The 57,267-nt window shown below is 67.0% G+C and carries 53 protein-coding genes (2 of these 53 only partly in view); 28 read left to right on the top strand and 25 right to left on the bottom strand.

Annotated elements, in window-relative coordinates:
* The 13 genes in view from ASE90_RS18405 to ASE90_RS18465 are tightly spaced (at most 8 nt apart) and all read left to right on the top strand, a layout consistent with a single transcriptional unit that may run on beyond the window.
* Positions 1-16, top strand: partial view of a hypothetical protein gene (locus ASE90_RS18405; RefSeq protein ID WP_056004434.1) — the end only. The gene continues 602 nt to the left of window position 1, outside the view; 16 of the gene's 618 nt are visible here — the last part of the coding sequence; its start codon lies off the left edge, out of view; the stop codon is at positions 14-16.
* The gene (locus ASE90_RS18410; RefSeq protein WP_056004438.1) at positions 13-1,308 is read left to right on the top strand and encodes a FliI/YscN family ATPase; all 1,296 of its coding nucleotides are present in this window, start codon (positions 13-15) and stop codon (positions 1,306-1,308) included. Before ASE90_RS18405 ends, ASE90_RS18410 begins: the two co-directional genes overlap by 4 nt.
* The gene (locus ASE90_RS18415) at positions 1,301-1,744 is read left to right on the top strand and encodes a hypothetical protein (protein ID WP_056004441.1); all 444 of its coding nucleotides are present in this window, start codon (positions 1,301-1,303) and stop codon (positions 1,742-1,744) included. The genes ASE90_RS18410 and ASE90_RS18415 overlap by 8 nt, the downstream gene beginning before the upstream one ends.
* Entirely contained in the window at positions 1,741-2,433 is a 693-nt protein-coding gene (locus ASE90_RS18420; RefSeq protein ID WP_156357906.1) for a hypothetical protein, read from the top strand. The genes ASE90_RS18415 and ASE90_RS18420 overlap by 4 nt, the downstream gene beginning before the upstream one ends.
* Complete coding sequence (locus ASE90_RS18425) at positions 2,433-2,867, top strand: flagellar hook assembly protein FlgD (RefSeq protein WP_056004446.1); 435 nt, start codon at positions 2,433-2,435, stop codon at positions 2,865-2,867. Before ASE90_RS18420 ends, ASE90_RS18425 begins: the two co-directional genes overlap by 1 nt.
* Positions 2,867-4,033, top strand: a complete 1,167-nt coding sequence (locus ASE90_RS18430) for a flagellar hook protein FlgE (protein WP_056004449.1) — start codon at positions 2,867-2,869, stop codon at positions 4,031-4,033. Before ASE90_RS18425 ends, ASE90_RS18430 begins: the two co-directional genes overlap by 1 nt.
* A 5-nt stretch (positions 4,034-4,038) precedes the next feature.
* A complete protein-coding gene (locus ASE90_RS18435) occupies positions 4,039-4,737 on the top strand; it encodes a FliM/FliN family flagellar motor switch protein (RefSeq protein WP_156361653.1) in 699 nt (232 codons plus the stop codon).
* 8 nt (positions 4,738-4,745) lie between these two features.
* Positions 4,746-5,012 carry a FliM/FliN family flagellar motor switch protein gene (locus ASE90_RS18440; protein WP_056004455.1) on the top strand — a complete coding sequence of 89 codons (267 nt, stop codon included), beginning with the start codon at positions 4,746-4,748 and terminating at the stop codon, positions 5,010-5,012.
* A complete protein-coding gene (locus ASE90_RS18445; protein WP_156361654.1) occupies positions 5,000-5,311 on the top strand; it encodes a hypothetical protein in 312 nt (103 codons plus the stop codon). Before ASE90_RS18440 ends, ASE90_RS18445 begins: the two co-directional genes overlap by 13 nt.
* Entirely contained in the window at positions 5,308-5,961 is a 654-nt protein-coding gene (gene fliP / locus ASE90_RS18450; protein WP_056004461.1) for a flagellar type III secretion system pore protein FliP, read from the top strand. The genes ASE90_RS18445 and fliP overlap by 4 nt, the downstream gene beginning before the upstream one ends.
* Positions 5,958-6,689 carry a sigma-70 family RNA polymerase sigma factor gene (locus tag ASE90_RS18455; RefSeq protein ID WP_056004464.1) on the top strand — a complete coding sequence of 244 codons (732 nt, stop codon included), beginning with the start codon at positions 5,958-5,960 and terminating at the stop codon, positions 6,687-6,689. The genes fliP and ASE90_RS18455 overlap by 4 nt, the downstream gene beginning before the upstream one ends.
* A 1-nt stretch (position 6,690) precedes the next feature.
* Positions 6,691-7,236, top strand: coding sequence for a tetratricopeptide repeat protein (locus tag ASE90_RS18460; protein WP_056004467.1), 546 nt, complete (start codon positions 6,691-6,693; stop codon positions 7,234-7,236).
* On the top strand, positions 7,233-7,559 hold the full coding sequence (locus ASE90_RS18465) for a hypothetical protein (protein WP_056004470.1): 327 nt from the start codon (positions 7,233-7,235) through the stop codon (positions 7,557-7,559). The genes ASE90_RS18460 and ASE90_RS18465 overlap by 4 nt, the downstream gene beginning before the upstream one ends.
* 50 nt (positions 7,560-7,609) lie before the next feature.
* On the opposite strand, the gene ASE90_RS18470 is transcribed toward ASE90_RS18465, so the two are convergent.
* Genes ASE90_RS18470 through fliQ form a run of 5 tightly spaced genes read right to left on the bottom strand, consistent with a single transcriptional unit; the run spans position 7,610 to position 12,853 of the window.
* On the bottom strand, positions 7,610-8,713 hold the full coding sequence (locus ASE90_RS18470) for a tetratricopeptide repeat protein (protein WP_156361656.1): 1,104 nt from the start codon (positions 8,711-8,713) through the stop codon (positions 7,610-7,612).
* Positions 8,713-10,758: a flagellar biosynthesis protein FlhA gene (locus tag ASE90_RS18475; RefSeq protein ID WP_056004474.1), complete on the bottom strand. Its 2,046-nt coding sequence runs from the start codon at positions 10,756-10,758 to the stop codon at positions 8,713-8,715. The genes ASE90_RS18470 and ASE90_RS18475 overlap by 1 nt, the downstream gene beginning before the upstream one ends.
* 6 nt (positions 10,759-10,764) lie before the next feature.
* Positions 10,765-11,829, bottom strand: a complete 1,065-nt coding sequence (locus ASE90_RS18480; RefSeq protein ID WP_056004476.1) for a flagellar biosynthesis protein FlhB — start codon at positions 11,827-11,829, stop codon at positions 10,765-10,767.
* Entirely contained in the window at positions 11,829-12,584 is a 756-nt protein-coding gene (locus ASE90_RS18485; protein WP_056004478.1) for a flagellar biosynthetic protein FliR, read from the bottom strand. Before ASE90_RS18485 ends, ASE90_RS18480 begins: the two co-directional genes overlap by 1 nt.
* Positions 12,584-12,853, bottom strand: a complete 270-nt coding sequence (gene fliQ / locus ASE90_RS18490; protein WP_056004480.1) for a flagellar biosynthesis protein FliQ — start codon at positions 12,851-12,853, stop codon at positions 12,584-12,586. The genes ASE90_RS18485 and fliQ overlap by 1 nt, the downstream gene beginning before the upstream one ends.
* 176 nt (positions 12,854-13,029) lie before the next feature.
* Between fliQ and ASE90_RS18495 the strand changes: the two genes are divergently transcribed.
* Together ASE90_RS18495 and ASE90_RS20070 are read left to right on the top strand one after the other, a co-directional pair.
* The gene (locus ASE90_RS18495) at positions 13,030-24,213 is read left to right on the top strand and encodes a LysM peptidoglycan-binding domain-containing protein (protein ID WP_056004482.1); all 11,184 of its coding nucleotides are present in this window, start codon (positions 13,030-13,032) and stop codon (positions 24,211-24,213) included.
* The gene (locus ASE90_RS20070) at positions 24,210-24,542 is read left to right on the top strand and encodes a hypothetical protein (protein WP_156361657.1); all 333 of its coding nucleotides are present in this window, start codon (positions 24,210-24,212) and stop codon (positions 24,540-24,542) included. The genes ASE90_RS18495 and ASE90_RS20070 overlap by 4 nt, the downstream gene beginning before the upstream one ends.
* Positions 24,543-24,609: 67 nt before the next feature.
* Here the strand turns inward: ASE90_RS20070 and mutS are convergent, their stop codons facing one another.
* Entirely contained in the window at positions 24,610-27,180 is a 2,571-nt protein-coding gene (gene mutS / locus ASE90_RS18500) for a DNA mismatch repair protein MutS (RefSeq protein ID WP_056004484.1), read from the bottom strand.
* A 167-nt stretch (positions 27,181-27,347) separates the two neighbouring features.
* Here mutS and ASE90_RS18505 point away from each other — a divergent pair, with 167 nt between their 5' ends.
* Positions 27,348-29,603 (top strand): NADP-dependent malic enzyme, encoded by a 2,256-nt coding sequence (locus tag ASE90_RS18505; protein WP_056004486.1) that lies wholly within the window; start codon positions 27,348-27,350, stop codon positions 29,601-29,603.
* 45 nt (positions 29,604-29,648) lie between these two features.
* On the opposite strand, the gene ASE90_RS18510 is transcribed toward ASE90_RS18505, so the two are convergent.
* Positions 29,649-29,933, bottom strand: a complete 285-nt coding sequence (locus ASE90_RS18510; protein ID WP_056004488.1) for a helix-turn-helix domain-containing protein — start codon at positions 29,931-29,933, stop codon at positions 29,649-29,651.
* The gene (locus ASE90_RS18515; protein WP_056004622.1) at positions 29,930-30,217 is read right to left on the bottom strand and encodes a type II toxin-antitoxin system RelE/ParE family toxin; all 288 of its coding nucleotides are present in this window, start codon (positions 30,215-30,217) and stop codon (positions 29,930-29,932) included. Before ASE90_RS18515 ends, ASE90_RS18510 begins: the two co-directional genes overlap by 4 nt.
* 160 nt (positions 30,218-30,377) lie before the next feature.
* Here ASE90_RS18515 and ASE90_RS18520 point away from each other — a divergent pair, with 160 nt between their 5' ends.
* Positions 30,378-31,094, top strand: a complete 717-nt coding sequence (locus ASE90_RS18520; protein WP_056004490.1) for an SDR family NAD(P)-dependent oxidoreductase — start codon at positions 30,378-30,380, stop codon at positions 31,092-31,094.
* A 141-nt stretch (positions 31,095-31,235) separates the two neighbouring features.
* On the opposite strand, the gene ASE90_RS18525 is transcribed toward ASE90_RS18520, so the two are convergent.
* From ASE90_RS18525 to aceA, 3 genes are all read right to left on the bottom strand, one after another.
* Complete coding sequence (locus tag ASE90_RS18525; RefSeq protein WP_056004492.1) at positions 31,236-32,018, bottom strand: SDR family oxidoreductase; 783 nt, start codon at positions 32,016-32,018, stop codon at positions 31,236-31,238.
* Between the two features lie 202 nt (positions 32,019-32,220).
* A complete protein-coding gene (locus ASE90_RS20395; protein ID WP_200909444.1) occupies positions 32,221-32,370 on the bottom strand; it encodes a hypothetical protein in 150 nt (49 codons plus the stop codon).
* Positions 32,371-32,393: 23 nt separating this feature from the next.
* Complete coding sequence (gene aceA, locus ASE90_RS18530) at positions 32,394-33,674, bottom strand: isocitrate lyase (protein WP_056004624.1); 1,281 nt, start codon at positions 33,672-33,674, stop codon at positions 32,394-32,396.
* Positions 33,675-33,819: 145 nt separating this feature from the next.
* Here aceA and ASE90_RS18535 point away from each other — a divergent pair, with 145 nt between their 5' ends.
* From ASE90_RS18535 to ASE90_RS20400, 3 genes are read left to right on the top strand one after another with little or no spacing between them, the layout of a single operon-like run.
* On the top strand, positions 33,820-35,196 hold the full coding sequence (locus ASE90_RS18535) for a helix-turn-helix domain-containing protein (protein ID WP_056004494.1): 1,377 nt from the start codon (positions 33,820-33,822) through the stop codon (positions 35,194-35,196).
* A gap of 56 nt (positions 35,197-35,252) precedes the next feature.
* A complete protein-coding gene (locus ASE90_RS18540) occupies positions 35,253-36,494 on the top strand; it encodes a TIGR04063 family PEP-CTERM/XrtA system glycosyltransferase (RefSeq protein WP_056004495.1) in 1,242 nt (413 codons plus the stop codon).
* Positions 36,491-37,456: a hypothetical protein gene (locus ASE90_RS20400; protein ID WP_056004497.1), complete on the top strand. Its 966-nt coding sequence runs from the start codon at positions 36,491-36,493 to the stop codon at positions 37,454-37,456. Before ASE90_RS18540 ends, ASE90_RS20400 begins: the two co-directional genes overlap by 4 nt.
* Before the next feature lie 154 nt (positions 37,457-37,610).
* Here the strand turns inward: ASE90_RS20400 and ASE90_RS18550 are convergent, their stop codons facing one another.
* Both ASE90_RS18550 and ASE90_RS18555 read right to left on the bottom strand, forming a co-directional pair.
* Positions 37,611-37,910 (bottom strand): hypothetical protein, encoded by a 300-nt coding sequence (locus ASE90_RS18550; RefSeq protein WP_056004499.1) that lies wholly within the window; start codon positions 37,908-37,910, stop codon positions 37,611-37,613.
* Positions 37,907-38,092 (bottom strand): hypothetical protein, encoded by a 186-nt coding sequence (locus ASE90_RS18555; protein ID WP_056004501.1) that lies wholly within the window; start codon positions 38,090-38,092, stop codon positions 37,907-37,909. Before ASE90_RS18555 ends, ASE90_RS18550 begins: the two co-directional genes overlap by 4 nt.
* Positions 38,093-38,190: 98 nt before the next feature.
* On the opposite strand from ASE90_RS18555, the gene ASE90_RS18560 reads away from it, so the two are divergent.
* On the top strand, positions 38,191-38,805 hold the full coding sequence (locus ASE90_RS18560; RefSeq protein ID WP_056004504.1) for a helix-turn-helix transcriptional regulator: 615 nt from the start codon (positions 38,191-38,193) through the stop codon (positions 38,803-38,805).
* A gap of 166 nt (positions 38,806-38,971) precedes the next feature.
* Here ASE90_RS18560 and ASE90_RS20405 read toward each other — a convergent pair whose 3' ends face one another.
* Positions 38,972-39,142: a hypothetical protein gene (locus ASE90_RS20405; protein ID WP_200910944.1), complete on the bottom strand. Its 171-nt coding sequence runs from the start codon at positions 39,140-39,142 to the stop codon at positions 38,972-38,974.
* A gap of 167 nt (positions 39,143-39,309) precedes the next feature.
* On the opposite strand from ASE90_RS20405, the gene ASE90_RS18565 reads away from it, so the two are divergent.
* Genes ASE90_RS18565 through ASE90_RS18575 form a run of 3 tightly spaced genes read left to right on the top strand, consistent with a single transcriptional unit; the run spans position 39,310 to position 45,650 of the window.
* Positions 39,310-39,534, top strand: a complete 225-nt coding sequence (locus ASE90_RS18565; protein ID WP_056004506.1) for a hypothetical protein — start codon at positions 39,310-39,312, stop codon at positions 39,532-39,534.
* 45 nt (positions 39,535-39,579) lie between these two features.
* Positions 39,580-41,499: an autotransporter assembly complex protein TamA gene (locus tag ASE90_RS18570; protein WP_056004508.1), complete on the top strand. Its 1,920-nt coding sequence runs from the start codon at positions 39,580-39,582 to the stop codon at positions 41,497-41,499.
* A gap of 5 nt (positions 41,500-41,504) precedes the next feature.
* A complete protein-coding gene (locus ASE90_RS18575) occupies positions 41,505-45,650 on the top strand; it encodes a translocation/assembly module TamB domain-containing protein (protein WP_235531966.1) in 4,146 nt (1,381 codons plus the stop codon).
* Between the two features lie 241 nt (positions 45,651-45,891).
* Here ASE90_RS18575 and ASE90_RS18580 read toward each other — a convergent pair whose 3' ends face one another.
* From ASE90_RS18580 to map, 4 genes are all read right to left on the bottom strand, one after another.
* Positions 45,892-46,845, bottom strand: coding sequence for a metallophosphoesterase (locus ASE90_RS18580; RefSeq protein WP_162233680.1), 954 nt, complete (start codon positions 46,843-46,845; stop codon positions 45,892-45,894).
* Positions 46,846-47,484: 639 nt separating this feature from the next.
* Positions 47,485-48,897, bottom strand: a complete 1,413-nt coding sequence (glnA, locus tag ASE90_RS18585; protein WP_056004512.1) for a type I glutamate--ammonia ligase — start codon at positions 48,895-48,897, stop codon at positions 47,485-47,487.
* 90 nt (positions 48,898-48,987) lie between these two features.
* A complete protein-coding gene (locus ASE90_RS18590) occupies positions 48,988-49,326 on the bottom strand; it encodes a P-II family nitrogen regulator (RefSeq protein WP_055759592.1) in 339 nt (112 codons plus the stop codon).
* 194 nt (positions 49,327-49,520) lie between these two features.
* Positions 49,521-50,348, bottom strand: a complete 828-nt coding sequence (map, locus tag ASE90_RS18595) for a type I methionyl aminopeptidase (protein WP_056004514.1) — start codon at positions 50,346-50,348, stop codon at positions 49,521-49,523.
* A gap of 64 nt (positions 50,349-50,412) precedes the next feature.
* On the opposite strand from map, the gene ASE90_RS18600 reads away from it, so the two are divergent.
* Both ASE90_RS18600 and ASE90_RS18605 read left to right on the top strand, forming a co-directional pair.
* Entirely contained in the window at positions 50,413-51,168 is a 756-nt protein-coding gene (locus ASE90_RS18600; RefSeq protein ID WP_082449944.1) for a competence/damage-inducible protein A, read from the top strand.
* Positions 51,169-51,238: 70 nt separating this feature from the next.
* Positions 51,239-52,168 carry a Gfo/Idh/MocA family protein gene (locus tag ASE90_RS18605; RefSeq protein ID WP_082449936.1) on the top strand — a complete coding sequence of 310 codons (930 nt, stop codon included), beginning with the start codon at positions 51,239-51,241 and terminating at the stop codon, positions 52,166-52,168.
* 40 nt (positions 52,169-52,208) lie between these two features.
* Here the strand turns inward: ASE90_RS18605 and ASE90_RS18610 are convergent, their stop codons facing one another.
* The 7 genes from ASE90_RS18610 to ASE90_RS18640 form a co-directional block, all read right to left on the bottom strand.
* Positions 52,209-52,931 (bottom strand): lysophospholipid acyltransferase family protein, encoded by a 723-nt coding sequence (locus ASE90_RS18610; protein ID WP_056004518.1) that lies wholly within the window; start codon positions 52,929-52,931, stop codon positions 52,209-52,211.
* Positions 52,932-52,935: 4 nt separating this feature from the next.
* A complete protein-coding gene (locus tag ASE90_RS18615) occupies positions 52,936-53,358 on the bottom strand; it encodes a Fur family transcriptional regulator (protein WP_056004519.1) in 423 nt (140 codons plus the stop codon).
* Positions 53,359-53,481: 123 nt separating this feature from the next.
* On the bottom strand, positions 53,482-53,895 hold the full coding sequence (locus ASE90_RS18620) for a MucR family transcriptional regulator (RefSeq protein WP_056004521.1): 414 nt from the start codon (positions 53,893-53,895) through the stop codon (positions 53,482-53,484).
* 104 nt (positions 53,896-53,999) lie between these two features.
* Positions 54,000-54,512, bottom strand: coding sequence for a GNAT family N-acetyltransferase (locus tag ASE90_RS18625; protein WP_056004523.1), 513 nt, complete (start codon positions 54,510-54,512; stop codon positions 54,000-54,002).
* Positions 54,509-55,126, bottom strand: coding sequence for a tRNA (adenosine(37)-N6)-threonylcarbamoyltransferase complex dimerization subunit type 1 TsaB (gene tsaB, locus ASE90_RS18630; RefSeq protein WP_056004525.1), 618 nt, complete (start codon positions 55,124-55,126; stop codon positions 54,509-54,511). Before tsaB ends, ASE90_RS18625 begins: the two co-directional genes overlap by 4 nt.
* Before the next feature lie 7 nt (positions 55,127-55,133).
* The gene (locus ASE90_RS18635) at positions 55,134-55,724 is read right to left on the bottom strand and encodes a malonic semialdehyde reductase (protein ID WP_056004527.1); all 591 of its coding nucleotides are present in this window, start codon (positions 55,722-55,724) and stop codon (positions 55,134-55,136) included.
* On the bottom strand, positions 55,724-56,299 hold the full coding sequence (locus ASE90_RS18640) for a NifU family protein (protein WP_056004630.1): 576 nt from the start codon (positions 56,297-56,299) through the stop codon (positions 55,724-55,726). The genes ASE90_RS18635 and ASE90_RS18640 overlap by 1 nt, the downstream gene beginning before the upstream one ends.
* 135 nt (positions 56,300-56,434) lie before the next feature.
* On the opposite strand from ASE90_RS18640, the gene ASE90_RS18645 reads away from it, so the two are divergent.
* Together ASE90_RS18645 and ASE90_RS18650 are read left to right on the top strand one after the other, a co-directional pair.
* Positions 56,435-57,154, top strand: a complete 720-nt coding sequence (locus ASE90_RS18645) for a Crp/Fnr family transcriptional regulator (protein WP_200910959.1) — start codon at positions 56,435-56,437, stop codon at positions 57,152-57,154.
* Between the two features lie 104 nt (positions 57,155-57,258).
* Positions 57,259-57,267, top strand: the start of a protein-coding gene (locus ASE90_RS18650; RefSeq protein ID WP_082449937.1) for a M16 family metallopeptidase. Its footprint extends 2,895 nt past the window's final position; the window shows 9 of its 2,904 coding nt (coding positions 1-9); its start codon is at positions 57,259-57,261; its stop codon lies beyond the right edge, outside the window.

The raw sequence follows: 57,267 nt of genomic DNA on the forward strand, positions 1-57,267 counted from the left end.
AATGGCTGGAGCATGACCGCGCACCCGTTCCTGACCCGGATCGCCGACCTCGATCTCGCCTTGCCCTATGGTGAGGTGCGGCGGGTCATGCCCGGCCGGATCGAGGCGAGCGGGCCGACGGCGACGGTCGGTGGGCTGTGTCGGATTGGCGGGCAACTGGCCGAGGTCGCGGCGGTCGATGCCGATACGCTGGTACTGGTGCCGGTCGAGGACGGCGGACCCATCGCGATCGGCACGCGGGTCGAGCCGGTGACGTATGACGGCGTCGGGGTCGGCGACGGCTATGGCGGACGCGCGATCGATGCGCTCGGGCGACCGATCGATGGCGGGGCAGCGATCCGGCCGGACCAGCGCGTCGCCCTGCGCGGGATCGCGCCGGGGCCGCTCGATCGCGTAGCGCCGACCGTGCTGATGGAGACCGGCGTGCGCGCGATCGACGGGCTGCTGACGCTGGGGCAGGGACAGCGCATCGGCGTGTTCGCGGCGAGCGGGGTCGGCAAGACCAGCCTGATCGAACAGATCGTCGCGCAGACCGCCGCGACGCGCCGCATCGTCTGTCTGGTCGGGGAGCGCGGGCGCGAGGTGTCGGGCTTCTGGCAGGCGCTGTCGTCGCGCGGCGAGGCCGCGACGCTGGTCGCCGCCACGTCGGACGAGAGCGCGGCGATGCGCGCGCGGGCGGTGTCGACCGCGCTGTGCCTGGCCGAACATTGGCGCGACCGGGGCGAGCATGTCCTGCTGGTCGTGGATTCGATCACCCGGCTGGCGATGGCGCTGCGCGAAATCGGGCTGGCGGCGGGCGAGCCGCCGACCGTGCGCGCCTATACGCCCAACGTCTTCGCCGCCCTGCCGCGCATCGTCGAGCGGTGCGGCGCGGTGCGCGGTGGCGGCGCGATCACGGCGGTGCTGACCGTGTTGAGCGAGACCGACGAAATCGACGACCCGATCGTCGAGACGATGAAGGCGTTGCTCGACGGGCATATCCTGTTGTCGCGGACGCTGGCCGATCGCGGGCATTTCCCGGCGATCGATCCGATCCGCAGCATCAGCCGACAGGCGGTGCGGCTGATGAAGCCTGCCCATGCGCAGGCGGCGCGCGGGGTGACCGCGAACCTCGCCACCTATGACGAGGCACGGGTGATGATCGACAGCGGGCTGTATCAGGCAGGAGCGAACCCCGCGATCGACGCGGCCACCGCCGCGCGCGACGGCATCAACGCGTTTCTGCGGCAGGAGCAGGGTGTCACCGTGCCTTTTGCCGAGACGCTCCGCCATCTGAGCACATTGGCGCAGGGGAAGCGGCATGGCTGATCGGATGGGCCGGGCGTGGCGGGCGCTGCGGACGATCGCCGCGCTGCGGATCGATCGGGCGCAGGCCGAACATCGCCGGACCTCGCTGACAGAGCGCGACGCCGAGCGTGCGTTGGCGGCGGCCGATACGGACTTGGTCGAAGCGGCGGACGCGTGGCAGCGGCAGATGGCCGAACGCTTCGATCCGGCGTTGGGTGCTGCCTATGCGGCGGTGCTGACCCGGCGAGCCGATGCGCTGGCGGCGGCGACCGCAGCGCACCAAGCGGCGGGGCAAGACACCGAAGCGGCGGCGGAGACGGCGCGCCGGGAACAGGCAAGGGCCGACGCCGTCGCGACGCAGGTGGATGCCGCCGCACGCCTCACGCGCCGCCATGCCGACGAACGGGCGCTGATGGCGATCGCCGATCGCGCGGCGCTGGCTTGGGTGCGGCGATGATCCCGCCGCTGACCGACCTGCCGACCGGTTTTGCTGGCAGTGAATCGTTGGTGGCGGGCGTGCCGATGGCGGCCGGCCCGACGCTGCGCTTCGCCGACCTGCTGGCGGTGGAGCCGTTGCCGGCGGCCAAGGTCGAGGCTCAGGCCGAGCGGTTCAATCAGGACGGATTCTTCGGCACGTCGGTCGCCGTGCCGGCGGCGTCGGTCGCGGCCGTCTTGCCAGAAGCTTCGGTGGAACCGGTTGCCGACGTGCCGAGGGCATTGGTGGTCGAGGGACCGGCGACCCCTGTCGCGGTGATGCCGGTAACTCTCCAAAACGTTGCGATGGCGGTCGCGCTGCCTGTCCGGCCGACCTTCGCCAAACCGACCGGGGCGCAGCCGATCGCACCCATGCCGATAGCGACATCCGTCGCTCCGCCACGTCCACGGCCGGCCCGGTCGGCGGTGGTCGCGACCGTCCTGCCCCGGCCCCCGATCCGCCAGCGCCCGGTGCCGAGCGGGTCGTTCGTGGCGGTCGCGGTGCACGCCGTCGCCCATGGGATCGAGGTCGTCGCGCAGGTCGCCGGCTTGGACGAACGCGACCGCGCGGCGCTCGCCGACGAGGTCGCCGCGCTGCTCGCCGCGCATGGCTATGCGCCCGCGCACATCACCATCACCGCCCTATCCGGCGCCCGACAGGAAACCCGCTGATGCAGACCGCCCCCGTTTCGTCCGTCACCCCCGGCGGCGAGCAGAGTCCCACCCAGAGTGCGACCAGCGCCTTCGGCCTCGGCTTCGATGCGCTGCTGAAGATCATCCTGACGCAGCTGACCTATCAGGATCCGCTGAAGCCGATGGACAATTTCCAGTTCGTCTCGCAGCTCGCGCAATTCTCGCAGGTCCAGCAGGGGCAGACCGCGAACGAGCGGCTGCAGGCGCTGACCGCGATGCAGGCGACCAATCAGGCGACCGGGCTGCTCGGCAAGCGGGTCGATATCGCCGCCGGGTCGGCGACGCTGACCGGCTTGGTCACCGCCATCGCGCTGTCGAGCGGCGCGCCCAGCATCACCATCGAAACCGACGACAAGCGCACCATCGCCGGCGTCGCCATCGGCAATATCGTCCAGATCCGGGAGAAGAATTGATGTTCGGCGCGATCTATATCGGCCTGAGCGGCCTCAACGCCTATTCGAAGGGGTTGCAGCAGGTCAGCAACAACGTGTCGAACCTGAACACGACCGGGTTCAAGGGGTCGACGGTCAGTTTCCACAACCTGTACGCGACCCCCGATCGCGGCGGCATGTCGCTGACCGGGCAGGGCGGCAGCGACGGCTATGGCGTGGCGGTCGATGACGGCACGCTGAATTTCAAACAGGGCGAGTTGCGCAGCACCGACCGCGATCTCGACCTGTCGGTCGACGGCAACGGCTTCATGGTGCTGCTCGACGGCGACCGGACGCTCTACGCGCGGACTGGCAGTTTCGAGGTCGACCCGGCCGGATACATCGTGCTGAACGGCACGAATTACCGGCTGGCCACGCTGGACGCGAACGGGCGCGCAGTCAGCCTGTCGGTCGATGCCCGGCGGACCAGCGCGCCCAAGGCGACGACCGCCGTGACCTTTGCCGACAATCTGTCGTCGACGGCGAGCAGCTACACCGTCAGCGACATCCGCGTGTTCGACGCGAGTGGTGCCGCGCATGTGTGGAAGGCCGGTTTCGCCAAGGGCAGCGACGGGTGGAGCGTCACCGTCACCGACGACAAGGGCGCGACGGTCGGCACGCAGACGTTGAAGTTCAACGCCGGCATCATCGATCCGGCGACCGCGAGGCTCGACTTCACCGATGCCGCCTCGGGACTGACCGTGCAGTTCGATTTCTCGAGCGGGGTCACGTCGTTTTCGGGGGGCGAGGTGTCGACGCTGCGCGCGGCGAAGGTCGACGGCTATGCGGCGGGCACGATCACCGGCATCGCCGCCGATGGTGCGGGCAAGCTGCAACTGTCCTATTCGAACGGGCAGAAGGTCGATGGCGGCGCGATCGCGCTGGCCGATTTCCGCGATCCCACGCGGCTGGAGCAGCGCGACGGGCTGTTCGTCGAGCGCGAGCCGGGCCAGTCGATGCTGCTCGCCAGCGACGATCCGCGCGTGGGCCAAGTGCGGTCGAAACGGCTGGAGGCGTCGAACGTCGACCTGTCGCAGCAGTTCGGCGACCTGATCCTGATCCAGCGCGGGTTTCAGGCATCGTCGCAGATCGTCAGCGTGTCGAACGACATGATCCAGCAGCTGTTCGGCATCCGGGGGCAGGGTTGAGCGCGGTGGCGTGGTTGCCGGCAGATACGCAGCCGCCCGCCGCGCTCGATGCGCTGTTCGCGGGGGCAGTCGCGGCGTGGGAGGCGCAGTGGTTCGTCGGCGGGGCGGGGCAGGCGCACCGGTTGCAGCGTGGTGGCGGCGCGGGCTGGCGGCGCAATGCGGCCGGGCTGGCGATCGGGACCGCGCCCGATACCGCGCTTCGCATCGGGGCGCGGATCGTCGGGGTCTCGGCGGATGGGCGTCATAATGCGGACCGGGCGGTGCTGGAAGGGGTTGCCGAACCGTGCCTGCTCGATCTGCGCACGCGGCTGATCGCGGTGACGGGTGGCGATGACGGGTTCGTGCCGGTGCCGGCGTCCGACCGGGTGGCGATGCTGGGCGACGGACTGGCATTCGGTCTGTCCGACGCGCTGTTGGCGGTGCTGGTCCGGCGCGTGCTGCCGCCGGTCGTGCTGCCGCGACCGGGGTCGGGCGTACAAGCGCTGGCGGCGATTTCGGTCGAAGTCGGCGCTGCCGTCGGGCGCGCGGCGATGCGGCTGGCCGACCTGCGCGCGCTGGAGGTCGGCGATGTCGTGGTGCTCGACCGGGCGCTGTCCAATCCGGTGCCGATCGCGCTGAACGGGCGGCCCCTGCCGCGCGGGCGGGTGCGGGTCGTGCCCGCCGAACCGATCCCGTCTCTCCAAATCGTCGATGTTGCTGCGTGAGTGTGCCCATGTCCGAAACCAAGCCTTCTCCACGCGTCAGCACGACGCTGATAGATAGTGTCGCGGTCGAACTCGAAGCGTTGCTGGGGCAGGCGAAGATGACCGTCGGCGCGCTGACCGCGCTGAAACCCGGCGCGGTCGTATCGCTGGAGGCGGCGCTGAACCGTCCGGTCGAGTTGCGGCTGGGCGAGGTGATCGTCGCGCGCGGGGAACTGGTCGCAGTCGACGACAGGTTCGGCGTACGGTTGACGGAGATCGCACAGTGGCCGGAATGATCCTTGCCGCCGCCCCGGTGCGGCTGGGTGGCGGTGCGGCGCTCGACGTGTCGTTGACGCGGATCGTCGTGGCGCTGCTGCTGTGTCTGACGCTGGCGGTGCTGGCGGTGGTGCTGGTGAAGCGCGGCGGCGGGCGGCTGACCCTGCCCACCCGTGCCGAACGGCGGATCGCAGTGATCGAGAGCCGGCGGATCAGCCCGCACGCCGACCTCTGCCTGCTGCGCTGCGACGGGCAGGAATATGTAATTCTGTCGTCCGCCGCCGGGCAGCAGGTGCTGCGACAGGGGCCGGTGGCATGAACGCGATGCTGGCCGGCGGCGCGATCGGCAACGATGTCGTGCGAACCGCGCTGATCCTGACGCTGCTCGCGGTCATCCCGGCGGTGGTCATCAGCATGACCAGTTTCGTGCGGACCGTCATCGTGCTGTCGATGGTGCGCCATGCATTCGGCATGCCGGAAACGCCGCCGACCCCGGTGCTGGTCGCGCTGTCGATGTTCCTCACCGCGTTCACCATGGCCCCGACGATGACCCGGATCAACGCCGATGCGCTGCAACCGCTGCTCGCCGGGCGGATCGGGGTGGAGCAGGCGATGACCGCCGGTGCCGCGCCGCTGCGCCGCTTCATGCTGGCGCAGACGCGCGATGCCGATCTGGAATCGATCTACGCGATCAGCCGCACGCCGCTCCCCCGCCGGGCCGAGGACGTCGAGACGCTGAAGCTCGCCCCCGCGTTCATCCTCAACGAACTGCGCGTGTCGTTCACGATCGGGTTCGTCATCCTGCTGCCGTTCCTGCTGATCGATCTGGTGGTTGCCAGCATCCTGCTGGCGCTGGGCATGATGATGGTGCCGCCCGCGACGATATCATTGCCGATCAAGATTTTGATGTTCGTACTGATCGATGGTTGGGGGCTCGTCCTGCAAGGGGTGCTCGGCAGTTTCCGATGATGCGCCGGGTGGGGTTCGACCTGTTGCTGGTGCCGCCGCGCGTCGAGGCGTCGCTGTGGCGGCGGCTGCGTTTCGAGAACGAGAAGCGTTGTCGCGAGCAGATCTTCACCCGCTATCGCCTGCTCGCCCGCGCCATCGCCCGGCGGCAGCATGGCCGACGCCCGAAATATGGCGCGGATCTGGGGGATATGGAGCAATTCGCCTATGAAGGGCTGTTGCAGGCGATCGATCGCTATGATCCGCTGCGCGGCATTCCGTTCGGGGCCTATGCCCGGCGGCGGATCGTCGGCAGCATCGCCGACGGATCGGCGCGGATGAGCGAGAGCGACGCGACCTTCTCACAGCGTCGCCGGGCGGAGACCGATCGCGTCCGCTCGCTGCGGCGGGGCGAGGAGGACGATCCAGTCGCCGCGCTGGCGGCACTGGTATCGGGCCTCGCCATCGGATTGATGCTGGAGGGCAGCGCACTGGTCGTCGGTGCGGACGGCATCGACCCGCGGCCCAATGCGTATCAAAGCCTCGAATGGCGCGAACTTCACGCGCTGCTGGCCGGCGGCATCGCCGAATTGCCCGAGCGCGAGGCGGTGATTATCCGCCAACATTATGAAGCGGGCGTCAGTTTCGCCCAGATCGCGGACCTGCTGAACCTGTCGAAGGGGCGGGTGTCGCAACTGCACGCCGCCGCGCTCGGCCGGTTGCGGCGACGGCTGCACGGCTATCGGAGATAGGATGATGTGCGAAGACGATGATATCCGCCAGTTGCTTGCCGTGGCGGCGGCTTCCCCCGGCGACGCGCTGCCGCTCGCCGAACGATTGATCGCGGCGCATCCCGACGACGCGCGGCTGCATTTCTTTCGCGGATCGATGCTGGCCGGCAGCGCCCGCCCGATCGAGGCGCATGCGGCGCTGTCGCGAGCAGTGGCGCTGGCACCCGACTTTGCGCTGGCGCGGTTCCAGCTCGGGTTTTTCGAGCTGACCTCGGGCGAGCCGGCGCGGGCGCAGGCGACGTGGGAAAAGCTGTCGACGCTGCCCGACGACCATTATCTGCGGCAGTTCGTGACCGGGCTGATCCACCTGATCCATGACCGGTTCGCCGAGGCGATTGCAGCGCTGGACGGCGGGATCGCCACCAATGCCGAGACGCCGCCGCTGAACCACGACATGCAGCTGATCATCGACCAGTGCCGGCCGCTGCTGAACCCCGCCGCCGAAGCGGAGGAAGCGTCGCCGACCTCGTTCCTGCTGGGGCAGCTGGGGCGGGGCAGCCTGCATTGAAGGTCGCGGGCACCGACCATGTCCTGTTGCTGTTGCGCGCGAAACTGGCGCGATTGGCGCGCGACCGGTCGAGCCGGGCGGCGGGCAGGGGTGATCCGCGTCCGATCGACCGGTTGCGCGCGATGGCGGGGTTCGACGCGCTGGGCGAGGACGAGCGCCGCCGCGCCGTGGTCCACGGCCTGCTGACCGAGGAACTGGGCGAAGCGGTCGCCAACGACGCGGCATTCGGTGGGGTGCTCGACGACGTCTTGCGGATGGTCGGCGAGATGCCGGGCGGGCATGAACTGATCGACCGGGCGGCGGCAGCGATGCGGGGGCGGTAGGGTCGATGACCCATCGTCGTCGTTCCGGCATAGGCTGGGAGTATCCGCCGCTACCCCCGCCCACCCATCCGGGCCAGCGCCTGCGCGATGGTGGTGCCGCGATCGTCGAGGGGAGTGGAGAGCGCGAGCTTCACGATTCGCCCGGCCGTGGCGACGTCGCCGTCGCCCGCCGCCAGCATCGCCGCTGCCAGTCCGCCGGCGAAACTCTCCCGGTCGAGCCGTAGTGCCACCGCCGTGCGCCGCCGGGCGGCGTCGAGGTCGCCGGCGAGCAGGTCGAGCACCGCCAGCGATCCATGGCCTTCCGCGAAGCTATCGTCGATCGCCAGCGCCCGGTCGAACCGCGACCGCGCCGTCGCTGCATCGCCGGCCAGCAGATGCGCCCAGCCGGCGGCGATCCATGACCCGAGATGCGATCCGAACCCTTCCGCCCCGCGATCGAGATCGGCGGTGGCGGCGGCGGCATCCTGCCCCGATAACGCCAGCAGCCCGCGCCCGACCCGCGCGCGCGGATGGTCCGGCTGCACCGCCAGCACCCGGTCGAACAGCGCCCCCGCCGCCGCCGGATCGGCCGCCTCCATCGCCAGTGTCGCCTGCGTCACCAGCCCCTCCGGGTGATCGCCCGCGCGCCCGGCGGCTGCGCGGGCAAGGTCGAGATCCTCGAGATCGATCGCCAGCGTCGAGATCGTGGCGTTGACGCCGGCATGGTCGGGGAAGCGGTCGAACGCCATGCGTGCGACCGTCTCGGCGCGGTCCATGTCGCCGCGATCATGGAGCAGGCCGATCAGCAACTGCGCCGCCTGTGGCAGTTCGGCGGCAAGATCGTCGTCGAGCAACGCCACCGCATCGTCGGTTTCGCCCTGCATCGCCAGCGACCGGGCAAGATTGTAGCGCACGCCCGGCGCGTCGACGCCCGCACCGGTCAGCGTGCGGAATGCGGTGGCGGCTCCGGCCCAATCCCGTTCCGTCATCGCCGCCAGCCCGGTCAGGTGCTCGATCGCCGGCGACGGCCCCTCGATCGCGCGCAGCCGCTCGATCAGCGCGCGCGCCTCTGCCGGACGGCCGGCGGCGATGGCGGCGTGGGCGGTGTCGGCCAGCAGCGCGACATTGGCGGGATCGACTGCGAGGAAGCCGGCAAGCTGGTCGTATTCGGTCATCATGTCCCCTGGTCCAACCGGACGATATCGAAGGATTTGAGCGTGATCCGCATCGGAATTTCGGCGACCGACAGGACCGACAGCGTCGGCAGGCTCCGCCGCGTCAACGCCTTCAGGTGGCGGCGCAGTTCCGCCCCGCACAGCAGCACCGGCGCGCGGCCTTGCTGGAACATTGCTTCGGTCAACGGCATCAGTCGGCGGATCAGTTGTTCGGCGAGGCGTGGTTCGACCGCCATCGACCCGCCGCCGCTCGCCGCGCCGATGCTGGCGGCCAGCTGGTTTTCGAGGCGCGGGTCGAGGCTCAATACCGCGAGATCGCCATGGCGACCGCGCAACTGGTGGCAGATCGCATAGCTCATCCGCTGGCGGATGAGTTCGGTCAGTTCGATCGGGTCCTTTTGCGTGCGGGCAAGGTCAGTCAGATGCTCGACGATCAGGTCGAGATTGGCGATCGACACCCCTTCGGCCAGCAACGCCTGCAACACCCGCTGCACGTCCGACACCGACAGCGTTTGCGGCACCAGTTCCTCGACCAGCCCCGGCTGCCGCCGCCGGACCCCGTCGAGCAGGCCGACGACGGTTGCGCGGGTCAGCAGCGTGCCGACCTCTCCCCGCACGATCTCGCCGAAATGGGTGGCGAGTACGGTCAGCGGGTCGATGATCGTGCAGCCAGCCGCCTTTGCCGCATCGGCCTGTGCGGGGTCGATCCACCATGCCGGCAGGCCGAAGGCGGGGTCGGTGGTGGCGATGCCGTCGATCGCAGGCTTCTGGCCCTGTCCTGCAACCGCCAGCACCTGATCGGGATGGATGTTGCCCGCGCCATAGCGTGCGCCGAACAGGCGGATTTCATAGCCATGGCTGCCAAGCCCCGCGCTATCCTCCAGCCGCACGGCGGGAAAAGGCAGGCCGAACTGTTCCTCATGCACCCGGCGCAGTCCGGCGATCCGGTCCATCACCAGCGCGCCATCGCCGACCCATGCGCTCGACAGCGCCTCGCCCAGCCGGATTTCGAGCGCGGGGGAGGCGGTCGATTCCGCCGCGACCTCCTCGTCGACCGGTTCCGCCGCGGCCTCGGCAGCCGCCTTGCGGATACTTCGCCAAGCGACGAAGGCGAGGGTGCCGATGACGATGATCGGCCATTTCGGCATACCGGGCAGCAGCAGCAAGGCACTCAACACCGCCGTGACGATCAACGGGATGCGCGGCACCGATCCCAGCTGCCGGAACACCTCGGTCGACAATTCGCGGTCGGAGGCGGAGCGGGTGACGATGATCCCGGTCGCGATCGAGATGATGAGCGCGGGCAGTTGCGTCGCGATGCCGTCGCCGATGGTCAGCAGCGTGAAATGGCCGAGCGCCTCGCTCCATTCCATGCCCATCTGCGTCACGCCGACAATCCAGCCGGCGATGATGTTGATCAGCAGGATGATGATCCCGGCGATCGCGTCGCCCTTTACGAATTTCGACGCACCGTCCATCGCGCCATAGAAGGACGCTTCCTTTTCCAGCCCCTTGCGCCGCGCGACGGCTTCGTCGCGGTCGATCAGGCCCATGTTCAGGTCGGCGTCGATGCTCATCTGCTGGCCGGGCATCGAATCGAGCGTGAAGCGCGCGGCGACTTCCGACACGCGCTGCGCGCCGCTGGTGATGACGACATATTGCACGACGACGAGGATCGCGAACACGACCAGCCCGACGACGAAATTGCCGCGCACCGCGAACGCGCCGATCGACCCGATCACCGCCCCGGCATCGCCGCCGGTCAGGATCAGGCGGGTCGCCGCGACGTTCAGCGACAGGCGGTAGAGCGTCGCGACCAGCAACAGCGACGGGAAGGTCGAGAACTCGACCGGCTTGCCGACATAGAAGGTCAGCAGCATGATCGTCAGCGCCAGCCCGAAATTGGCGATGATCGCGAGGTCGAGCAGCGCCGGCGGGATCGGCGCGAACAGGATGACGAGGATGCCGATCGTCGCGGCGACGAGCGCCAGATCGCGATTGGCGGCGGGGAATGCGGAAAGGCGCGGCAGGATGCCGGTCGACATAGCGGGTCAGCCCAGTGAGACCGCGCGGGCGCGGCGAAGGTCGATATACAGGTCGGCGACCGCGGCGTAGCGGTCGGGCGGAATGGCGCTGCCCACCGTACCGGCGCGGAACAGCGCGCGGGCGAGCGGCGGGTCGGCGATGATCGGTACGCCTCGGCGGATGGCGTCCTCGCGCAGCCGCAGCGCGTGCAGGTTGCGACCCTTCGCGGCGACTTCGGGCGCGATCATCGCGCCTTCGTCATAGCGCAGCGCGACCGCGAAATGTTCGGGGTTCACCACCAGCAGGTCGGCCCCGTCCAAACTGCCCTTGCCCTGCGCCGCCATTTCGCGGTGCAGTTCCTTGCGGCGCTGTTTCTGGCGCGGTTCGCCCTCGCGTTCGCGGGCCTCGCGCGTCACCTCGCGGCGGCTCATCCGCATCTGCCGGGTGAACTCGCCGCGCGCGAGGATCTGGTCGAGGATCGCGATGGCGACCGCGACGATCAGGAACGCGAACACCAGCCGCAGTCCGGCGGCTTCCATGGTCGCGACCAGCCGGTCGCCATCGGTCGCATTCTCCGCCAGATGCGCCACCGCCCAGCGCGCGACCATCCATGTCGCGGTCGCATAGAGCGCGAATTTCAGAATGCTCTTCAGCGTTTCCTTGAGCAGCTTGAGCGAAAACAGCCGCTTAATCCCCTTGGCCGGGTTGAGTCGGCTCCAGTCGGGCTTGAGCGGGTGGAAGGTCAGCAGGAACCCGCGCAACTGGATGAGTTCGAGCAGGATGACGATCCCCGCCATCGTGCCACCCAGCAACGCGACCGGGGCGATCGTCCGGCGACCGAGTGTGCCGAGCATCTCCGCGGCACCACCCGGCTCGCTCGCACCGGCAAATCCGCCGGCCAGTGCGATCCGCATCGCCTGCGCCAGCGTCGCGATCAGCGCCGGCCCGGCGATCAGCGCATAGGCGGCGAGCGTCAACAGGCTGGCAAGGAAGCCTAGTTCGATGCTGCGCGCGACATTGCCCTTTTCGCGCGCCTTTTGCAGCTTGAACGGGGTGGGTGCCTCGCCGCGATTCTGGTCCTGTTCGGCCATCAGCCGATCCGCGCCATCGTATCGAACGCCGCCGACAGGACGGTAACGAACAGCGACCCCGACAGCGCCAGCGCGATCGGCAGGACGATCATCGTTGCCAGCGTCTTCACCTGAAAGCCGAGCAGCAGGACGTTCATCTGCGGCAGCGTGCGCGACATGAACGCGATGGCGAGGTCGAGCACCAGCAGCACGACCAGCAACAACCCCGCCAGCCCCAGCGCGATCAGGAACACGCCCGACACATAGCCGATCAGGATCTGAGGATCGGTCGCCGTCAGCGCGCTGCCCATCGGTGCCCGTTCAAGCGACGCCGCCCAGATTGCCAGCAACCGCGCCGGGCCGTCGGTGGCGAAGAAGATCGCGCCGGCGGCATAGGCGAAGATCGTGCCGACCAACGGCAATTGCGCGCGCGTCGCCGGATCGACCAGCACGGCAAGGCCGTACCCCGCCTGAATATCGATCGTCTGCCCGGCGACCAGCAACGCCGCGAACGCCAGTTGCAACGCCAGCGCCAGTGTCGTGCCGAACAGCAATTCGCCCGCCGCCAGCGCGATCAGCCCGCCGGCTGGCGGCGCGGCCTGCCACGTCGCCGCCGGATTGCCCGCGACCAGCCATGCGGAAAGCGCGATGGCGAGGCCGACCCGCACGATCGCCGGAATGCGGATCAGCGTGAACGGTTGTGCAAAGGCCAGCGTCGGGACGATGCGTAGCGACAGCAGCAGCGTCGCCACCGCTTGCGGAACAAGTGACTCCATCAGTTCACCAGCGTCGGGATGGCAAGGTACAGGTCGCGCGCGAAATCGGTCATCCGCGTCATCATCCATGGGCCGAGCAGGATCAGCAGCCCCGCCGCGACCAGCAGCTTGGGCACATAGCTGAGCGTCGCTTCTTGGATCTGCGTCGCGACCTGAAACACGCTGACGACGATGCCGATCGCCAGCGTCGCGATCAGGATCGGCGCAGCCACCATCAGCGACTGCCACAGCATATCGTCGAGCAGATTGAGCGCCCGGTCGGCTTCCATCGATCATCCCGCCTGTCGGCGAAGCCCCGGCTCCGCCCCCGTCGTCCATCTACCGCGACGCCGTCGATCGTGCCCGTCGAACTTCGTCCTAAACGAACGAAAAACCTCCCCGACAAAGCTTTCAAGAGCGGTTGGCCCACGCGCCGGCCGCGCATTTTCTTGGGGGATTTGCGACCATGGTGGCCATTTTCACGGGCGCGGGAACGGGGTTCGAGCGCGGGTCGGGCAATGTGCTGGGCGGGGCGGGAACGCTGGGGCAGGCGGCGCTCGGCCGCTCGGGCGAACAGCTGTTGCTGAACGCCGCCAACGGCAATCTGATGCTGATGCAGCAGGACGAATTGCTGCTGGGGCGGGGGCCCGACGCGGCGATCAGCCGGACCTATAACAGCCAGGGCGATCTTTCCGACGAAAATGGAGATAATTGGCGTCAGAGCACCGATCGCAGCCTGTACGGGCTGACCGGAACGGTCAACACCTTCGGCTCGACCGTGAAGCGCGCTTCCGCCGACGGTTCGGTGTTCACCTATGTCTGGAACGGCACCGCCTATCGCACCACCGATGGCGCGGGCGCACACGACACGATCACCTACAGCACCGCCGATGGCTGGAAATGGACCGATGGCGACAGCCAGGTCGTCGAAACCTATGGCTATAACTACCGCAACCACAGCTACATTTCCGAACAGCGCGATCCGAGCGGCAATGCGCTCACCTTCGCCTATGCCGATGGCAAGCTGACCGACCTGCGCACCGCCAACGGCGAACGCATCCAATATGGATACAGCGGCAATGCGATCACCGATATCCGCACCTTCACGATGCAGGGCGGAGTCGAGCGGATGCAGACGCGCACCCGCTACGCCTATGACAGCCTCGGCCGGTTGGGTAACGCGACCGTCGATCTGACCCCGGCCGACAACAGCGTCGCCGACGGCAAGAGCTATGGCAGCGCCTATACCTATATCGGCGATACCCGCCTGATCGCGTCGGTCGCGCAGACCGACGGCACGCGCGTCGATTTCGAATACGACAAGTACCGGAGGGTTACCGCGGTCACGCAGACTGTCGACGGTTCGGCAACGCGCGTGACGCGATTGAGCTATAACGCGGACAATACCACCATCATCGATCCGGCGGGGCAGATGACGCGGCTGGATTTCGCAGGCGGCGACTTCGCGCTTGCCGGCGGAACGTGGGACAGCGGCAATCTGACCCGGCAAGCCGACACCATCAATGGTGCGGCGGCCACGCGCTATATGGTCCAGACTGGCGGTCAATGGGCTGGTATCTCACAAGGTTTTCCCGTTACCGCCGGGGAAACGATGACCTTCGGCATCAGCCTGAAGGCAGTTGGCGACATCACTACCCAGAATTTGGGTTTGTATTCGGACCAGACCGGCTGGGGTGTTCCGGGCATTTCCGTCGCGCGGATCGTATCGGGTCCGGGGACGATCGAACATATCAATGGCGGCTTTTGGCGCGTTGTCGGCCTGTCGCCGACGGAAGGCACGCGGGTCGAGATCACGCGCACCTATGACAAGACCGGATCGGGCGGCGCGTATTTCTACGTCGACGAAGGCAGTAATTACCGCGCCGGAACCTCGCTGATCGCCGGGGGCCAGACGCTGGTTCGCAGTACCGACGCGTCGTCGCTCGACCGGATGAACGCGACCAAATGGACCGCGAGCAACCTGAACCGCGCGACCGAACCCGCCATCAACGGCGCGGCGGCGTATAAATTCACCGTCAAGACCGCATCCACTGCCGCGAACCTGCAACGCACCTTCACCGCCAAGGCGGGCGAGACGTACAGCTTCCTCATCACGTTGAAGGCGACCGGCTTCGATCAGGGCCATCATCTGGGGCTGGGCGGTTCCACGTCGGCATGGGGGCCGGATGACCTGTCCAGTGCGCGGGTGCTGTCGGGGCCGGGAGCGGTCGATCCACTGTCCGGCGGCTTCTATTCGGTGCGGGGCCTGTCCGCGACCGAGGCGACCACCATCCTGGTCACCCGCACCTATGCCCGCGACGATTCCGCCTATGCCCGGTTGTTCGTCGCGCTGGGGGCCGATGAGCCGGCCGGGGCCGGGGTCATCGTGGCCGGCGTCAACCTGATCGGTCCGGTCGACGAGCCCGAAACGTCGCGCCTGCTGACGAAGATCACCGTACCCGCGACCGAAGCGGGCGCGGCGCAACAGATAACGCAGTTCAGCTACAGCAGCACCGGCAACGTGGCGACGGTCACCGATCCGTCGGGCGGCATCACCAGGATGGCGTATGACGCGGCCGGCAATCTGCTGACCACCACCGACCGGCTCGGCAACGTCGTCACCCGCACCTATGACGCGAAGAACCAGTTGCTGCGCACCTCCGCCAGCGCCGTGTCGGCGGGTGCCGCCGAAACGGTCGCCAGCAACAACGTCTACGACAGCGCCAATCGCCTGCGATACACGGTCTCGGCCGAACGGCGGGTCACGCGCTATACCTATACTGCCAACGGGTTGCTGATCCGCACCGACAGCTTCACCGCCGACATCCCGTCGACCTCGGTGGCGATGACCGAGGCCGCGCTGAACAGCTGGGTAAGCGGACTGTCGGCCAAATCGGCACGGATGATCGTCCGCTACGAATATGATGCGCGCGGTGAAGTGTCGCGGATCGTGCGCGACGGTGCGGCGGACGCCAGTGGCGAACCGCTGACGACGCAGGGCTATACCGAAACCGTGTTCGTCCGCGACGCGTCGGGCCGGTTGCTCGAACGCGTCACCGGCGGGCAGCGCGAGCTGTTCGTCTATGACGGGCTGGGGCGCATGATCGGGTCGACCGACGTGCGCGGCGGTCAGACGTCGATCGCGTTCAACGATGCCGGCGCGCAGACCGTCGTGACGCTGGCCAGCGGCGCGGTGCAGACCTCGACGTACAACCGCGCGGGCGATCTGGTTTCGGTCAGCGAAGCGGGCAGCTATAGCGGTACCGGCACCACCGGCTATCGCTACGATCGCACCGGCCGGGTGCGCATCGCGACCGACAGTTTCGGCCAGAACCGCTACGTCGTCTACGACCGGACCGGGCGAAAGACGGGCGAGGTCGACCCGCTCGGACAGCTGACCGAATATCGGTATGACCAGAACGATCGGCTGGTGGCGACGGTCGGCTGGAGCACAGCACTGTCCGCCGAACAGATGGCGCGGCTGGCCGATCCGGCGGTCGATATCGATGTCGCCACCATCCGCCCGGCGGCGGGTGCGGCCGATCGCTGGGACTGGATCGTCTACGACCGCGAAGGCCGCGTGTTGCAGCGGATCGACGCCACCGGGGCGAGCGTCATCTATGACTTTGACGCGTCCGGCCGGCTGTTGCGCGAAACCGGCTATGCCAACCGGGTCGCAGTCGATGCGCTGAAGACGACGCTGCCGACCACCGTCACCCGTCCCACCGCCGATGCCGCGCGCGACAGTGTGAGCCGCACCTTCTACGACCGCGACGGCAACGTCATCGGCGCGCTCGACGGGGAGGGGTATCTCAGCCGGTCGACCTATGACGCCGCCGGGAACCGCGTGTCGGCGACCAGCTTCGCCAAGCGCGTGACCGATACGCTGCGCACCTCCGCCAGTTTCACCGCGCTGCTGTCTGATGTCGGCACCAACCCGAACGATCGCACCGTCCGCTACGTCTATGACGGACAGGGGCTGCTGCGCTTCACCGTCGATACCGTCCAACGCGTCACCGAATATGTCTATGCCGGCGCACGCGCGGGCGATGCGACCGGCAAGGTCCGCCAGACGATCGTCTATGCGCGGCCGATCGCGCCGCTCGCCAGCTACAGCATGGCCACGGTCGTACAGGGGCTTGCCACGGTCGGCGCGACCGACGACCCCGCCAATCGCCGCAGCTTCGCGGTCTATGACGACCGCGGCAACCTAACCTTCGCGATCGACGCGGCCGGGTCGGTCACCGGCTATGGCTATGACGGCAGCGGCAATGTCGTGAAGACGACACGCTTCGTGGCGAGCTACGCCACCACTACCCTGCCGACGCACGAGACGATGGCCGCGTGGGCGACCGCGAATGGCGGCCATGGTGATACCCGCGTCACCCGCAGCTATTATGCCGCGCGCGGCGAACTGCGCTTCACCGTCGATCCGATGGGCTATGTCAGCCGCTATGATTACGACGCAGGCGGGCGGGTCGTCGCGGTCGTCCGGTTCGACACGGCGATGGCCGGCGCCACCGACGCGACGACGATCGCCAGCGTCGCCGCGTGGCAAACCGGCACCAGCGTCGTCACCACCACGAGCTATGACGCGGCCGGGCGCGTGTTCGAAACGACCGATGCCGCCGGCACGGTCACCCGCTACATCTACAACGTCAACGGCACCGTCCAGTCGACGACCAAGGCCTATGGCACGGTCGATCAGGTCCGCACCCAGCTCGGCTACGACGCCGCCGGCCGGGTCGTCACCCGGATCGCCGATGCCGACGGTCTCCAGTCGACCACGCGCTATACCTATGACGGGTTCGGCAACCTGCTGACCCAGGTTGCGCCCGACGGGACCAGCACGACCAGCTTCGCCTATGATCGTGAAGGGCGGATGCTGACGCGCACCAACGCGCTGGGGCAGGTCCAGGCCTACGACTATGACTCGTTCGGACAGCGGGTGCGGATCGTCGACGAACGCGGCGGGGCGACCTACAGCTATTACGATGCCGCCGGCCGCGTCGTTGCGGTTCGCGATGCCGAAAATTACGTTACCGAGACCAGCTACACCGCGTTCGACCAGATCGCGACCGTCACCCGCCGCAAGCAGCGCGCGGGCAGCGCCGCCGCGATCGGGACGCTGCCCACCGTAGCCGCCGACGCGAAGGACGCGGTCACCCAGTTCGTTTACGACAAGCTCGGCCGCGTCGTGCGGACGATCGATGCGGAGGGGTTCAGCGAGAACAACCGCTACAACAGCTTCGGCGAAGTGGTGCAGGCCACGAACAAGCTGGGCGGCGTCACCTTCCGCTTCTACGACCGCCGTGGACAGGTATTTTCGGAGAACGTAGCGAAGACGGCATCGGACGCCACCGGCTTTGCCCGGGCCAAGACAGCGAAGATTTCCGAATTCGATCCGGTCTATTACGCAAATACCTATGACGATCTGGCCGGAATCGCCAATGATCCGATAGCGCTGCGCGCGCATTGGCAAAATTCCGGTTGGCGGGAAGGCCGCAATCCGAACGCCGACTTCGACACGCGCTATTATCTGGCGAGCAATCCCGACGTCGCCGCTGCCGGTATCAATCCGCTGGAACACTACGCCAATTATGGCGCGGGCGAGGGACGTGCGCCCAACACCCAACTCGTCGCCGGTGCACAGGAGGCGGGCGGCGTTGTCACCCACTACGAATATGACGCGCGCGGCAATCGTACACGGATGATCGAGGCGTGGAGCCTGACCGAACAGCGGACCACCGACTATAGCTATGACGCCCTCGACCGCCTGATTGAAAAGCGCGGCATGGCCGTCGATTACGGCGTGCCCGGCTCCAGCACGAACGCCGGTACCGCACAGCCGACCGAGAAATATCTCTACGACCGCCACGGCAATCTCACCCGCCGTACCGACGCCCAAGGGCGTCACAGCTGGTTCTATTACGACGCGCTCGACCGCAAGAATGGCGAGGTCGATGCCGCGGGAGCGTATGTCACCTATGCGTACGACAAGAATGGCGGGCTGATCCGCAGCCGCGCTTATGCGACCGCGGTCACCACGTCGCAATTGACCACCGAAACCCGCCCGGCCGCGACCGGCGACTATCGCGAGACGACCTACGCCAACGACGTGCTCGGACGGCGGTTGTCGAGCAGCATGGCCAATATCCGCACCGGTGCGTGGGATGCGGCCATCGGCACCTATGTCTACGGCTTCGGCACGGTGACGCAGAGCGTCACCTATGATGCGGCCGGCAATGCCGTGCGCAGCACCGATGCGACCGGCGCATCGATCCTGTCCTATTACGACGCACTGGGCCGCAAGACAGCGCAGGTCGATCAGGAAGGGTTTCTGACCGAATGGACCCTCGATGCCGAGGGTAACGCGCTTGCCGAACGCCGGTACGCCGTGGCGGTTACCGATGCGACCGAAGCCAGCCGGCCGCAGGGGACCGTCAACGCCGACGACCGCGTGACCGAATTCAGCTATGACCGCAACGGCCGCCGCCTGACTGAAACGCGCAAGGACGTTGCGGCGTGGAGCGTCGATCCGACGACCGGCGCACTGACCGACGTCAGCGGCGATGCGCGGATCACCTACAGCTATAACGGTCTCGGCCTCGTCACCTCGAAGCGCGAGGCGACCGGCGATACCACCCTCTACACCTATGACCGTATCGGCCGGCTGATCGGTGAACAGCGCCCCAACCTCATCAACAGCACCACCGACGAAGCGATCCCGCAGGTCACCTATTACTACGACGGCAACGACAATCTGGTTCGCACCGTCGAGGGGGTCGTCGGCAGCACCGATCGCGTCACCACCAACCGGTATGACGCGGTGGGTCGCAAGGTCGCGATGACCGACGCGATGGGGTCGACGCGCTTCTATTTCTACGACCGCGTCGGCAACATGGTCGCGGAGGCCTATTCGCGCCGCAACAGTGCCGGTTCGGTCCTGCGCGAAGGGGCCATCTATCGCTACGACAATGTCGGTCGATTGCGCGGACAAATATCCGCCACCAACTGGACGCAGTCGAGCGCCGGTTTCACCAGCCTGACCACGGCCGGCGCGCCGCCGGAAACGACGTTCAGCTACAACGTCTTTGGCGAACTCGTCTCCCGCTCGATCGGCAACTCGGTGCAGGAGCAGCATGAATATGACGATGCCGGACGCGCATGGCGCAGCACCGGCGGCGACGGAACGTGGCGGTATTTCCTGTATGACGGTGCCGGCCGCCAGACGCTGACGCTCGCAAGCGACGGCAGCGCCAATATCCAGAACCTGTCGCTCGGCAATGTCCTGCGAATCTCGACCCTCGACGGACGTGCGCTCGGCGATCCCGCCAACGGCGTCGTGGCGACCGCCACCCAATATGACGCGCGCGGACAGGTGGCCCGCGTTCACAGTCTGCAACGCGAACTGGCCAGCGGCGTGACCGGCGGTGCCGATCTGCGCACATCGCGCAGCTACACCGCGTTCGGCGAAGTCGCGAGCGAGACCGACGCGCGCGGTGCCACGACCTATTACGGCTATAACCGGATGGGTCGGGTAACCTCCATCGCCCGCCCGGTCGTGCTGGGTGCCGATATCGACGGAACCGGCATTTTCGAATATCGCTATTACGACCTGTCGGGGCGGCTGGCCGGCGCGAAGGACGGCAACGGCAACATCGCGACCCGGCGGCTGGCGGGGGGCACGGGCTATGGCGGTGCCGCCGAACTGGTCACCGCCGAATACCATGCCGATGGCGGCCGCGTATTTCAGCGATACGACGATGCCGGCAATCTGGTGAAGCGGACCGACGAACTCGGTCGCGCGACCTATATGAGCTATGACAAGCTCGGGCGGCTGTTGAACACCAGCAACGTCGACAGCCGCGACATCGCCCACAGCTATACCTATGACTCGCTCGGTCGCCGCCTGACGCACAGCCAGACCGGCCGCGCCACGACCGACCGCGAGACCACCGATTACGACGTGGCCGGACGGGTCACGACCAGCCGCGCCTTTGGCGGGGAGGTGACGACCAACGCCTATGCGTGGGACAGCACCATCAACAGCGGTCTGGGCGTCACCGGCGGCTGGCGGCAAACCACCACCTTCTCCAACAGCAAGCAGACGATCGAGTCCAAGGACACGTTCGGCCGCCTGACGTCGCGCACCGACATGGGCGGCAACGTCGCGACTACCAGCTATGATCAGGCCGGGCGGGTGGCGACGATCATCGGTCTCGAGACGCAGACCTTCGCGTGGCTCAACACCGGCCTGCTCGCCACGCAGACCAGCGACATGGGGTCGGGCACCGTTCGCTCCGTCGCCACCTTCGGCTATGATCAGGTCGGCAATCGGCTGACCGAGACCTTCACCCGCGACAATGTGGTGTACCGCCGGTCGGAAGCGATCTTCGACATGCAGAACCGGATGCGCAGTTGGGCGGATACCAGCGATGCGCTGCCCGCTGCATCGATGGGCTGGGCCTACGACCGGAACGGCAACATCCTGCAGACGATCGCGACGCGCGCGACGCTGAACCAGTTCGGAGGCGTCGCGTCGACCAAAACCGAGGAACGCTGGTTCCGTTACGATGCGATGAACCGGGTGACGCTGGACGGCGGTCGCATGGGTGCGAGCGGCATCGAACGCGGCAGCGGCACGGAAATTACCTACCGCGTCGATGGCAGCCGGGCGATGGCGCTGACCAGCTTCACCGGCTATGCCTTTGTCCGCGACCCAAACTACGGCGGCGGTAATGACCCCCGCGCGATCCGCGCCGCCGCGTTGCCCGGTGGCGACCGGATCATCCGCGTCGCGTATGCGGCGGAACGGCGCGAAACCTATTCTTGGCGCAATGATGGACAGGTTTCGACCGTCCTGTCCGAACAAACCGGCTATTACGAAAATGAGGACGGGACGGTCACGCCGGACGAGATTTTTACGATGGTCGGAGCGGCCGGCTACGAATATGACGTACTGGGCCGGCTGACCCGTCAGACCGACCGGCGCGGCGGTAATGAGGCGGTCTACGACCGGATCGTTACTTACGACGGCAGTGGCCGGGGCCAGATCGTCGCTGAAACGACCGTGACCAAGCAGGGCACGGACACGATAAACACCAGGACGAGCACCGACTATGGCACAGGCACCGACTATGCGCTGGGCGCGGTAAAGAAGGTCACGGCGACCACGACCGTCAACGGTGGCAGCAGCACGACGACGACGACCACCAACAGCTACGAATGGCGCGATGCGGCGCAGCTGACCGGTACCGTCACTACCAAGACGAACGCCAACACCGCCTATACCAGCTATACCTATAGCGGCGTCGGCCAGCTCGATATGGTGTCGATCGGCGGTGATCGTTCGCGCACGGTGACCTTCGTCAACGACCTCGCCGGGCAGGTCATCAAGCGCGACGAGGCGGACAGCAACGCCACCACCGGCGACCCCCACGAAATCTGGTACCGCCATGGTGGCCGCGAGATGGGCTATGTCGGCAATAACGGCAGCGCCTCCGACAGTTATTTCGAATCCATCGGCCGCCGCGCAACCAAGCCGAGCGAAACCTCGACCTTCTCCCCCCTTGGCGGCCAGTCGCACGGAAGCGATTTCGCCGAGACGATCGACCGCATCAACAGCTATGAGACCGGCAGCGCCGGGCGCAGCTATACGGTGCAGGCCGGGGATACGCTCAGCGGCATCGCCGATCAGGTCTGGGGCGATGCATCGCTCTGGTACAAGCTCGCAACGGCCAATGGGCTGGGTGCCGACAGCGCGCTGGTGGCCGGTCAGGTCCTGACGATCCCGGCAGGCGTCGTCCGCTCGACGTACAATGCGGATACGTACCGGCCCTATGATCCAACGGACGTCCTCGGCGATCTGAACCCGAACCCCAAGGCGAAGAGCAACAACAAGTGCGGCGGGTTTGGGAAGATTCTGCTCGTCGCTGTCGCGGTCGCGGCAACAATCTTCACTTCGGGCGCTGCGATCGCCGCGCTCAGCGGGTCGGTCGGTTCGGTTATGCAGGGCGTTGGGACGCTGCTTGCGTTGAAGGGGGCCGCCACGGTCGGCGTCAGCACGCTGATTGCCGCTGGGGTGGCCGGCGGCGCGGTCGGCAGCGCGGTCAGTCAGGGTGTCGGACTCACGCTCGGGATCCAGGACAAGTTCAGTTGGGCCGGAGTAGCGATGGCCGGCCTCAGCGGAGGCGTCGGAGCCGGGCTTGCAGCGGCACCGCTGGGCAGTGGCATCCTAGGTGCCACGACGAGAGGGCTGTTGGGTAACGTGATTACCCAGGGTGTCGCAATGGCAACCGATCAGCAGAAGCGGTTCGATTGGGTCGGCCTAGGCGTGGCGGGCGTGAGCGCTGCCGTTGGCCAAGGCATTGCTGGTAACAGCAAGTCATTTTGGGCGCAGACCGGCGCTGGTGCGGCGTCCAGCCTCGCGGGAGCCGCGACCCGCAGCATCGTCACTCAAACTAGCTTCGGCGACAACATCTTGGCGGTTTTGCCGGATGTCATCGGTTCGACTGTCGGGCGGATTACGGCGCGGGGGGTGGCTCTCACGTCACTCTCGCCCAACAGTTCCGTCAGCGGCACAATGGGACCATATACTGGTCTTCAAGAACTTATAAGCCGTTATCCGGGCGGCGGAGATCTCGTTAACGCCGGTTATCAAACTCCACCTTCGCCAGTTGCCGAGGAACCGGAAATTGTTGTTATCGGTCGACGCCTAGCTGACGAAGCGGCAAAGGCGGGGCGGGGAATATTGGATCGGATTGATCGATTCTTCGATACCAACCTTTTCGGACACAACTCTCACAAAAATACTGAAAATTCCCGTTCGATTATAACGCGATTTTACGAATCTAATTTCTTCAGGCCCTCATCGGACGAGGAAATCGCTCGCGTAGTACGTGGGAAATCGCCGGACGCACCTTTCAATGCTAGTCAGCCAGAGGTCGTTCGGTCATGGGTTCTGCAGCGGCGCTTGTTCGATGGTGTGGCTGGTTTCGTTAACAGCAACTTCGGCCGTGGGAGCGTTTTCGACCGATATGTCGGAACGCCAACGGCCCAAGGCCTGGCATTTACGAACCGCTATGTGGTCGGCCCGGGAACCCCTGTCGATACGCTGGTCAACAAGCCTTTCTACTCCGCCATGGACGCCGTAGCGGCGACGCCGCTGGGTGATCCCGGTGTTATAATGAGCCTGGAGTCCAGCGGTGCATTTGCTGCTGTTGGAGCGTTTGGATCCGGTGTTCGTTCGATAAGCATAGCGCGAGCGGAAGCCGCTGGGACAATAGTCCCAAAGGTTGGCATCCAAGCGAATAGGGCAGCGGGAGATGCGGTCCGGGACTTGATTGCCGCGCGGGAAGCGCCATCAATCGTTGAGCAGTCATTCACTACGGTCGGGGGTGTTCGTCGCGTTGACGTGCTGAAGCTCGGTGATGAGACCTTAGCGATCGAGTCGAAAGTCGGACGGACCTCCTTGGGGAGCCGCGAGAGGCAAGAATTAGCTCGTGATTGGTGGCTTCAGCGCCAAGGCCAAGTTGGCGGCGTAAGGTGGGAATTTACCCCAAGCGGCGTTAACGGGGGCATTGGCCCCAGCCCAGCCCTGCAGCGAATGTTGGATAAACTCGGCTTCCAGACTAGGATAAATCCATGAGCAGCGAAACTTTGATTGCCTACTTCGGTTTGCGTTTTGATATCAGCCTCAATGAGGTAGAAGCACTAGAGGAACGGACTGATGCGCGTGTTACCGCTGCACGTAACTCGGGTATACAATACTATTGGGGAAACTTTGGCGGCCTCCAAGAAAAATATTTGCTATTCGTAGGGGAGGAAATCGGTATATTCGGTCAAGAAAATATTTCTGATATTAGCATACCCTTGAGTGATGCCCGACTTTCGTTTGAAGTTGTCAAGAAAAGACTTGAAAATGCCGGAATTTTTGGCGTTCCTGAGCTTCATCTTAGCTGGCAACCTGACGTTTAGGTAGTCACAAAGGTCATTGGGATGGCAGTGGCGTGGGAATTGGATTTGAAAACCGACATACAGTTCCTCAAACCAACCCCTTCAACCGATACAACGCCTCCATCGCCTCCCGCGGCGACATCGCATCCACGTCCATCCCGCCCAGCGTCTCGCGCAGCGCATCGACCGGCACTTCCTCGACCGCCGCGACGGCGGCGAACAGGGGCAGGTCGTCCAGTCCGGCGGCGATCCCGCCGGTCTTGGCCTTGCCGGCTTCCAGCTTCGCCAGCACCGCCTTGGCGCGGTGCAGCGTTGCGGGGGGCAGGCCCGCGAGGCGCGCGACGGCGATGCCGTAGCTGCGGTCGGCCGGGCCGTCGGCCAGTTCGTGGAGCAGGACCAGATCGCCCTTCCACTCGCGCGCGCGGACATGGTGGAGCGACAGCGCGTCGCAGCGTTCGGCCAGCCGGGTAAGCTCGTGATAATGCGTCGCGAACAGGCAGCGGCAGCGATTGTCTTCATGAATCGCCTCGACAACCGCCCATGCGATGGCGAGGCCGTCATAGGTCGAGGTGCCACGCCCGACCTCGTCGAGGATGACGAACGATCGCGGTGTCGCCTGCGCGAGGATCGCTGCCGTTTCGACCATCTCGACCATGAAGGTCGATCGCCCGCGCGCCAGATTGTCCGACGCGCCGACCCGGCTGAACAACCGGTCGACCAGCCCCAGCGTTGCCGACGTCGCCGGCACGAAACTGCCCGCCTGCGCCAGCACGACGATCAGCGCATTCTGCCGCAGGAAGGTCGACTTGCCGCCCATGTTCGGCCCCGTGACCAGCCATAGCCGCGAGCGTTTCGACAGGCGGCAGTCATTGGCGACGAACCGCCCACCGCTCTTCGTCACCGCGCTTTCGACCACCGGATGCCGCCCGCCGACGATCTCCAGACAGGCATGATCGACCAGCACCGGCCGCGCCCAGCCACCCTCCGCCGCGCGTTCGGCCAGCGCGGTCGTCACGTCGATCCGCGCGAGCGCATCGGCGGTCGCGGCGACGGCTTCCCGGTTCGCCAGCGCAGCCTCGGTGAACGCCTCCAGATGCGCGGCTTCGGCGGCGAGCGCGTGGGCCCCGGCCTGCGTCACCTTCAGCGCTGCTTCGTGCAGGTCGGGCGCGTTGAAGCGCACCACCCCGGCCAGCGTCTGGCGATGGGTGAAGCCGCTGTCGGCCGCCATCAGCTTGTCGGCGGCGCGCGCCGGCACCTCGACATGATAGCCGAGCACGCCGTTATGCCGGATCTTGAGCGCGGTGATGCCGGTACGCTCGCGATACTGCGCCTCCAGCGTGGCGATCGCCCGTCGCCCGCCCGCGCCGGTATCGCGCAACGTATCGAGCGCGGCGTCGAACCCGCTGGCGATATAGCCGCCCGCGCCGACATCGATCGGCGGCATCGGTACCAGCCCGCGCGTCAACAGGTCGATCAGTTCGCCATGCCCGCGCAGCCGCAGCGTCAGTCCGGCGATCAGCGGCGGTACCTCCGCCAGCTTGTCGAGCCGTTGGCCGAGGGCCCACGCCGCGCTCAACCCGTCGCGCAACTGGCCGAGATCGCGGGGCGACCCGCGCCCCGCCGCGATCCGCCCCAGCGCCCGCCCGATATCGGGCAGCGCGCGCAACGTGGTGCGCAGTTCGTCGCGAAGGCCCGGATCGTCATGCGCCCAGCCGACCGCCGCGTGGCGGCCCTCGATTGCCGCCCGGTCCATCAGCGGCGCGGCGATGTCCCCCGCCAGCATCCGCGCGCCCGCGCCGGTCACCGTCCGGTCGACTTCGGCGAGCAGACTCCCCGCCCGCGCCCCGGCGGCGGTGCGGGTCAGTTCGAGGCTCTCGCGCGTCGCCGCATCGATCGCCATGCACTGGCCATCGGCGGCGCAGACCGGTGGGCGCAGGAACGGCATCTGACCACGCGCATTATGGTCGAGATAGGCGATCAGCCCGCCCGCCGCCGCCAGCGCCGCACGCGAAAACTGCCCGAACCCGTCGAGCGTGGCGACACCGTGCAGCGCCTTCAGTCGCGCCTCACCGGCCGCACTGTCGAAATCGGCCTTGGCGCGCAGCAACGTCGCGACCTCGGCAAAGGCGCTGGTTTCGGCTGCGACCACCTCGACCGGCTGCAACCGGGCGAGCGTGGCGGTCAGGCCGGCGGCGTCGGTTTCGATCACCTCGAACCGTCCGGTCGACACGTCGGCGGCGGCGATGGCGACGCCGCCCGCCGCCTCGCCGATGCCGACGCACCAGTTGGCGGCGCGCGCGTCGAGCAGTGCTTCCTCGGTCAGCGTCCCCGCCGTCACCACCCGGACGATCGCGCGCGCCACCAGCGCCTTGGAACCCCTTGCGCGTTTCGCTTCTTCGGGGCTTTCGACCTGTTCGGCGATGGCGACGCGGTGTCCCGCCTTGATGAGCCGCGCCAGATAGCCCTCGGCGGCATGGATGGGCACGCCGCACATCGGAATCTTCGCGCCCTCATGCTCGCCCCGCGCGGTCAGCGCGATGTCGAGACAGGCGGCGGCGATTTTCGCATCGTCGTGAAACAGTTCGAAGAAATCGCCCATCCGGTAAAAAAGCAGGCAGTCGTCGGCCTCCGCCTTCAACGCCAGATATTGCTGCATCATCGGGGTGGGGGCGGGGGAATCGTCCGCCCGAGCCTTGGTTGCCATCGCGCGGCGATACCGTCCGGCCGGTGCCCCGCGCAAGCGGGTCAAAGCGGTTCGGCACCGACCTTCACCCTTGCCCGATCCGTCTTCCCCTGCGTAAAGCCGATCCAAACGGGAGATCGCCAGTGTCCGAAACCACCGACCAGTTTTCCGAGCGCGAGGCGCTGCTGTTCCATTCGGAAGGGCGTCCGGGCAAGATCGAGATCATCGCGTCGAAACCGATGGCGACGCAACGCGACCTCGCACTCGCCTATTCGCCCGGCGTCGCGGTGCCGGTGAAGGCGATCTACGACGATCCCGCCTGCGCGTACGACTATACCGCCAAGGGCAATCTGGTCGCGGTCATCTCCAACGGCACCGCCATCCTCGGCCTCGGCAATCTCGGCGCGCTGGCGTCGAAGCCGGTGATGGAGGGCAAGGCGGTCCTGTTCAAACGCTTCGCCGACGTCGATTCGATCGATATCGAATTGAAGACCGAGGATGTCGACCGCTTCATCGACGCGGTCGAGCTGATGGAGCCGAGCTTCGGCGGCATCAACCTCGAAGACATCAAGTCGCCCGAATGCTTCATCATCGAACAGACGCTGCGCGAGCGCATGAACATCCCGGTGTTTCATGACGACCAGCACGGCACCGCCATCATCTGCGCCGCCGGCCTCATCAACGCCTGCCTGCTGACCAATCGCAAGCTGTCCGAGGTCAAGGTCGTGGTGAACGGCGCGGGCGCCGCCGCCATCGCCTGCACTGAATTGATGAAGGCGATGGGCGTGGCGCACGCCAACGTCATCATGTGCGACCGCACCGGCGTGATCTACCAGGGCCGCGACGACGTGAACCAGTGGCAGTCGGCCCACGCCGCCGCCACCGACCGCCGTACCCTGACCGAGGCGCTGCGCGGGGCCGACGTGTTCCTTGGCCTGTCGGCGGCGGGCGCGCTGAAGCCCGAAATGGTCAAGGACATGGCCCCGTCGCCGATCATCTTCGCGATGGCCAATCCGGAGCCGGAAATCCGTCCCGAACTCGCCAAGGCGGCGCGCCCCGACGCGATCGTCGCTACCGGCCGGTCGGACTATCCGAACCAGGTCAACAACGTCATCGGCTTCCCTTTCATCTTCCGCGGCGCGCTCGACGTGCGCGCGACCGGCATCAATGACGAGATGAAGATCGCCGCCGCCAACGCCATCGCCGAACTGGCACGGCAGCGCGTGCCCGAGGAAGTGGCGCTGGCCTATGGCACGCAGCACAGCTTCGGTCCCGAATACATCATCCCCGCGCCGTTCGACCCGCGGCTGATGGAACTGGTGCCGTCGGCAGTGGCGAAGGCGGCGATGGATTCGGGCGTGGCGACGCGGCCGATCCTCGACATGGACGCCTATCGCCAGCAGCTGCGCGCACGGCTCAATCCGACCACCTCGGTCCTGACCATGGCCTATGAGGGCGCGCGCGCCCATCCGAAGCGCGTGCTGTTCGCCGAGGGCGAAGAAGAAGTGGTGCTGCGCGCCGCGATCGCGTTCAAGGAAGGCGGCTATGGCATCCCGGTGCTGGTCGGTCGCGAGGACGTGCACGACCGGCTGCGCGCGCTGGGCGTTGCGAACCCCGAGGATTACGAAGTCCATAACAGCCGCACCAGCGAGATGGTGCCGCAGATGGTCGACTTCCTCTACGAACGGCTCCAGCGTCGCGGCTTCCTGAAGCGCGATGCCGAACGGATGATCAACCAGGATCGCAACACCTTCGGCGCGGTACTGCTGCAACTGGGCGTCGCCGATGCGATGATCACCGGTATCACCCGCACCTATGCGCAGACCTTCCGCGACGTCCGCCGCGTGATCGATCCGGTCGATGGCAAAGTGCCGTTCGGCATCCACCTGCTGGTCGGGCAGAGCCACACCGTGTTCATGGCCGACACCACGATCAACGAACGGCCGAGCGCCGAGGAACTGGCCGACATCGCCGAACGCACCGCCGCCGTCGCCCGCCGCATGGGCCACGAACCGCGCGTCGCGTTCCTCAGCTATTCGACCTTCGGCAATCCGTCGGGCCAGTGGATCGACAATGTCCGCGACGGCGTGGCGGCGCTCGACAAGCGGCAGGTCGGCTTCGAATATGAAGGCGAAATGGCCCCCGACGTCGCGCTGAACCCCAAGCAGATGGCGAACTTCCCCTTCGCCCGTCTGTCGGGTCCGGCCAATGTGCTGGTCATGCCGGGGCTGCAATCGGCCAATATCTCGGCCAAGCTGCTGCGCGAACTGGGCGGCGACGACGTGATCGGCCCGATGCTGATCGGCATGGAAAAGCCGGTCCAGATCGCGCCGATGACCAGCACCGCGAACGAACTGGTGACGCTGGCGGTCCTCGCCGCCGGTGGCATGGTGGGGTGATGGGCAGGGGGGCGTCGCGATCATTCGCGGCGCCCCCCGCTTCCGTTAGACGCGCTGGACGAGGCGCTCGATCGTTTCCGGCTCGGCGCCGATCAGTGCCAACAATATTCGGGCCGGGGCATCGGGCTGGCTCCGGCTCTGCTCCCAGTCGCGTACCGTTCCGATGGGCAGGCGATAGGCACGGGCGAACTGGTCCTGCGTCTTGCCGGTCCGTTTGCGGATAGCCGCCACGTCCAACGGGGCAGCGACCCGACCACGGGCCTGATCGCCTTCGGCATAGGCGATGGCATCGCCAAGTCCCGCCGCGATCTTGTCGAACGCATTCTTCATCGCTTGCTCCTGAAACTGTCGGCCAAGGTTTTCGTCAGTAACGCCAACGCGTTGCGCTCCGCCTTGGTCAGGTTGGTCTTCTCGTTCTTGCCAAAGACGGCGAGCAGGAACGTCGGCATGTCGCCGCCACCGAAATAGGTAATGACGCGGTAGCCGCCAGACTTGCCGCCGCCCGGTCGCGCCACCCGCAATTTGCGCGCGCCGCCGCATCCCGGCATGATGTCGCCCGCCTGCGGGTTGGCCGCGATCAGGTTTACCACCGCTTGCTGCTCGTCGCTGCTCATGCCGACATCGCGCGCCGCGGCAAGATAGGCGTTGGTCTCGACGACAGTTTGCACAATGACAAACTACGGATTACCCGTACCGAGTCAAGGGGTGCTGGCTCTTTTGACTGATGCCGGCGTTTACTCCAGCCTGACCAACCGCTGTATCCGGAGATAGACGATGGCGACCGCCCTGATCATCGGCGCAAATGGCGGCATCGGCGAGGCGTTGGTCGCCGCGCTCGTCGCTTCCGACCGCTACGACCACGTCATAGCCGCCGCCCGGAGCGAGCCGTCGTCGCTGCCCGACAACGTCGAATATTGCCCGATCGACATCGCCGACCCGGCGTCGATCAAATCCGCCGCCACCGCCACCGTCATCGACGCGCCGCTGACCCGCGTCATCGTCGCCACCGGCATCCTGCACGACGAAGCCGGTGGCCCCGAACGGTCGCTGCGCGACCTCGACGCCGATCGCCTCGCGCATCTGTTCGCGATCAACACGATCGGCCCGGCGCTGGCGCTCAAACATTTCGCGCCGCTACTGGCAAAGGACCAGCCGTCCACCATCGCCTGTATCTCCGCCCGCGTAGGCAGCATCGCCGACAACCGGCTCGGCGGCTGGTACGGCTATCGCGCATCGAAGGCGGCGCTGAACCAGATCGTCCGCACCGCCGCGATCGAGCTGGCACGCAGCCGGCCACAGACGGTGTGCGTCGCGCTCCATCCCGGCACCGTCGATACGGGCCTGAGCAAGCCGTTCCAGCGTGGCGTCCCGGCGGAAAAGCTGTTCACCCCCGCCTACAGCGCCGAACGCCTGCTCGCCGTCCTCGACACGCTGACCCCGGTGCAGAGCGGCCGCATCTTCGCGTGGGACGGGGCGGAAATCGCCCCCTGACTTTCCTACACGGATGCTGCCTGTCAGGGTCAGTCCGTTCTTTCGCATCGTCCGCCGCCCCCGCGATCGCCGTCCGGTATCGGCGATGCGACCCGCTGTGTGCACGTTGCCCGCGAGTGTGACCTTTGTGACCTTTGGCGGTTATCCGTCGATCGCGCCGCCCATCGACGCGTTCACCAACCCGCCATCGACGGTGATCGTCTCCCCCACGACATAATCTCCGCCGCGCGACGCGAGGTAGATCGCCGCCGCCGCCATATCCTCGTCCACGCCGATCCGTCCGGCCGGGATGCGCTTCGCCACCCCGTCGCCATGGTCGCGCGCCGCCTTGTTCATCTCGCTGGCAAACGCCCCCGGCGCGATTGAGGTGACGTGGATCGCGTCCGCCACCAGCCGCGCCGCCATCCGCCGGGTCAGGTGAATCAGCGCCGCCTTCGACGCCTGATAGCTGTACGTCTCCCACGGATTGACCCGCTGTCCGTCGATCGAGGTGATGTTGATGACCTTGGCCGGCCGTGCGCGCGATGCCGCCGCCTTCAGCATCGGGTGCAGCGCCTGTGTCAGGAAAAAGGGCGATTTGACGTTCAGGTCCATGACCTTGTCCCAACCGGCTTCGGGGAACGTCTCGAACGCCTCGCCCCATGCCGCGCCGGCATTGTTGACCAGAATGTCGAGCCGTTCGGTCTGCGCCGCCAGCCGATCGGCCAGCGCCCGGCAACCGTCGATCGTCGATACGTCCTGCGGCAGCGCGATCGCGCCGATTTCCGTTGCCGTCGCGATACAGGCATCGGCCTTGCGCGCCGAAACGAACACCGTGGCCCCCTGTGCGACGAATCCGGCGGCGATCATCCGCCCGATGCCCCGCGATCCACCGGTGATGAGCGCAACGCGTCCGTCGAGGCGGAACAGGCTGTCGGTGTCCATAAACGCTCCTGCGGCAAACCGGATCTTCGAATCGCCCGGTTCGCCAGGATGACAGGCGATACCCAGTGTTGCAATTGGGGTGTGCTCCGCAAGCCGGTATCCCCGCGCAGGCGGGGATCCAGAGCCACCATCGCAAACCTTCGGTCTGCCTGCCCCTTGGATCCCCGCCTGCGCGGGATACCTTAATGCGAAGGGCGCTCCCTCAGATCCGGCCGAGCCGGTGGTACAGATGGGCGAACTTGCTCGATTGCGGCTGGTCGGCGATCGTCTGGATATGCGTCGCCAGCGCTTCCTTCAAAAGCCGGAAATCCTCGGTCGAGAAAACGGCGCGGCTGCGGGTCGGTTCGGGCATCGAGTATCTCCTCTAAGTGTAAATCAGGCGGCCTTGTCGAACTGGGCCGTTTCGGTGGATTCGCCCAGCGCGGTGGTCGAGCTGCTGCCCCCGGCCAGCGTCGTGGCGACGAGGTCGAAATAGCCGGTGCCCACCTCGCGCTGGTGGCGGGTCGCGGTATAACCATTGGTTTCGGCGGCGAATTCGGCCTGTTGCAGCTCGCTATAGGCCGCCATCCCCCGGTCGCGATATCCGCGCGCCAGTTCGAACATGCCGTAATTCAGCTGGTGGAACCCGGCCAGCGTTACGAACTGGAACTTGTAGCCCATCGCCCCGATTTCGCGCTGGAAGCGGGCGATATCGTCCTTGTCGAGATTCTTCTCCCAATTGAACGACGGCGAACAATTATAGGCGAGCAGCTTGTTCGGGAATTTCGCCTTGATCGCCTCGGCAAACCGCCGCGCATCGTCGAGGTTCGGCTTGCTCGTCTCCCACCACAACAGGTCGGCATGCTCGGCAAAGGCGAGGCCGCGGGCGATACAGTGATCGACGCCGGTGCCGTCCTTCAACCGGAAGAACCCCTCGGGCGTCCGCTCGCCGGTCAGGAACGGGTGATCGCGCACATCGATGTCCGAGGTGATAAGCCGCGCACTCTCGGCATCGGTCCGCGCGCAGATGATGGTCGGCACCCCCGCCACATCCGCTGCCAGCCGCGCCGCGTCCAGATTGCGGATATGCGCCTGCGTCGGGATGAGGACCTTGCCGCCCAGATGCCCGCACTTCTTTTCCGACGCCAGCTGGTCCTCGTAGTGCACGCCCGCCACGCCGGCAGCGATATAGGCCTTCATGATCTCGAAGCAGTTGAGCGGCCCGCCGAACCCGGCCTCGGCATCGGCGACGATCGGCGCGTACCAGTCGCGGATCGCACCGCCCTCCATATGCTCGATCTGGTCGGCGCGCCCCAGCGTCGCATTGATCCGCCTGGCCAGTTCCGGCCCGGCGTTCGACGGATAGAGCGACTGGTCGGGATACATCTGCCCGGCGGTATTGGCATCGGCCGCGACCTGCCAGCCCGACAGATAGATCGCCTTCAGCCCCGCGCGCACCATCTGCATCGCCTGATTGCCCGACAGTGCCCCGAGCGCATGGACATAATCCTCGCTGTGCAGCAGCTCCCACAACCGGTTCGCGCCACGCCGCGCCAGCGTATGTTCGACCGCGACCGATCCGCGCAACTTCGCCACGTCGGCGGCGGTGTAGGGGCGGGTGATGCCGTCGAAACGGCCGGGCGGGGCGGGGACCAGATCGGCGATATCCATTGTCATGTCCTTTACAGCATGGGTTTCGTTGACACCGATATGCCGCCGGCGACGCACTCCTGTCAGCCGCTACGTGCGAACATTACAGTTGCAATGTCGCGCTCGCCGATGTTCTGGTTGTGCTATTGTCAATTCGTGACAAGGGTGGGCCATGGAATCCAAGCTGTTCGCCGGCCACGCCGTCCGCCGCCTGCGTCGCGGGCAGGCGCTCACGCAAGCCGCGATGGCTGAACTGCTCGGCGTCTCGCCCAGTTATCTGAACCTGATCGAACGCAACCAGCGCCCGCTGACCGCGACACTGCTGGTGGCGCTGGCGGAGCGTTTCGGCTTCGACGCCCGCACGCTGGCGGCGAGCGAACCGGCGGGCGGGGCTGACGCGCTGCGACGGCGGCTGGCCGACCCGATGTTCGCCGACCTCACGCTCGATCGCGGCGATATCGCCGAATGGCTGGCCAGCGCGCCGGGCGGTGCCGAAGCCTTTGCCCGTGCCTTCGACCGTCTCGGCAGCGGGGCAGGGGAGACGATAACGGCCGATCCCGCTGTCGAAGCCCGCGCCGCGATCGAACGCTGGCGCAACCATTTCCCCGACCTCGATGCGCAGGCCGAGTCGCTCGCCGACGAGCTGCGCCAGAGCGGCGGCGACGCAGCGGCGGCGATGGCCGATCGTCTGCGCGTCCGCCACCACCTGTCAGTCCGGCTGTTGCCGGTCGAGGCGATGCCCGACCGCCTCCACCGCACCGATCTCCACGCCCGCCAGCTGCAACTGTCCGAACGCCTCGACCCCGCCTCGCGCAGCTTCGCGCTCGCCCGCGCGCTGGGCCATGCCGAGGGGCGCGCCGAAGTCGACGCGGTCGTGCGCGGCGCGGCCCTGACCGATCGCACCGCCGAACTGTGGCTGCGCCGCCACCTGCACGACTATTTCGCCGCCGCCGTGATGATGCCCTATGCCCGGTTCCTGCGCGCGTGCGAGGCGACCGGCTATGACATCGCGCTGCTCGGTCGCCGCTTCGGCGCGGGGTTCGAACATGTCGCCCACCGCCTGACCACGCTCCACCGCGTCGGCGCACGGGGCCTGTCCTTCTGCCTGCTGCGCATCGACCGCGCCGGCCAGATTTCGAAACGCTTCGCCGGGGCCAGCCAGTCGCCGCTGGTCGAGGGCGCGCCATGCCCGCTGCTCGGCGCCTTCGACGCCTTCGCTCGCAGCGGCGAGGCGATCGTGCAACTGGTCGAACCCGAAGCCGGCGGCCGCTGGCTCACCATCGCCCGCACCGTCACGCCCCCCGGCGCGCTCGCCGGCGAAGTCCGTGCGCGCTTCGTCGTCATGCTCGGGCTGGCGGCGGAGCAAGCCGGCGGCCTCGCCGCCGCGCGCGGCCTCGACCTGACCGCGCGCGGCGTGGCGGTGGGAGCAGGGTGCCGCGCCTGCACCCGCGGCGACTGCCCGCAACGCTCGGCCCCGCCCGCCGGCCGCGCCATGCGGCTCGACGATCGCGACGGCGGCCTGACCCCCTTCGCCTTTGCCGGGGATTAGCGGTAGGATACCCCGCGATTACATCTCCGTTAACCAGGTTCGGGCATAGATCGGCCATGCGAGTCCTCCATATCCTCGATCATGGTCTGCCGCTGCACAGCGGGTACACCTTTCGCACCCGCGCGATCCTGACCGCGCAGATGGCGCGCGGGTGGAGCGTCGCGGCGGTGACCGGCGCGCGACAGGGGGCACGCGAAGCGGCGCGCGAAACGATCGACGGCATCGATTTCCACCGCACGGTGCCGCCGCGCAGCCTGCCCGCACCGCTTGGCGAACTGGCCGAAATCCGCGCGTTCGCCGCCCGCATCGATCAGGTCGTCGCCGACGTCCGGCCCGATATCCTCCACGCCCATTCGCCGGTGCTCGACGCGCTGGCCGCGCTCAAGGTCGCCCGCAAGCGCGCCCTGCCGCTGGTCTATGAGATCCGCGCGTTCTGGGAAGACGCCGCGGTCGGCAACGGTACCGGCACCGAAGGCTCGCCCCGCTACCGCGCGACTCGCGCGCTCGAAACCTGGGCGGTGCGCCGCGCCGATGGCGTCGCGGTCATCTGCGAAGGCCTGCGCCGCGACCTGATCGCGCGCGGCATCGATCCGTGCAAGATCATGGTCTCGCCCAACGGCGTCGACCTGACGCTGTTCGGCGATCCGCCCGCGCCCGACGCCGCGCTCGCCGCCGAACTCGACCTGACCGGCAAGGACGTACTCGGCTATCTCGGCAGCTTCTATGACTATGAAGGGCTCGACACGCTGATCGCGGCGATGCCCGCGCTGGTCGCCGCGCGCCCGAATGTCCGCCTGCTGCTGGTCGGCGGCGGCCCGATGGAAGCGACGCTGCGGGCACAGGCCGCGGCGTCCAGTGCGGCGCACGCGATCCGCTTTATCGGTCGCGTGTCGCATCACGAAGTCGAACGCTACTATGGACTCGTCGATCTACTCGTATATCCCCGTAAGGCGATGCGCCTGACCGATCTCGTCACCCCGCTCAAACCGCTCGAAGCGATGGCCCAGCGCCGGCTGGTCGTTGCATCGGACGTGGGCGGCCATCGCGAACTGATCCGCGACGGCGATACCGGCACGCTCTTCCCCCCCGACGATCCCGCCGCGCTGGCGACGCGGGTCGCCGCGCTGCTCGCCGACCGGTCGGGCTGGGATGCGATGCGCGATCGCGCGCGCGCCTTTGTCGAGGCGGAGCGTAACTGGGCATCGAACGTCGCCCGCTATCAGCCGCTGTATCAGCGCCTGATCGGCCGCACCGCGCCGGCACCCGCCGAGCCCGCCCGGCCGTTGGTCGACGCATGAAGCGCGCCCACGCCCCGATCGTCGCGATCTTCACCGCGCTGACGGTCGCGCTCATCATCGCGCTGCTGCCGGTCTGGCGGATCGAGGCGGCGGTGGAGGCGAGTGGCCTGCCCGCGCTGCTGCCCGCCGCCGCCCCGCCGCTGGGCATGACCGCCCGGGTCGCGCTGATGCTTGCCGCCGCGACGCTGATCGCCGGGCCGCTGTGGATCGGTCTGTGGCTACTGCTGCCGGCGAAGCGCAGGCGCCGCCCGATCGATGCCGAGCCCAGCGTCCGCCGGGCCGACGCGCATCCCGACGCGCCGCCGCGCCCGCCGGTGCGCGCCGCACGCGATCTCGGCAAGCCGTTCCTCGATCCGCTCGACCCGGTGGAAACCGAGATGGACCTGCCGCGTGACCTGAACATTCCGATGGCGGTCTTCGACCCTGCCGCCGTGCCGCAGGTCCCCGCCGCCCCGGCACAGGCGGTCCGCCCGCTGTTCCGCCCGACGCCCGCGCCCGCCGACGACGCCACGGTCGATCCTGCCGCTTTCTTCGAACCCCCGGTTGCGGCCGCCGCTGAACAGGAGGCACCCGTGCCGCCGACCCCGATCGAGCCAGCCACCCCGGCCGAACCGACCGTCGAACTGCCCGACGACGTCGCGCCGCCCGCACCACCGGTTGCGACGGTCGAACCCGAGCCGGCAGCCGATCCCGAGCCCGAGTCCGATCCGGAGGTGGCTCCCGAACCGGAAATCGCTCCCGAACCCGAAGCCGTCACCCACCAACCCGACATCTCGCCTGCCGAAAAGCGTCCGATCGAACCGGCCCCGCTGCCCAGCCTCGACGCGTTGCTCGATCGCCTCGACGAAGGCCTGCAACGCCGCCGCTCCGCCGAGATCGAACGACAGGAAGCTGCGAAGGCCCAATCGACCGGCCTCGCCTCGGCACTCGGTGCGCTGCGTCGCATGGCCGGAGGCGAATAACCCCATACCCCTCTCCCCGGACAGGGGAGAGGGATACCGAAGCTTGCCAGCTTGCTGGCTAGCGCAGGTTGGGAGAGGGGCGAGCGAGCCTGCAGGGCTCGCGCGGTCGCGCAAGCGAGCGCATCTCTTTCCCTACCGGCAGAGGAAAACAAACTCACCGTTCCTCGACGGTCAGTACCTCCAGCACCACATCCTTGCCCGTCCGCGCCACCACCGCGACATCGGCGACCAGATGCCCGCGCAGCGGCAGGTCCGCTTCGGGCAGCGCCGCTAGCCACGCGTCGAACGCGACCCCCGCTCCGCTGAGCGTCAGGCGATGCCGCGCCCCGACAAAGGTCGCGCTCGCCCAGCGCGTCCAGCCGGCTTCACCGACCGACACCACGGCCCCCGCCGCCTCCGCCGCGATCCGCAGTCGCCGTTCGAGCAGGGTCGCCGCATCGGGACCGCCGCTCAATGCCGTTGCTCCTGCGCGTCGATATAGGCCTCGATCCGGGCGAGCAGTGGCGGGCGCGGCTGCCGCCCGTTGCGCAAATCGCCCACCAGTCGCGGATCGCCCGCCGCCCGTCGGCCGAACAGCGTTTCCGGCGTGCCGGTCTCCTGCAAATGCCGACTGATCCGCTGCAAAATCGTATGCATCCATACCTCCCGTCTACCCCTTCGACACAGTGTCTGTTCCTGATCTGTTCTTTGAAATCCAACTTGTCTAGGATAAATCCTACGGCTAGGGTTCTGGGATGGAATCGAACGATATTCGGTCCGCCATCGCGCGGCTGGCGGGGGAGCGCGGCGTCAGTCTCGCGGAATTGTCGCGCGTGCTGGGACGTAACCCCGCTTATATGCAGCAATTTATCGAACGTGGTTCGCCACGCCGGCTGGCGGAGGGTGATCGGGCGACGCTGGCCCGCTATCTCGGGGTGGCCGAACCGCTGCTTGGCGGCCCGCCCGAACATCCATTGATCGCGATTCCCCGCATCGACGCCGCTGCCTCGGCCGGGCCGGGGGGACTGGTCGAGGACGATCGGGGCGACGGCGCGATGCGCCTCGATACCGCGTTGCTGCGCCAGTTGCGGGTGCGGGCCGGCAACGCCTCGATGATTACCGTCGCCGGCGATTCGATGCAGCCGACGCTATCGGATGGCGACGCGATTCTCGTCGATCGTGGCGACCGGCGCGGCGTATCGGGGGCGATCCATGTCGTGCGGCACGACGGCGTCCTGCTGGTCAAACGCCTCGCCCGCACCCGCGACGGATGGGAACTGGTCAGCGACAACCCCGCTTACCCCCCGATCACGCTCACCGGTCCGCCCGACATCATCGGCCGCGTCGTCTGGCTGTCGCGCTCGCTGTAGCATTTCCTACAGGACCCGCATTTGTAAAGGTCGCGGCGTCGTCGAAAGGGTCAGAACCGAACAGGCGCCATCCGTCAACTTATCCGCCGCCGGTGGCACCTAACCCGTTGTTAGCAAGCCAAAACACCCGCCGTGCAACCATGGCATAGTGTCACCTTCGTCAACTTCAGATCCGGTCGCGTCGCCAGATCCACAGCGCGATTCCAACCCCCAGGGCCAATCCGACCAGCAATCCGGCGGTCGCCTCGCCGAACACCGCGCCGATGATGGCACCGCCCAGCGTGCCGAGCGCGATCGGCATCCCGCCGGCCTTGGGATTGTGCGAAGGTCTGTTCATCGCCGATCTCTGCCACAGTCGCGCCACCCGCGCCACCGCGTCCCGCCCGTACCGTTCCGGCACGGGGGACGTCCCGCGCCGGGACCGGCCGTGGCATGGTAACCATCGTCCCCCGCTGCCACCGCGCTTGGTACGGTTCCGGCACGAACCGTGTTACAGACGGGGCCATGCTCGATTCGATCGCCTTGCCGCCCTATATTTCCGACGCATCCGATCTGGTGACGGCGCATGAACTGATCACCGATTTCGGCACCCGCGCCGCCGATGAAGCCGTTTCCCGTGCCGCCGATGCCCGCGACAACGACAATGTGATCCAGTTCTGCCGCTGGCGACAGGTCGCGCGGCTCGTCACAATGCTCGCGCGGCCCGGCGTTTGGGGCACGATTCACTAAGCTTGGCCCTTGGCGGGGGGCGTGCTGCTCCGCTAGGACCGTTTCATGTCGAGCTGCCGGCTTGCCGTGCTGTTGAGCGCCGGATGGCTCGCTTTTGCGGGCCCGGCGGCGTTCGCTCAGGAAACGTCGCTCGATCCGACCTCGCCGATGGCCGACCTGCCCGATATCGGCGTCGCCTGGCCCGACCTGTCGACCGCACCGGCCGATCCCGATGCGACCGCCGGTCCGCAGCGGGCCGGCGGCGAATTTCGCTATAATTACCGCATTACGGGCATCGACGGCATCAATACCGACCTGTTCCGACAGCGGTTCAACGAATTGTCGACGCTGCGCGCGAATGAAGGCGACCCCGCCAACGCCGCGCAGATCGACCGCCGCGCCCGCGAAGACGCGCGGCTCCTCGACGAACTGCTCCGCAACGAAGGTTATTTCGACGCCCGCATCGCGACCAGCGTCCGCCCCGAAGGCGACCGGCTCATCGTCTATCTGGAGGTCGAACCCGGCCAGCTCTACCGCTTCGCACAGGTCCGTACCCCCGGCATTGCCGCCGCGGGCGACAAGGCTCCGGAGTTGCGAGACGCCTTCGCGGTCAAGCCCGAAACCCCGGTACAGGGCGATACGATCGTCGCCGCCCAAGGCAAGCTGACCGAAACGATCGGCCGCGAGGGCTTTCCCTTTGCCAGGGTCGGCGAACCCGAGATCACCGTCGACCACGCCACCCGCACCGCGACGCTCGACATTACCGTGGCACCGGGTGGCGAGCGTCGCTTCGGCCGGATCGTCACGACGCCCAACCGCATCTTCGATGGCGATCATGCGCAGGACATCGCCCGGTTCAAACCTGGCGAGACCTATGATTCGACGCTGGTCGACGATCTGCGCCGCGCCATCATCCAGACCAGCCTCGTCTCGCAGGTCCGCCTGACCCCGGTCGAGGGGACCGCGCCCGGCACCGTCGACCTCGACCTCGCCATGGAGCCCGCCCCGCCGCGCACCATCGCCGGCGAACTCGGCTACGGCACCGGCGAAGGCGCGCGGGTCGAGGCGAGCTGGACCCACCGCAACCTGTTCCCGCCCGAAGGGGCGCTGACGCTGCGCGGCGTGCTCGGCACCCTCGAGCAGGTCGCGGCGGTGACCTTCCGCCGCAACAATTTCCACGGCCGCGACCGGGTGCTGACCGCGCAGGTCGCCGCGACCCATCTGGTCCGCAACGCCTTCGAAGCGAACACCGTCTCGTTGTCGGCCGGGCTGGAACGGCAGACCAATATTTTCTTCCAGAAGACATGGACATGGTCGCTCGGCGGCGAACTGGTCGCGACTGACGAACGCGACGTGATCGTCGCCACCGGCGAACCCCGCCGCCGCACCTATTTCATCGGCGCACTGCCCAGCAGCCTGAATTACGACGGCTCGGACGACCTGCTCAATCCGACGAAGGGCTTTCGATTGGGCGGCCGCATCAGCCCCGAATTGTCGCTACAGGGGCAGGTGTTCGGCTATACCCGTGCCCAGATTGACGCGAGCGTCTATCGCCCGGTCACCGGTCGCGTCGTCCTTGCCGGGCGCACCCGCATCGGCTCGATCCTCGGCGCGCCGCGCGATGCGGTCGCTCCCTCGCGGCGTTTTTATGCCGGTGGCGGCGCATCGGTGCGTGGCTACGGCTTTCAGGATATCGGCCCGCGCGATCCGAACAACGATCCGATCGGTGGCCGCAGCCTTGCCGAATTTTCGCTGGAGGCCCGCGTTCGCGCGTTCGGCAATTTCGGGGTCGTGCCGTTCCTCGACGCCGGCAATATCTATACCTCGACGCTGCCGCGCTTCACCGGCATGCGCTACGGCGCGGGCATCGGCGTGCGCTATTACAGCAACTTCGGCCCGATCCGCATCGACGTCGGCACCCCGATCAATCCGCAGCGCGGCGACCCACGCGTCGCGGTCTATGTCTCGCTGGGGCAGGCCTTTTGACGCAGGTGTCGGACGAACCCGTACCTGCGCCCCAGCGCCGGATCGGCTGGGGCCGGCGGCTGGCGCAATGGCTGCTGCTGATCGTCATCGCCATCGCCGGGTTGCTGGTCGTCATCGATACCGGCCCCGGTCACCGGCTGATCGCGAACCGGATCGCGACGCTCAAACCCGCCAACGGCATGCGGTATCGCATCGGGCGGATCGACGGGTCGATCTACAACCGCGCGCGGCTGATCGACGTCCGCATCTATGATCCCAAGGGGCTGGTGCTGCGCGCGCCCAGCGCCGAACTCGACTGGCGGCCATGGGAATTCTGGTCGAACCGGTTGTCGATCACCAGCCTGCACCTCCCGCGCGCGATCCTCGCCAAGCTGCCGCAGCCTGCCCCGACCGGACGGCGTGGCCCGATATTACCCGGCTTCGACATCCGCATCGGCCGGTTGAGCGTCGAGCGGCTCGAACTGGCCAAGGCGGTGACCGGCACCGCGCGGGTCGGTCGCCTCGCCGGACAGGCCGATATCCGGTCGGGCCGGGCGCTGGTCGACCTCGCGCTCGATATCGCCGACAGCGACCGGCTCCGCCTGCACCTCGATAGCGAACCCGATCGCGACCGGTTCGACGTCGATCTGCGCGTGCGCAGCGCCGCCGACGGGTTGCTCGCGACCGCCAGCGGCATCCGCCGTCCGCTTGCGATCGAAGTCGCGGGCGACGGCCGCTGGTCGGCATGGGATGGTCGCGCCGTTGCCGATGCCGGCCGCGCGCGCATTCTCGACCTGACGCTGGGCGTCCGCGCCGGCCGCTATACGCTGGGCGGGACGCTCGCCCCGGCCGCCTTGTTGCAGGGCAAGCTGCAACGGCTGACCAGCCCGCAGGTCCGCGTCAGCGGCAGCGCGACCTTCGCCGATCGCCGCATCGACGGCATGCTCGCCCTGCGCAGCCCGGCGCTGGCGCTGGAAGCCGACGGCATCGTCGATCTCGGCACCAGCGCGTTTCGCGACCTGCGGCTGCGCACCCGCCTGCTGCGCCCCGCCGCGTTGTTCCCCAACATGACCGGCCGCGACATCGAACTGCGCGCGATCCTCGACGGTGAATTTTCGACCGCGCGCTTCGACTACCGCCTGCGCGCGCAGCGGCTCGCCTTCGACCAGACCGGGTTCGAAGGCGTCGTCGCGGCCGGGCAGGGGCGCTTCTCGAAAGCACCGGTCATCGTTCCGATCCGGCTGGCGGCGGCGCGCGTCACCGGGGTCGGCGAAGTCGCCGGCGGCATCCTGCGCAACCTGTCGGTCACTGGCAAGCTGGCGGTCGGCACGCGCACCCTCGTCGGCAACGACCTGATCGTCCGGTCGGACAAGCTGAACGGCCGGATCATGCTGACGCTCGAACTGGCGACCGGACGGTACGAGGTCGGAATCAGCGGCGCGCTGCAACGCTATCTCATCCCCGGTCTCGGGCTGGTCGATGTCCAAACCCGCCTGACCGCCGTCCCCATTCCCGGCGGCGGCACCCGCATCGTCGGGCGGGGGCTGGCGCAGGTTCGCCGGCTCGACAACGGCTTCTTCCGGTCGCTGACCCAGGGGCTGCCGCGCATCGAAACCGGGCTGGAGCGCGGCCGCGACGGCATCCTGTATCTGCGCGGGGCACGGCTGACTTCGCCCGGCCTCACACTCACCGGCAACGGCTATCGCCGCCGCGACGGCACCTTCCATTTCGAAGGCAGCGGCCGACAGGCGACCTATGGTCCGGTGCAACTGGTCCTCGACGGCAATATCTCGAAACCCACGCTCGACCTGCGGTTCGCGTCGCCCAATGCGACGCTCGGCCTTGCCGATGTGGTCGCCCATCTCGACCCGACGCCCGACGGTTTCGCCTATCGTGCCGCTGGTGGTTCGCGGCTCGGCCCGTTCACCGCCAACGGCCGCATCCTGCTGCCCAGCGGCGGCACCGCGCGCATCGCCGTCGACGCACTCGAGGTCAGTGGCACCCGTGCCAATGGCGGAATCGACATCGTGCCGGACGGTTTCCTTGGGGCACTGACCGTCGATGGCGGCGGCATCACCGGTACCATCGCCTTCCGTCCGCAGGGCAGCGACCAGCGCATCGACATCGCCCTCGACGCCGCCCGGGCACGGCTGGGCGCGGTAGGCACGGTCCGACGCGCCCGGCTGGAGGCGGGGATCGTCCTGGCGGACACCGGCACCACCCTCGACGCGACCGTCACCGCGCAAGGCTTCCGTCGCGGCCAGTTGTCGATCGCGCGGCTGGCCGGCAGCGCGAAGCTGGTCGACGGTGTCGGCGAGGTCCGCGCCGCGATCGCCGGATCGCGCGGCCGCGCCTTCGCGATCCAGAGCGTGACGCAGGTCGCCGCCGACAGCTACACGATCGACGCCGAAGGGACGCTCGACCGCCGCCCGCTCAAGCTCGAAACCCCGGCGGTGCTGCGGCGCGAAGGGGAGGGCTGGCGCCTCGCCCCGACCCGGTTCAGCTTTGCCGGCGGTACCGCCACCGTCGGCGGGGCGTTCGGCGCGGGTGCCAGCGAACTGACCCTCGACGTCGCCCGCATGCCGCTTGCGGTGCTCGACATCGGCTATCCCGGTCTCGGGCTCGGCGGCACCGCATCGGGCAAGATCGCCTATGCGCTGACCGGTGATACGCCCAGCGGCCGGGTCGACATGACGATCCGCGGCCTCAGCCGGTCCGGCCTTGTGTTGTCGTCGACCCCGATCGATGTCGGCATCGCCGCCGTGCTCGACGCCAATCGTGCCGGGATGCGCGCGGTGATGGCCAGCGGTGGCAAGACGATCGGTCGCGCGCAGGCGCGGCTCGCGCCGCTCGGGCAGGGGGACCTCGCCACCCGCATCGCCAACGCGCCGCTGATCGCGCAGCTTCGCTATGGCGGCCCCGCCGACACGCTGTGGCGGCTGACCGGTATCGAATTGTTCGACCTGTCCGGCCCGGTGGCGGTCGGTGCCGACGTGACCGGACGCCTTGCCGACCCGCGCATCCGCGGTGTCCTGCGCTCCAGTGGCGCGCGGATCGAAAGCGCGATCACCGGCACCGTCCTGACCGGCGTCGAGGCGCAGGGCCGGTTCGACGGGTCGCGGCTGGTTATCGATCGGTTCGCCGCCAGCGACGGACGACAGGGGCGGGTGACCGGCACCGGCGCGTTCGAATTCGCGGCGGTGCGCGGCTTCGGCATCGACCTGTCGCTGAACGCCGATCGTGCGCGGCTCATCAACACCGATTCGATCGGTGCGACCGTCACCGGTCCGATCGCGGTCCGCAGCGACGGCGCGGGCGGCACGATTTCGGGGCAGGTCCGGATGGACGGTAGCCGCTACCGCCTCGGCCGCGCCACCGCGACCGCGCCGCTGCCGCGCCTTAAGATCCGTGAGATCAACCGTCCCGATGGCGACGACGAAGCCGCCACGACCGTCGTACCGTGGAAGCTCGACCTGAAGGCGCGTGCGCCGGGCGGGCTGATCGTCACCGGCCTCGGCCTGACCAGCGAATGGTCGGCCGACCTCGCCATCACCGGGGAGCCGACCAATCCGATCATCAACGGCCGCGCCGATTTGGTCCGCGGCGATTACGAGTTCGCCGGCCGCGAATTCCGCGTCGATCGCGGTGCGTTGCGCTTCAACGGCGAAAGCCCCGCCGACCCCGCGCTCGATATCGTCGCCGCCGCGGACACGCAGGGCCTGAACGCGACGATCCGCGTCGCCGGTACCGCGACGCGCCCCGAGATCAGCTTCCAGAGCGTACCGGCCTTGCCCGAGGACGAATTGCTGTCACGGCTGTTGTTCGGCACCTCCATCACCAACCTGTCCGCCCCCGAGGCGCTGCAACTCGCCGCCGCCGTCGCCGCGCTCCAGAATGGCGAGGGCGGGCTGAACCCGATCAACGCCGTCCGCCGCGCCGCCGGCCTCGACCGCCTGCGCATCCTCCCCGCCGATCCGCAGACGGGTCAGGGCACCTCGGTTGCCGCCGGCAAATATCTGACGCGGCGTTTCTATGCGGAAATCGTCACCGACGGGCAGGGCTATTCCGCGACCCGGATCGAATTCCAGGTGACCCGCTGGCTGTCGCTCCTCGCCTCGATCTCGACGATTGGCCGCCAGAGCACCAACGTCCGCGTCTCGCGGGATTATTGACGCCCCCTTAAAAAAGCCGTTCGGTTCGAGCAGCTTCGACCTTGTCGAGAAGCGTCCGTCGAGAACCCTCGTCCCGAATCGCAACGGCACTTTCCTACACGCCGGGAACCGGTCAGGATGTCGCCGCTCTTTGACCTGTTCAGCCCACCCGCCACGCCTTCCCGATGCCGTTCGAAACAACCGGCTGGGACGCAACGCGCACAACACTGCGCAAGTGTGACCTTTGTGACCTTTGGCGGATTTACGCCATCGAGCGCACCGGTACCGATGCATTGTACAGGCTCTTGCCCGCCTCATCGCGCAGGTCGAACGACAGCAGGTCTCCGGCCACTTGCACCATGCCGAAGCCGGCGGCGGCGCGGCAGAAGCGGGTGCCCTCGACCGCCTGTACCGGGCGCGCCTCCATGCCGCCGCCGCACTGGATCATGTCGATCCCGTCGCGGCGGATATGCTGCAGGTCATGGTCGTGGCCGGCGATATACGCCTGCACGCCGTGCCGGTTCAGGATCGGCAGCACCTGTGCGATGATCTCCGGCTGGTCGCCATGGCCGCTGCCGCCCGACCGGATCGGATGATGGCCGGTGACCAGCTTCCACTTCGCCCGCGACTGCGACAGTGCATGGTCCAGCCACGCCAGTTGCTGTTTCGTGTCCTGCGACAGGGTGTTGCGGCCGATCGGCTTGTCGGCATCGGCACGATAGCGTTCGACGAACGGCGACGTGTCGATCGCGAACAGATCGGCGTCCGCCCGCGTCAGCGCGGCATCGGCCACCTGATAATAGCGCGCCGGCATCCGCCACCGCGGGCTGCGCGCCGCATAGTCGATCTGCGCCTGCGGATTGCCGCGATAGTCGTGATTGCCGAGCAGCGCATACCACGGCACCTGCAACGCCGGATGGGTATAGACGCCCTCGAACACCGACTGCCACAGCGGGTCGTCGACCGACGCCACCCCGTCGCTGTAGAAATTGTCGCCGATCGCCAGCACGAAGTCGCTCCGCGCCGCCGCCGCCGCCCGTCCCATCGCTGCCGCGACATGATGCTGTTCGGGCGTATCGCGACCCCAGTCGCCGAGGACGGCGAAAGTACAGCCACCCCGCTGCTCCCTGCGCGCCGCCGCCGGCGGCACGGTCAGCCCCGCCGCGCCAATGGCGAACCCGCCCAGCAACGTCCGGCGATCGAGAAGGATGGTCATGGGCGCGGTGTTCCTGATGGCAAGCGGGTGGTGCGGATTGAGCATGGCGATGTGACGATCGTGTGTCGGGGGCGGCGTCGCGACGGTGGGTCGTCGCACCCGCTTTTGCGATCAGGACGTAACCTACGATGCCGGCTCGGGTCCACCTTGGTAGGTGCGACGAGCCGTTAGCGGGAAATGCCAGCCTCAGTTCGGATGACGCTTGTGGTGACGAGTACCCCACCCACCCGTCACCCCGGGTCAAGTTGAGAAGTCGCGAAAGTTGCAACCTTTGCCAAAATACGCCGTACCCCCGCGCAGGCGGGGGTCCAGAGCCAAGCAAAACAACGGCTTGCACTTGGGGCTCTTGGCCCCCCGCCTGCGCGGGGGTACGGCCGGGGGCAGGGATCGTTACTACCGCAGGGGTCTCGATCAAGTTCGGTGTGACGGCGATAGCGTTGGCTTTCCCCGACGTGACGTAGCCCAACCGCAGCGATAATCGCCCGATCCACCCCCAAAAGGAAAAGGCGCTGGGATCACTCCCGACGCCTTTCCAATCCCGCGCGACGTGGCAAAGCCACGTCGTCGGTCCTCGACGAGCGAGGCCGGCCGACAGCGCGGATGTGCCCGCTGGCACACCGGCGCGGTCGTCGCCGCGCCTTACGCGCTGTAGTACATATCGTACTCGACCGGGCTCGGGGTCATTTCCCACCGTGCCACTTCGCCATACTTGATCTCGACATAGGCTTCGATCTGATCCTTAGAGAACACGTCGCCCTTCAGCAGGAAGTCGTGGTCGGCGGTCAGCGCCTCGAGTGCCTCACGCAGCGATGCGCAGACGGTCGGGACCTGCGCGAGTTCTGCCGGCGGCAGGTCGTACAGGTTCTTGTCCATCGCTTCGCCCGGATGGAGCTTGTTCTGGATGCCGTCGAGACCGGCCATCATCAGTGCCGCATAGGCGAGATACGGGTTCGCCATCGCGTCGGGGAAACGGATTTCGACGCGCTTCGCCTTCGGGCCGGTGCCGTACGGAATGCGGCACGATGCCGAACGGTTGCGCGCCGAATAGGCGAGCAGCACCGGCGCTTCATAGCCCGGGACCAGACGCTTGTAGCTGTTGGTCGACGGGTTGGTGAACGCGTTCAGCGCCTTGGCATGCTTGATGACCCCGCCGATGAAATACAGGCACATGTCCGACAGCCCGGCATAGCCGTCGCCGGCGAACAGCGGAGTCTTGCCGTTCCAGATCGAGAAGTGCGTGTGCATCCCCGACCCGTTATCTTCCTTGATCGGCTTCGGCATGAACGTCGCGGTCTTGCCATAGGCGTGCGCGACCTGATGCACGACATACTTATAGATCTGCATGCGATCGGCGGTCGTGGTCAGCGTGCCGAAGGTCAGGCCCAGCTCGTGCTGCGCGGCGGCGACTTCGTGGTGGTGCTTGTCGCAGGGCAGGCCCATTTCGATCATCGTCGAAACCATCTCGCCACGGATGTCGACGGCGCTGTCGACCGGTGCGACCGGGAAATACCCGCCCTTGGCGCGCGGGCGGTGGCCCATGTTGCCGGCTTCATATTCGCGGCCCGAATTGCCCGGCAGTTCGATGTCGTCGATCTTGTAATAGCTGGTCGAATAGCTGTTTTCGAACCGGACGTCGTCGAACATGAAGAATTCGGCTTCCGGCCCCACATAGACGGTGTCGCCGATGCCGGTGGTCTTCAGATACGCTTCGGCACGCTTCGCGGTCGAGCGCGGATCGCGGGCATAGAGTTCGCCGGTCACCGGATCGACCACGTCGCAGAACACGACGAGCATCGGCGTCGCCGAAAACGGGTCGGTGTAGACCGCGTCCAGATCGGGGCGCAGGGTCATGTCCGACTCGTTGATCGCCTTCCAGCCCTCGATCGAGCTGCCGTCGAACATCAGGCCGTCGGTGAACTCGTCTTCACCCAGCAGCGACGCGACCATGGTCAGGTGCTGCCATTTGCCCTTGGGATCGGTGAAGCGCAGGTCGACCCACTCGATCTCTTCTTCCTTGATCCGCTTCAGGATGGTGCTGGCGGTAGTAGCCATCGGAAACTGCCCTTTCTGGATGAAACTCCACGTTCCGGCGCAATCAATCGCCCCGGCACGCCCCATGATTCGAAATAATGCTGCGTTGCGTCAGATCGCGTCGTCGTTGCGCTCACCGGTGCGGATGCGCAAGGCGGTCTCGACCGGAATGACGAAAATCTTTCCGTCGCCGATCCGGCCGGTCTGTGCGGCCGCCGCGATCGCCTCGACCACCCGCTCGGCAAGGCCGTCCTCGACCACGACTTCCAGCTTCACCTTCGGCAGGAAGTCGACGACATATTCCGCGCCGCGATACAGTTCGGTGTGGCCCTTCTGCCGGCCGAACCCCTTGGCTTCGGTCACGGTGATGCCGCTTACGCCTACTTCGTGCAGCGCCTCTTTCACCTCATCCAGCTTGAACGGCTTGATGATGGCCTCGATCTTCTTCATGCGCCCTGCCGATCCCCTCGGACGTGACGACCCGGACGGGCCGTTATCATCTCGTTAAACAATTACCGTGCCAACCGGCGATTCGCCTTGGATACGATCATCGGGGATTTGGCCGGGACTGTCGATATTGCCCGGCGAAGGAGCAGGGTGCCGCTTTTTCGGGCAGCTCATCTGCTCGCTTGGCCGGGAGGAGATCACAGATAGGGCGGCTTGGTGAACCCTTTGGGGCTGAGCGTGAAAATCTCGCAGCCCTCCTCGGTAATCCCGATCGAATGCTCGAACTGCGCCGACAGCGACCGGTCGCGGGTCACCGCCGTCCAGCCATCGTCGAGCATCTTCACGTCGGGCCGCCCGATATTGATCATCGGCTCGATCGTGAAGAACATGCCCGGCCGCAATTCGGGGCCGGTACCGGGACGACCGGCATGGATCACTTCCGGCGCATCATGGAACAACCGCCCAAGGCCATGCCCGCAGAAGTCGCGCACGACGCCATAGCGGTGCGATTCGGCATGGCGCTGGATCGCGTTCGCGACATCGCCCATCCGGTTGCCGGGTTTGGCATGTTCGATACCGATCATCAGGCATTCATAGGTCACATCGACCAGCTTGCGCGCCTTGATCGGGACATTGCCGACCAGATAGGTCCGGCTGCTGTCCCCGTGCCAGCCATCCAGCAAGGGGGTTACGTCGATATTGGCGATGTCGCCGTCCTTCAGCGTCCGGTCCGACGGGATGCCGTGGCATACGACATGATTGATCGAGATGCAGGTCGAATGCGCATAGCCGCGATAGCCGAGCGTCGCCGGCACCGCGCCGCCCGCGCGCATCAGGCGAAAGATGATCGCGTCCAGCTCGGCGGTGGTGACGCCCGGCGCGACATGCGGCGTGATCTCGTCGAGGATATGCGCGGCGAGCCGGCCGGCGCGGCGCATCCCTTCGAACCCGGCGGCATCGTGCAGCTTGATCGCGCCGGTCCGGGCCAGCGGCATGTCGGTGGTGACGGTCTGATATTCGGTCATACGCTGCATATAAGCGAGGAAGTGGTGCTAGGCGAGGGCGGGGCGTCACGCTATGTCCGCGGCCATGACCGACCGTATCTGGACCGCCGCATTGATCGTCATCGGTGACGAAATCCTCTCCGGCCGGACGCAGGACAAGAATATCGCCCAGCTCGCCACATGGCTGAACGTACAGGGCATTCGGCTCGGCGAGGTCCGGGTCGTCGCCGACCGCGAGGAAGCGATCGTGGAGGCGGTCAACATCCTGCGCGCGCGCAACGATTATGTCTTCACCACCGGCGGCATCGGCCCGACCCATGACGACATCACCGTCGATTCGATCGCGGCGGCGCTGGGCGTGCCGGTGATCGTCCATCCCAAGGCGCGGGCGATCCTCGAATCCTATTACGAGACGCGCGGCGGACTGACCGATGCCCGGCTGCGCATGGCGCGGGTGCCGGAGGGCGGCGAGCTGATCGAAAACCGGATGTCGGGCGCGCCGGGCATCCGCATCGGCAACATCTTCATCATGGCGGGCGTGCCCCATATCGCCGCAGCGATGCTCGACAGCTTGACGGGTACGCTGGAGGGTGGCCTGCCGGTAGTGTCGGCGACGCTCGGCTGCTGGGTCGGTGAGAGCGAGGTCGCCGACATCCTTGGCGACGTCGAACGCGCCCATGACGGCGTCGCGATCGGCAGCTACCCGTTTTTCCGTGAAGGTCGCACCGGTGCCAATTTCGTTGTGCGTGCCACCGACACCGCGGCCGTCGACGCCTGTATCGCCGACCTTGCCGACCGCCTGCGCAGGACCGGCCGCGAGCCGGTGACCGGCGGGATCTGACGCAAGTCCAGTTGCAACGCAGCGGTCCGGTTGATATGTCCGACTAATAAACTGACAGGAGAGAGCGACGTTGGCTAACGCCCCGACCCGCATCGCGTTGGCCGGTATCGGCAAGATCGCGCGCGACCAGCATATCCCGCATATTGCCGCCAGCCCCGATTTCGAACTGGTGGCGGCCGTCACCGGCCATACCGCCCCCGAAGGTGTACCGGGGTTCAAGACGATCGACGAGATGATGGCCGCGATGCCCGATGTGCAGGCGATTTCGATCTGCACGCCGCCGCGCGGTCGCCTGTCATTGATCCAGCAGGCGCTCGACCACGGCCTCGACGTCATGATCGAAAAGCCGCCCGCCGCGACGCTGTCCGAGGCGCAGGGCTTTGCCCGCGCCGCCGAAACCGCCGGCAAGGTGCTGTTCGCGACGTGGCATTCGCGCGAAGCCGCCGCCGTCGAGCCCGCCCGCGCGTGGTTGGCGCAGCGCAACATCCGCCGCGTCGAGGTGAACTGGAAGGAAGACGTCCGCGTCTGGCATCCGGGGCAGGCCTGGATCTGGGAACCGGGCATCGGCGTGTTCGATCCGGGGATCAACGCGCTATCGGTTATCACTCGCATCTTGCCGCGTCCGCTTCTGCTCGATGGGGCCGAGTTACGCTTCCCGTCGAACCGCGACGCGCCGATCGCCGCCGATCTCGACTTTATCGATACCGCCGGGGTGCCGGTGCGCGTCGAATTCGACTTCGATCAGACGGGGCCGCAAACCTGGGACATCGACGTCGAAACGGATGACGGCCATCTGACGCTGGCGATGGGCGCGTCGCGCATGGCGGTCGACGGGGTTGCGGTCGATGTCGGCGACGAAGCCGAATATGCGCGGCTCTACCGCCGCTTTGCCAAATGCCTGCGCGACCGGGTGAGCGATGCCGACCTGTCACCCTTCGTCCATGTCAACGACGCGTTCCTGCTGGGGCGCCGCACGACCGTCGGTGCATTCAGCGAATAGCCGTTATCTTCTCCCCTCCCTTGTCCGGGAGGGGAGTCATTCACCCCATCGCGGCCACAATCGCGTCCCGCGCCCGCGCCGCCACCGCCTTGCGTCCCAGACCCGCCGGATCAAAGGCCGGCAGGAAATGGATGGTCAGCCCGATCTGCCCCGGCCGCGCAAGCACACGCGCCGCATTCGCGGTCCCTGCTTCGTCACCGACCCACGCCACCTCGCGCGCATCGCCGTAATCCAGATAGACCGGCTGTACGCGCAGCCCTGGTGGCGGGGGATCGATCGCGCCGAGCAGTGCCGCCTTGAACGGCAGCAATTCGCCCGGTCGTGCGGTCGTACCCTCCGGAAACACCGTCACCGGATGATCGGCGAGCAGCGCCTGCCGCAGCGTATCGATCTGCCGCGCCACCCCCAACCGGTCGCCGCGATCGATGAACAGCGTGTGGTTGAGCGTGCACAGCCACCCGACCAGCGGCGCATCGCGCAACTCGCCCTTGGCGACGAATGCGCTGCCGCTGGCCCCGGCGATGGCGAGAATGTCGATCCAGCTCTGATGGTTGGCAAGGTACAGCACGTCGCGCGCGACCGGCGTGCCGACCACCGTCGTCCGCACCCCGATCGCACGGGCCAACGCTCCCAGAAACCGCGGGGGCCATGGCGAGCGCAGCCGGACCAGTCGCCACGCACCGTGCAGGAGCAGGTAGCGCAGCAGCGTCGCGAGCATGGCCGCCGCACGCACCATCAATCGCAGGCGCGCACCAAACGGCATGGGATCAGCCCTTGCGTTCGAGGCTGACGCCGTAGAGTTCCATACGGTGATCGACGAGGCGGAAGCCGAGCCGTTCGGCGATCTGCTTCTGCAGCAATTCCAGTTCGGGATCGACGAATTCGATCACCCGGCCGCTTTCGACGTCGATCAGATGATCGTGATGCGCTTCGGGGGCGGGTTCATACCGGGCGCGCCCGTCGCCGAAATCATGCCGATCGAGGATACCGGCCTCTTCGAACAGGCGGACCGTGCGATAGACCGTGGCGATCGAGATACCCGGATCGATCGCGGACGCGCGCTCATACACTTTTTCGACATCGGGATGGTCATCGGCTTCGGACAAGACGCGCGCGATCACGCGGCGCTGTTCGGTGATGCGCAGCCCTTTTTGTTGGCACAGTGCTTCGAGGTCGATCTTGCGGGGCATGCGGTCCTGTACGTCCAGAGGATATGGCCCGACACTAACGCGCCCTGCTGCCGAGCGAAAGCCGCTAAGTGGCGCGGGTGCCGCCACCGGTGCAAACCGACGCCGACGCCGGCACCCGCACCGTCAACGGACGCGACGCTGCGTACCCAGACCAATCTTCTTGGCCAGCGTCCGGCGCTGTTCGGCATAATTGGGCGCGACCATGGGATAGTCTGCGGGCAGGTTCCACTTGGCGCGATACTGCTCGGGGGTCAGATTATAATGCGTCATCAAATGACGTTTGAGCATCTTGAGCTTCCGCCCATCCTCGAGACAGACGATATAATCAGGCTTCACCGACGACCGCACCGGCACAGCCGGTTCGGCGGGCGGGGCGGCGGGTTCGGCCGGCGTGCCCAGATCGTTCAATGCGTCATGTACGCTGCGGATCAGGACGGCGATATCGCCGACCTCGACATGATTATTCCCGACATGGGCGGCAACGATGTTCGCCGTCAGGGCAATGAGCGTGTCGTCGCGCTCCGCAAGAATGGTCATGCTCTTCCTTCGTTACACGGCCGCACCGGCGGCCCATCGTCGCTATCGGACCAGAATGGGCAAGGCGCAACAATATTCCCGGCTTTTTTAGAATACCGCCGACGTCATTCGACCTGCGTCAGGCTGGCTGCTGCAACGGGCGGAGGAAACGATCGGACATAGGTATGAGCGTCGAATCGCTGACCGCTGCGTCCGGCATAATAGTTGCGGCGTTCCCCGCATTTGACGAAACCGGCGCTGGCGTAGAGCCGGGTCGCGTCGTTGCCCGCCCGCATTTCAAGGCACAGGCGCGCGGCACCCCGCGCCTGCGCATCGGTCATTGCGCGTTGCAGCAGCGCCAGCCCGACCCCACGCCCTCGATCTGCCGGATGCACCGCCAGCAACAGCAGTTCGGCATCATCAGCGACCGCGCGGGTCAGTGCAAAGCCGATCACCCGCCCGTCGTCACTTGCCAACGTCAGCCAGACGCCCGGCAGCGACAACATGCCGAGGCACTGCGACGGGGTCCACGCCTCACCGAAGCGCGGATCGAATGCTGCCCGCATCACCCGGTCGACGGCTTCGATGTCGGCGGCGCTTCCGGTTGCCAGCGCGATATCGCTGCGAACGTCGCTCATGCGCGCACGCTTGGCACCGCATCGGGCGCACGGCCATAGAGCGGGGCAGGACGCAGGTTGCGCTGTTCGGCACTCAGCAAGACCGCATCGGCAGCGTCGGGCAGTCGGTCGCAGTCGGGCAGGGCGGCGTCGACCGTGCGGAGCCGGGCAAGGCCCTGACCAACGACGCGCCGTCCCTGCAACGCCGCGACCGCATCGGCGGGCTTGCGCGACACGGCGGGACCGTCGGCGACGAGCGCACCGTCGAACCCCTGTTGGAACACCTCGCCATGGCCGCCGTCCAGCACCACAACGATCGCCTCACCCGGCTGTTCGGACAGCGCGGCGGCGGCGATCGATGCCAGCGACGAATAGCCGTGCACCGGCACGCCCCAACCGATGCCAAGCCCGCGCGCCGCCGCCAGCCCGACCCGGACGCCGGTAAAGCTGCCAGGCCCGCAATCGACGAGGATCGTGTCGGCCCGCCCCTGATTGGGCAGGGCGGCGATCATCGGCACCAACCGCTCGGCATGACCGCGCCCGACGACGACATGGTCGCGGGCGATCACCACGCCGTCGTCGATCAGCGCGACCGAACAGGCGGCAGTGGCGGTTTCGATGACGAGCGTTCGCACGTGATCGTCAGACGACCCGGTTGAACTTGGCGAAATCCGGACGCGGCGACCGCGGATACAGCGTCTCGCGGTCGCCATAGCCCAGCGTGGTGATGAAGTTGGCGTGGACTGCCGGCGTCTCGGCGAAGAACGCCTTGTCGACCGCTCCGGCATCGAAGCCCGACATCGGCCCGGTATCGAACCCCAGCGCGCGCGCGGCAAGGATCAGATACGCGCCCTGCAACGACGAATTGCGGAATGCCGATGCCTGCCGCAACTCCGCATTACCGTCGAACCACGACTTCGCATCGGCGTGGGGGAACAGTTCGGGCAGATACTCGTGGAATTCGGTGTCCATGCCAATGATTGCGGTCACCGGCGCGGCGCGGATCTTGTCCGGGTTCGTACCGGTGGCACAGGCCGCCAGCTTTTCCTTGGACTCTGTCGAGGTACACCACACGATCCGCGCCGGCAGCTGGTTGGCGCTGGTCGGGCCCCATTTCATCAGGTCCCAGATCGCGGCCAGATCGGCTTCGGTTACCGGCTGGTCGGTATAATGGTTGAACGTACGCGCGCTGCGAAACAGCGTATCGAGTGCCTGATCGTCGAGTTTGGGCATCAGACTGCACGAACCTCCGTGACTTCGGGAACATAATATTTGAGTAGCTGCTCGATCCCGTTCTTCAGTGTCGCGCTGGAGGACGGACAGCCCGAACAGGCCCCCTGCAACTGCAGATAGACTTTGCCCTGGTCAAACCCGCGATAGACGATGTCGCCGCCGTCATTGGCGACCGCCGGGCGGACGCGGGTCTCGATCAATTCCTTGATCTGTTCGACGATATCGGCATCGGCCGGATCGTCGGTGAAGCTAGGTTCGTCGGACGCGACCGAGAAGCCTGCGCTGCCCGTCGGGTTGAACAACGGCATCCGCCCGCCGAAATGATCCAGCATCAACGCCAGCACATCGGGTTTCAGGTCGGCCCATTCGCTGCCCGGCGCCTTGGTCACCGACACGAACTCGCGGCCGAAAAACACGCCGACGACATCCCCCAGCGCGAACAACTGCGTGGCGAGCGGCGACGCCTCGGCCTCTTCGGGACTGGCGAAATCGCGGGTGCCCGCGTCCATGACGACCTGCCCGGGCAGGAATTTCAGGGTCGCCGGATTGGGCGTCGATTCCGTTTCGATCAACATGCCGCCCATTTGGCGACCGGCGGACGGGGGATCAAGGGCGTAGCGCGAAACGCTGCGTTCACCGTTGCCACCGCGCGTTGCCTCGATTGTTACGCTCCTGTACGACCCGGGCAACGACAGAAGGGGAAAGTGCCGGTGATCGAGACGCATATGGCGAAATTGCGCGCCCGCGACACGATTTCGGCGGAGGAAGAGCGGGTTATCTATGACTCGCTTGGCGAGGTGCGGTCGCTGGCGGCGCATCACACCTGCATCCATGCCGGCGAACGCCTCCATTCCAGCACGCTGCTGCTCGAAGGACTGATGTGCCGTTACAAGGATTTGCCGGGCGGCGAGCGGCAGATCACCGAACTGCACGTCGCCGGCGACTTCCTCGACCTGCACAGTTTTTCCCTCAAGCAGCTCGATCATAACGTCATGACGCTGACGCCGTGTCGCGTCGTACTGGTCCCGCATGCCAAGCTGAAGGACATCACCGAGACCCAGCCGCATCTGGCGCGGGTCTACTGGTTCCTGACTGCCCTCGACGCCGCGATCCATCGCGAATGGGAATTGTCGCTCGGCAGGCGAAACGCGATCCAGCGCATCGCCCATTTGATCTGCGAACTGCGCGTCCGGCTGGCACTGATCGGCCAGGCCGACGACACCGGTTTTGCTCTGCCGCTGACGCAGGCCGACCTGTCCGACTGTACCGGTCTGACCCCGGTCCACGTGAACCGGACGCTGCGCGAAATGCGCGAACGGGGTTTGGTCGATCTGCGCGGCAAACGCGTGACGATCAACGACATGCCTGGATTGAGGGCAACGGCCGAGTTCGACGATTCGTATCTGTATCTCCGGCGCGAGGATCGCTGACGGCAAGCTGACCCGAAGCTGAACCGGGCGACCGAAACAGCTTTATCTTTCGCGCCGTGTGTCGATACTGGTCGGGGCGTTGCGACGACGCTACACCCCGACTTATGGTATCT

This window comes from Sphingomonas sp. Leaf67, assembly GCF_001421965.1.
GTDB lineage: Bacteria > Pseudomonadota > Alphaproteobacteria > Sphingomonadales > Sphingomonadaceae > Sphingomonas.

Bases quoted from the DNA above. Each gene is read 5' to 3' on its own strand.
- ASE90_RS18410 (WP_056004438.1), top strand. From the start codon at position 13: ATGACCGCGCACCCGTTCCTGACCCGGATCGCCGACCTCGATCTCGCC.
- ASE90_RS18415 (WP_056004441.1), top strand. From the start codon at position 1,301: ATGGCTGATCGGATGGGCCGGGCGTGGCGGGCGCTGCGGACGATCGCC.
- ASE90_RS18420 (WP_156357906.1), top strand. From the start codon at position 1,741: ATGATCCCGCCGCTGACCGACCTGCCGACCGGTTTTGCTGGCAGTGAA.
- ASE90_RS18425 (WP_056004446.1), top strand. From the start codon at position 2,433: ATGCAGACCGCCCCCGTTTCGTCCGTCACCCCCGGCGGCGAGCAGAGT.
- ASE90_RS18430 (WP_056004449.1), top strand. From the start codon at position 2,867: ATGTTCGGCGCGATCTATATCGGCCTGAGCGGCCTCAACGCCTATTCG.
- ASE90_RS18440 (WP_056004455.1), top strand. From the start codon at position 4,746: ATGTCCGAAACCAAGCCTTCTCCACGCGTCAGCACGACGCTGATAGAT.
- fliP (WP_056004461.1), top strand. From the start codon at position 5,308: ATGAACGCGATGCTGGCCGGCGGCGCGATCGGCAACGATGTCGTGCGA.
- ASE90_RS18455 (WP_056004464.1), top strand. From the start codon at position 5,958: ATGATGCGCCGGGTGGGGTTCGACCTGTTGCTGGTGCCGCCGCGCGTC.
- ASE90_RS18460 (WP_056004467.1), top strand. From the start codon at position 6,691: ATGATGTGCGAAGACGATGATATCCGCCAGTTGCTTGCCGTGGCGGCG.
- ASE90_RS18470 (WP_156361656.1), bottom strand. From the start codon at position 8,713: ATGACCGAATACGACCAGCTTGCCGGCTTCCTCGCAGTCGATCCCGCC.
- ASE90_RS18475 (WP_056004474.1), bottom strand. From the start codon at position 10,758: ATGTCGACCGGCATCCTGCCGCGCCTTTCCGCATTCCCCGCCGCCAAT.
- ASE90_RS18480 (WP_056004476.1), bottom strand. From the start codon at position 11,829: ATGGCCGAACAGGACCAGAATCGCGGCGAGGCACCCACCCCGTTCAAG.
- ASE90_RS18485 (WP_056004478.1), bottom strand. From the start codon at position 12,584: ATGGAGTCACTTGTTCCGCAAGCGGTGGCGACGCTGCTGCTGTCGCTA.
- fliQ (WP_056004480.1), bottom strand. From the start codon at position 12,853: ATGGAAGCCGACCGGGCGCTCAATCTGCTCGACGATATGCTGTGGCAG.
- ASE90_RS18495 (WP_056004482.1), top strand. From the start codon at position 13,030: ATGGTGGCCATTTTCACGGGCGCGGGAACGGGGTTCGAGCGCGGGTCG.
- ASE90_RS20070 (WP_156361657.1), top strand. From the start codon at position 24,210: ATGAGCAGCGAAACTTTGATTGCCTACTTCGGTTTGCGTTTTGATATC.
- mutS (WP_056004484.1), bottom strand. From the start codon at position 27,180: ATGATGCAGCAATATCTGGCGTTGAAGGCGGAGGCCGACGACTGCCTG.
- ASE90_RS18510 (WP_056004488.1), bottom strand. From the start codon at position 29,933: ATGAAGAATGCGTTCGACAAGATCGCGGCGGGACTTGGCGATGCCATC.
- ASE90_RS18515 (WP_056004622.1), bottom strand. From the start codon at position 30,217: ATGAGCAGCGACGAGCAGCAAGCGGTGGTAAACCTGATCGCGGCCAAC.
- ASE90_RS18520 (WP_056004490.1), top strand. From the start codon at position 30,378: ATGGCGACCGCCCTGATCATCGGCGCAAATGGCGGCATCGGCGAGGCG.
- ASE90_RS18525 (WP_056004492.1), bottom strand. From the start codon at position 32,018: ATGGACACCGACAGCCTGTTCCGCCTCGACGGACGCGTTGCGCTCATC.
- ASE90_RS20395 (WP_200909444.1), bottom strand. From the start codon at position 32,370: ATGCCCGAACCGACCCGCAGCCGCGCCGTTTTCTCGACCGAGGATTTC.
- aceA (WP_056004624.1), bottom strand. From the start codon at position 33,674: ATGACAATGGATATCGCCGATCTGGTCCCCGCCCCGCCCGGCCGTTTC.
- ASE90_RS18535 (WP_056004494.1), top strand. From the start codon at position 33,820: ATGGAATCCAAGCTGTTCGCCGGCCACGCCGTCCGCCGCCTGCGTCGC.
- ASE90_RS18540 (WP_056004495.1), top strand. From the start codon at position 35,253: ATGCGAGTCCTCCATATCCTCGATCATGGTCTGCCGCTGCACAGCGGG.
- ASE90_RS20400 (WP_056004497.1), top strand. From the start codon at position 36,491: ATGAAGCGCGCCCACGCCCCGATCGTCGCGATCTTCACCGCGCTGACG.
- ASE90_RS18555 (WP_056004501.1), bottom strand. From the start codon at position 38,092: ATGCATACGATTTTGCAGCGGATCAGTCGGCATTTGCAGGAGACCGGC.
- ASE90_RS18560 (WP_056004504.1), top strand. From the start codon at position 38,191: ATGGAATCGAACGATATTCGGTCCGCCATCGCGCGGCTGGCGGGGGAG.
- ASE90_RS20405 (WP_200910944.1), bottom strand. From the start codon at position 39,142: ATGAACAGACCTTCGCACAATCCCAAGGCCGGCGGGATGCCGATCGCG.
- ASE90_RS18565 (WP_056004506.1), top strand. From the start codon at position 39,310: ATGCTCGATTCGATCGCCTTGCCGCCCTATATTTCCGACGCATCCGAT.
- ASE90_RS18570 (WP_056004508.1), top strand. From the start codon at position 39,580: ATGTCGAGCTGCCGGCTTGCCGTGCTGTTGAGCGCCGGATGGCTCGCT.
- ASE90_RS18580 (WP_162233680.1), bottom strand. From the start codon at position 46,845: ATGACCATCCTTCTCGATCGCCGGACGTTGCTGGGCGGGTTCGCCATT.
- glnA (WP_056004512.1), bottom strand. From the start codon at position 48,897: ATGGCTACTACCGCCAGCACCATCCTGAAGCGGATCAAGGAAGAAGAG.
- ASE90_RS18590 (WP_055759592.1), bottom strand. From the start codon at position 49,326: ATGAAGAAGATCGAGGCCATCATCAAGCCGTTCAAGCTGGATGAGGTG.
- map (WP_056004514.1), bottom strand. From the start codon at position 50,348: ATGACCGAATATCAGACCGTCACCACCGACATGCCGCTGGCCCGGACC.
- ASE90_RS18600 (WP_082449944.1), top strand. From the start codon at position 50,413: ATGACCGACCGTATCTGGACCGCCGCATTGATCGTCATCGGTGACGAA.
- ASE90_RS18610 (WP_056004518.1), bottom strand. From the start codon at position 52,931: ATGCCGTTTGGTGCGCGCCTGCGATTGATGGTGCGTGCGGCGGCCATG.
- ASE90_RS18615 (WP_056004519.1), bottom strand. From the start codon at position 53,358: ATGCCCCGCAAGATCGACCTCGAAGCACTGTGCCAACAAAAAGGGCTG.
- ASE90_RS18620 (WP_056004521.1), bottom strand. From the start codon at position 53,895: ATGACCATTCTTGCGGAGCGCGACGACACGCTCATTGCCCTGACGGCG.
- ASE90_RS18625 (WP_056004523.1), bottom strand. From the start codon at position 54,512: ATGAGCGACGTTCGCAGCGATATCGCGCTGGCAACCGGAAGCGCCGCC.
- ASE90_RS18635 (WP_056004527.1), bottom strand. From the start codon at position 55,724: ATGCCCAAACTCGACGATCAGGCACTCGATACGCTGTTTCGCAGCGCG.
- ASE90_RS18640 (WP_056004630.1), bottom strand. From the start codon at position 56,299: ATGTTGATCGAAACGGAATCGACGCCCAATCCGGCGACCCTGAAATTC.